The sequence below is a fragment of the Streptomyces sp. NPDC001093 genome, from assembly GCF_040298985.1.
Taxonomy (GTDB): Bacteria; Actinomycetota; Actinomycetes; order Streptomycetales; family Streptomycetaceae; genus Streptomyces.
Genome location: NZ_JBEPBF010000090.1, coordinates 1 through 42,541 on the forward strand (window position 1 = coordinate 1; position 42,541 = coordinate 42,541).

Annotated in this window: 33 protein-coding genes and 1 pseudogene; 19 read left to right on the forward strand and 15 right to left on the reverse strand. The window is 73.8% G+C overall.

The window, feature by feature from the left end; translation table 11 throughout:
• Positions 1-1,037 (forward strand): NtaA/DmoA family FMN-dependent monooxygenase (locus ABT288_RS33570; RefSeq protein ID WP_351615941.1); only part of this gene is annotated, 1,037 nt, incomplete at its 5' end.
• Between the two features lie 108 nt (positions 1,038-1,145).
• Here the strand turns inward: ABT288_RS33570 and absR1 are convergent.
• Positions 1,146-2,240: a beta-glucuronidase AbsR1 gene (gene absR1, locus ABT288_RS33575; protein ID WP_351615944.1), complete on the reverse strand. Its 1,095-nt coding sequence runs from the start codon at positions 2,238-2,240 to the stop codon at positions 1,146-1,148.
• 95 nt (positions 2,241-2,335) lie between these two features.
• Here absR1 and ABT288_RS33580 point away from each other — a divergent pair, with 95 nt between their 5' ends.
• A complete protein-coding gene (locus tag ABT288_RS33580) occupies positions 2,336-4,048 on the forward strand; it encodes a LuxR family transcriptional regulator AbsR2 (RefSeq protein WP_351615947.1) in 1,713 nt (570 codons plus the stop codon).
• 4 nt (positions 4,049-4,052) lie between these two features.
• On the opposite strand, the gene ABT288_RS33585 is transcribed toward ABT288_RS33580, so the two are convergent.
• Positions 4,053-6,656, reverse strand: coding sequence for a CHAT domain-containing protein (locus ABT288_RS33585; protein ID WP_451337193.1), 2,604 nt, complete (start codon positions 6,654-6,656; stop codon positions 4,053-4,055).
• 85 nt (positions 6,657-6,741) lie between these two features.
• On the opposite strand from ABT288_RS33585, the gene ABT288_RS33590 reads away from it, so the two are divergent.
• From ABT288_RS33590 to ABT288_RS33600, 3 genes are read left to right on the forward strand one after another with little or no spacing between them, the layout of a single operon-like run.
• A complete protein-coding gene (locus ABT288_RS33590; protein ID WP_351615953.1) occupies positions 6,742-8,166 on the forward strand; it encodes a S8 family peptidase in 1,425 nt (474 codons plus the stop codon).
• The gene (locus ABT288_RS33595) at positions 8,163-8,801 is read left to right on the forward strand and encodes an RNA polymerase sigma factor (RefSeq protein ID WP_351615956.1); all 639 of its coding nucleotides are present in this window, start codon (positions 8,163-8,165) and stop codon (positions 8,799-8,801) included. The genes ABT288_RS33590 and ABT288_RS33595 overlap by 4 nt, the downstream gene beginning before the upstream one ends.
• The gene (locus ABT288_RS33600; RefSeq protein ID WP_351615959.1) at positions 8,798-9,277 is read left to right on the forward strand and encodes a hypothetical protein; all 480 of its coding nucleotides are present in this window, start codon (positions 8,798-8,800) and stop codon (positions 9,275-9,277) included. The genes ABT288_RS33595 and ABT288_RS33600 overlap by 4 nt, the downstream gene beginning before the upstream one ends.
• Positions 9,278-9,291: 14 nt before the next feature.
• On the opposite strand, the gene ABT288_RS33605 is transcribed toward ABT288_RS33600, so the two are convergent.
• The 3 genes from ABT288_RS33605 to ABT288_RS33615 all read right to left on the reverse strand — a co-directional run bounded on the left by ABT288_RS33605 (position 9,292) and on the right by ABT288_RS33615 (position 14,000).
• Positions 9,292-10,515 carry a cytochrome P450 gene (locus tag ABT288_RS33605; protein ID WP_351615962.1) on the reverse strand — a complete coding sequence of 408 codons (1,224 nt, stop codon included), beginning with the start codon at positions 10,513-10,515 and terminating at the stop codon, positions 9,292-9,294.
• Between the two features lie 176 nt (positions 10,516-10,691).
• Positions 10,692-11,471 carry an N-formylglutamate amidohydrolase gene (locus ABT288_RS33610; RefSeq protein ID WP_351615965.1) on the reverse strand — a complete coding sequence of 260 codons (780 nt, stop codon included), beginning with the start codon at positions 11,469-11,471 and terminating at the stop codon, positions 10,692-10,694.
• A gap of 309 nt (positions 11,472-11,780) precedes the next feature.
• Complete coding sequence (locus tag ABT288_RS33615) at positions 11,781-14,000, reverse strand: NADP-dependent isocitrate dehydrogenase (RefSeq protein ID WP_351615968.1); 2,220 nt, start codon at positions 13,998-14,000, stop codon at positions 11,781-11,783.
• A gap of 212 nt (positions 14,001-14,212) precedes the next feature.
• On the opposite strand from ABT288_RS33615, the gene ABT288_RS33620 reads away from it, so the two are divergent.
• On the forward strand, positions 14,213-15,760 hold the full coding sequence (locus tag ABT288_RS33620) for a M1 family metallopeptidase (RefSeq protein ID WP_351615971.1): 1,548 nt from the start codon (positions 14,213-14,215) through the stop codon (positions 15,758-15,760).
• Here the strand turns inward: ABT288_RS33620 and ABT288_RS33625 are convergent, their stop codons facing one another.
• The 3 genes from ABT288_RS33625 to ABT288_RS33635 all read right to left on the reverse strand — a co-directional run bounded on the left by ABT288_RS33625 (position 15,761) and on the right by ABT288_RS33635 (position 17,066).
• Positions 15,761-16,171 (reverse strand): DUF4186 domain-containing protein, encoded by a 411-nt coding sequence (locus ABT288_RS33625; protein ID WP_351615973.1) that lies wholly within the window; start codon positions 16,169-16,171, stop codon positions 15,761-15,763.
• Between the two features lie 32 nt (positions 16,172-16,203).
• Positions 16,204-16,536: an SHOCT domain-containing protein gene (locus tag ABT288_RS33630; RefSeq protein WP_351615976.1), complete on the reverse strand. Its 333-nt coding sequence runs from the start codon at positions 16,534-16,536 to the stop codon at positions 16,204-16,206.
• A gap of 71 nt (positions 16,537-16,607) precedes the next feature.
• Positions 16,608-17,066, reverse strand: a complete 459-nt coding sequence (locus ABT288_RS33635; RefSeq protein ID WP_351615978.1) for a DUF6325 family protein — start codon at positions 17,064-17,066, stop codon at positions 16,608-16,610.
• A 237-nt stretch (positions 17,067-17,303) separates the two neighbouring features.
• Between ABT288_RS33635 and ABT288_RS33640 the strand changes: the two genes are divergently transcribed.
• From ABT288_RS33640 to ABT288_RS33665, 6 genes are all read left to right on the forward strand, one after another.
• Positions 17,304-18,209 carry a YhjD/YihY/BrkB family envelope integrity protein gene (locus tag ABT288_RS33640; protein WP_351615979.1) on the forward strand — a complete coding sequence of 302 codons (906 nt, stop codon included), beginning with the start codon at positions 17,304-17,306 and terminating at the stop codon, positions 18,207-18,209.
• Positions 18,210-19,168: 959 nt separating this feature from the next.
• Positions 19,169-20,407: a hypothetical protein gene (locus tag ABT288_RS33645; RefSeq protein ID WP_351615982.1), complete on the forward strand. Its 1,239-nt coding sequence runs from the start codon at positions 19,169-19,171 to the stop codon at positions 20,405-20,407.
• 201 nt (positions 20,408-20,608) lie between these two features.
• The gene (locus ABT288_RS33650) at positions 20,609-23,275 is read left to right on the forward strand and encodes a winged helix-turn-helix domain-containing protein (RefSeq protein WP_351615985.1); all 2,667 of its coding nucleotides are present in this window, start codon (positions 20,609-20,611) and stop codon (positions 23,273-23,275) included.
• Positions 23,276-23,420: 145 nt separating this feature from the next.
• Positions 23,421-25,049 carry an MFS transporter gene (locus ABT288_RS33655; protein ID WP_351615987.1) on the forward strand — a complete coding sequence of 543 codons (1,629 nt, stop codon included), beginning with the start codon at positions 23,421-23,423 and terminating at the stop codon, positions 25,047-25,049.
• 17 nt (positions 25,050-25,066) lie between these two features.
• Positions 25,067-25,585, forward strand: a complete 519-nt coding sequence (locus ABT288_RS33660) for a hypothetical protein (RefSeq protein ID WP_351615990.1) — start codon at positions 25,067-25,069, stop codon at positions 25,583-25,585.
• A 110-nt stretch (positions 25,586-25,695) separates the two neighbouring features.
• Complete coding sequence (locus ABT288_RS33665; protein WP_351615993.1) at positions 25,696-25,893, forward strand: DUF8691 family protein; 198 nt, start codon at positions 25,696-25,698, stop codon at positions 25,891-25,893.
• A 22-nt stretch (positions 25,894-25,915) separates the two neighbouring features.
• Here the strand turns inward: ABT288_RS33665 and ABT288_RS33670 are convergent, their stop codons facing one another.
• Positions 25,916-27,325: a DUF2252 domain-containing protein gene (locus ABT288_RS33670; protein ID WP_351615996.1), complete on the reverse strand. Its 1,410-nt coding sequence runs from the start codon at positions 27,323-27,325 to the stop codon at positions 25,916-25,918.
• Between the two features lie 239 nt (positions 27,326-27,564).
• On the opposite strand from ABT288_RS33670, the gene ABT288_RS33675 reads away from it, so the two are divergent.
• The 3 genes from ABT288_RS33675 (at position 27,565) to ABT288_RS33685 (ending at position 29,251) form a co-directional block, all read left to right on the forward strand.
• Positions 27,565-28,212 (forward strand): HdeD family acid-resistance protein, encoded by a 648-nt coding sequence (locus ABT288_RS33675; protein WP_502972890.1) that lies wholly within the window; start codon positions 27,565-27,567, stop codon positions 28,210-28,212.
• A gap of 110 nt (positions 28,213-28,322) precedes the next feature.
• A complete protein-coding gene (locus ABT288_RS33680; protein ID WP_351615999.1) occupies positions 28,323-28,790 on the forward strand; it encodes an SHOCT domain-containing protein in 468 nt (155 codons plus the stop codon).
• Positions 28,791-28,822: 32 nt separating this feature from the next.
• Entirely contained in the window at positions 28,823-29,251 is a 429-nt protein-coding gene (locus ABT288_RS33685; protein ID WP_351616002.1) for a DUF7144 family membrane protein, read from the forward strand.
• 890 nt (positions 29,252-30,141) lie between these two features.
• Here ABT288_RS33685 and ABT288_RS33690 read toward each other — a convergent pair.
• From ABT288_RS33690 to ABT288_RS33700, 3 genes are all read right to left on the reverse strand, one after another.
• Entirely contained in the window at positions 30,142-31,245 is a 1,104-nt protein-coding gene (locus tag ABT288_RS33690) for a mechanosensitive ion channel family protein (RefSeq protein ID WP_351616005.1), read from the reverse strand.
• Positions 31,246-31,428: 183 nt separating this feature from the next.
• A complete protein-coding gene (locus ABT288_RS33695; protein WP_351616008.1) occupies positions 31,429-32,961 on the reverse strand; it encodes an amino acid permease in 1,533 nt (510 codons plus the stop codon).
• A 42-nt stretch (positions 32,962-33,003) separates the two neighbouring features.
• Positions 33,004-33,990: a hypothetical protein gene (locus tag ABT288_RS33700; RefSeq protein ID WP_351616010.1), complete on the reverse strand. Its 987-nt coding sequence runs from the start codon at positions 33,988-33,990 to the stop codon at positions 33,004-33,006.
• Positions 33,991-34,238: 248 nt separating this feature from the next.
• Here ABT288_RS33700 and ABT288_RS33705 point away from each other — a divergent pair, with 248 nt between their 5' ends.
• The 3 genes from ABT288_RS33705 to ABT288_RS33715 are packed head-to-tail and all read left to right on the forward strand — an operon-like array spanning position 34,239 to position 38,493.
• Positions 34,239-35,669: an FGGY family carbohydrate kinase gene (locus tag ABT288_RS33705; RefSeq protein WP_351616012.1), complete on the forward strand. Its 1,431-nt coding sequence runs from the start codon at positions 34,239-34,241 to the stop codon at positions 35,667-35,669.
• A complete protein-coding gene (locus ABT288_RS33710) occupies positions 35,666-37,072 on the forward strand; it encodes an FAD-dependent oxidoreductase (protein WP_351616015.1) in 1,407 nt (468 codons plus the stop codon). Before ABT288_RS33705 ends, ABT288_RS33710 begins: the two co-directional genes overlap by 4 nt.
• Entirely contained in the window at positions 37,069-38,493 is a 1,425-nt protein-coding gene (locus ABT288_RS33715; protein ID WP_351616017.1) for an NAD(P)/FAD-dependent oxidoreductase, read from the forward strand. The genes ABT288_RS33710 and ABT288_RS33715 overlap by 4 nt, the downstream gene beginning before the upstream one ends.
• A gap of 36 nt (positions 38,494-38,529) precedes the next feature.
• Here ABT288_RS33715 and ABT288_RS33720 read toward each other — a convergent pair whose 3' ends face one another.
• Positions 38,530-39,294 (reverse strand): crotonase/enoyl-CoA hydratase family protein, encoded by a 765-nt coding sequence (locus tag ABT288_RS33720; protein WP_351616020.1) that lies wholly within the window; start codon positions 39,292-39,294, stop codon positions 38,530-38,532.
• Between the two features lie 40 nt (positions 39,295-39,334).
• Positions 39,335-40,309 carry a lysylphosphatidylglycerol synthase transmembrane domain-containing protein gene (locus ABT288_RS33725; protein WP_351616023.1) on the reverse strand — a complete coding sequence of 325 codons (975 nt, stop codon included), beginning with the start codon at positions 40,307-40,309 and terminating at the stop codon, positions 39,335-39,337.
• Between the two features lie 96 nt (positions 40,310-40,405).
• Between ABT288_RS33725 and ABT288_RS33730 the strand changes: the two genes are divergently transcribed.
• Positions 40,406-42,331, forward strand: coding sequence for an ABC transporter ATP-binding protein (locus tag ABT288_RS33730; RefSeq protein ID WP_351616029.1), 1,926 nt, complete (start codon positions 40,406-40,408; stop codon positions 42,329-42,331).
• Between the two features lie 4 nt (positions 42,332-42,335).
• On the opposite strand, the pseudogene ABT288_RS33735 reads toward ABT288_RS33730, so the two are convergent.
• Positions 42,336-42,541 (reverse strand): annotated as a pseudogene (locus ABT288_RS33735) (class I SAM-dependent methyltransferase); the annotation flags it as partial.

Sequence of the window (42,541 nt, forward strand, 5' to 3'; positions counted from 1 at the left end):
ACCACCTCTCCGGCGGCCGCTCCGCGTGGAACGTGGTCACCTCCTGGGACGCCTTCACCGGCGAGAACTTCCGCCGCGGCGGCTTCCTGCCGCAGCAGGAGCGCTACTCCCGTGCCAAGGAGTTCCTGGCCACCGCGCACGAACTCTTCGACTCCTGGCACGGCGACGAGATCCTCGCCGACCAGGCCACCGGCACCTTCCTCCGCGACGCCCGGGCCGGCGCCTTCGTGCACCAGGGACAGCACTTCGACATCCACGGCCGGTTCAACGTCCCGCGCTCCCCGCAGGGACGCCCGGTGATCTTCCAGGCCGGCGACTCCGACGAGGGCCGCGAGTTCGCGGCGTCCGACGCGGACGCGATCTTCAGCCGCTACTCCACGCTGAAGGAGGGCCAGGCCTTCTACACCGACGTCAAGTCCCGCCTCGCCACCTACGGCCGCCGCCCCGACCAGCTCCTCATCCTGCCCGCCGCCACCTTCGTCCTCGGCGACACCGACCAGGAGGCCGCCGAGCTCGCCCGCGAGGTGCGCCGGCAGCAGGTCAGCGGCGCGACCGCCGTCAAACACCTGGAGTTCGTCTGGAACCGGGACCTGTCGGCCTACGACCCGGAGGGCCCGCTGCCCGATGTCGACCCGGTGGTGAGCGAGGACCACATCTCCCGGGGCCGTGCCCAGGTGCGGATGTACCGGGACCCGATCGCCATCGCCCGTGAGTGGCGGCAGCTCGCCGAGGCGAACCAGTGGTCCATCCGCGACCTGGTCATCAACACCGGCAACCGGCAGACCTTCGTCGGCTGCCCGGCCACGGTCGCCCAGGCCATCAACGACTTCGTCCAGGCGGATGCCGCCGACGGATTCATCCTCGTCCCGCACATCACCCCCGGCGGCCTCGACCCCTTCGCCGACCAGGTCGTACCCCTGCTCCAGGAACAGGGCGTCTTCCGCGCCGACTACGCGGGCACGACCCTGCGCGACCACCTCGGTCTCGCCCACCCCGACGCCGACGTGCACGCCTCGGCCGAGCGGGCCGCCTCGTGAACCGGCGCCCGCGCACGCCGGCGTGGCCGTGGACGTCACCTCCCCCGTAGGTGACGTCCACGGCCGCTCCCCCGGTGCCGGACTGTGGCGTATGCCGTCGGCGTGTGCTCACCAGCACATGACCGCCGTCTCTCCCGACCCCCACGTGGAGTACGGACGGACGCGGACGACATAGCGGCGGCCCCTGACGAGCCGCACCCGGACGGCGGCGTTGTCCGGCGTGCCGCCGTCGTCGTGGCCGGCGAGGAAGCGCGGCACCCCGTCGCGCTCCTCGAAGACCACGAGCACGGTGTCGGCGTCGCCGAAGGTGCCCACGGTGTAGTCGCGGGTCTCCGGCGGCTCGACGGTGAAGTCGGCCTGCTCGCCCGGCCCGAGACCGAGCGGCGCCGACCGGAACGGCACCAGCGCGGCCGGCCCCGCCGGGGCGGCGGGCGGATACCAGCGCAGCACGAACTCCTTGTCGGCCGGGGACGGCCCAGCGGACGGAGACAGCCCCCCGCGGTACTGCTCCGGCTCCAGCACCAGCCCCGGTCCGAACGGGAACGTCATCACCGACTGCGGGTCCCACACCGAGCAGCTCGCCTCGCCGGCGTCCAGCTCGCGCAGGACGTTCGTGTACGTCGTCTCCCGGCCCCAGAAGTTCGGCGGACCCGCCAGCTCGGCGTACACGGCCTCGTCGTCCCAGTGGAGCCCGGCGTACGGGCTCTGGTGCTCGTGCACCATGCCGAGCGCGTGCCCGATCTGGTGCAGGACCGTGTCGCGCTCCCCGGGCCCGGTCACGTCCCAGCCCAGGTTCATGGTGCGCTCGCTCCGGCCCACCGCCAGCGCCTCCCGGCCCACCGCCGACCAGGAACCGCCACCGGTCTGGAACCCGATCCGCAGCTCGGCCTCGCGCCGGTCGCCGACCTCGGCGAACGTGAGGCCGATCCCGAGCCCCTGCCACTCGCGGAAGCAGTCGCGGACCACGTCCTGCTGCTCCTCGCCGCCGGCCCACGGCACCCGGCGCAGCTCACCGGTGCCCGGGACCGGGATCACCGAGGCGGCGGAACCGTCGCCCACGCTGTCGAAGAAGGCGTAGTGCAGCACCGTGCCGTTGACCCACATCCGCCGCCCGGCGAGCAGCGCGCCCAGCCGCTCGGCGGTCAGCCCCGGTGCGAAGCACGGGGCCGGCTGCCGCGGGAGCGAGCAGAGGCGTCGGGTCATGCGGCCAGCATGCTCGCCTGCCGCAGCCGGGCGCCTGAGTCGGGGGCTACTCAAGTCGCCCTGTATCAAACCTGAGTACGCGCGCTCTCCATGATGTGAGGAACTACGAGCAGGACGCGAAGACGCTGGAGCTGCCCTGGCCGTTCACCGGCCGGGAGGACGAACTGGAGCTGGTGCGCGCCTCGTCGGCCGGCGGCCGGAACGGCATCGTGGTGACCGCACCGGCCGGCCACGGCAAGACCCGGCTGATCACCGAGGCGGTCCGGGGCACGGAGCACGCCCTGGTCACCGGCATGCCCCAGGCCCAGGGCCTGCCCTTCGCGGCCTTCGCCCACCTGCTGCCCGACACCGTCTCGCTGCACCGCGCGGTGCGGATCCTGTCCGGCGTACGGCTCCTGGTCGTGGACGACGCCCATCTGCTGGACGAGGCCTCCGCCGCCCTCGTCCACCAGCTCGCCGTGCATGGCCGCACCCGGCTGGTCGTGGCCGCCGTGGACGGTGTGCCCGCGCCCGGTGCGGTGTCCCGGCTGTGGACCGGTGAGCTGCTGCCCCGGCTGGCCCTGGAACCGCTGCCCTGCGAGGACGTCGCCCACCTGCTCGCCGCCGCCCGGCTGGAACCGCTCACCGTCCGCCGCCTGCACCGGATGTGCCGGGGCGACCTGCGGCTGCTGCGCGACCTGGTCGCCGCGCTCGGCACGGCCGGGCGGCTGACCCCCGTTCCGGGAACGCGGGAGCGGGCCTGGCGGGGGCCGCTGCCGGTCACCGCGGCCGTACGCGAGCGGCTCGCCCCGGTGCTGGAGCACTCCGGCCCCGGCGAGCGGGACACGCTGGAACGGCTGGCGTTCGCCGAGCCGCTGCCGTTGTCGCCGGCGCGGGAAGACCTCGACCTGGAGGTCCTGGAGCGCCTGGAGACGGACGGACTGATCCACGTCGACGACCAGGGCGGCGTCACCCTCGCCGATCCCCTGCACGGGCCGGCCCTGCGGGCCACGGCCGGCCGCCTGCGTGCCCGCCGGCTGACCAGCGCTCCGCACGACCACGGTCCGGCCCTGGAGGCCGAACGGCAGGCCCTGGCACGGCGGATCGAACGGCTCGACGTCCGGCCGGTGCCGACACCGGTGGGGGAGTGGCTGGTGGCGGAGGGCGCCGCACTCCCCGCCGGGTACGCCGCCGCCCGCGCCCGGTTCGCCCGGCTCCGGGGAGAGGTACGCGACGCCGCCGCCTGGGCTCGGGAGGGGCTGCGGGGCGCGCCGGGAGACCCGGGATGCCTTGCCGAGCTGCGGCTGGCCGACGGCGAGGCGGAGGAGGCGGTCGGTGATGATCCGTACGCCCGCTACGCCGCCGTACGCCGTGGTGAACCCGAGCGGGCCGCGGGGCGGCTGCCCGCCGGCAGTGTGTTCGAGCGGCACGCCGAAGCGCTGGCGCGGGAGGACGGGTCCGGACTGGACCGGGCCGCCGAGGGCCTGGCGGAGCGTGGGTTCCGGCTGTTCGCGGCCGAAGCGTACGCCCAGGCCGTACGGGTCCACCGGGATCCGCGGGCCGCGCGGGTGTCCCGCACCCGGGCGGTCGCGCTCGCGCGGCGGTGCCAGGGCGCGCGGACGCCCGCGCTGGCCGGACTGGTCCTCGGCGAACTGACCGCCCGGCAGCGGCAGATCGTGACGCTGGCCGCGGCGGGGCTCAGCAACCGGGAGATCGCCGAGCGGCTGACCCTGTCCGTGCGGACGGTCGGGAACCATCTGTACAGCGCGTACAGCAGGCTCGGCACGGGGGACCGGGGAGCACTGCCGTGGCTGTGCGAGTCCGCGTAGGGGCCTACGCCGCACCGAACGCCGCGAACGCCCAGCCCGTCGCCTGGTGGACCGGGTCCTCGGGCAGGGCGGCGCGGGCGTCCCGGAGCGCCTCCGCCAACGACAGTCCCGCGCCCAGGCCCTTGTGCAGGGCGAGCATCAGGGGGACCACGGCAGCGTCGTTGACCGGGGCGCTGCTCGCCACCACCCCGGCCGTGCCGAGCGGCAGCAACGCGGTGACCAGGCCGAGGAGTTCGTCGGCGCCGACGGAGGCGAGGCGGGCGGTGTCACAGCTGGAGAGGATGATCCGGTACGGGCTGCGGGTGAGCCGTTCGAAGTCGTGCACGATCAGCGGGCCGTCGGCCATGCGGAGCGCGGAGAACAGCGGGCTGTCGGCGCGGAACGTGCCGTGGGCCGCGAGGTGCGCGAGGGCCGCCCCGTCGAGGTGTTCCAGGACCCGCGGGACCTGGGCGTCGTCGCCCTCCAGGACCGTCGCCGCACCGTGGCGGGCGGCCAGTTCCGGTACCTCCGCGCCGCCGGACGCGAGACCCGGGCCGCGCACCAGCACATGCCGGCCGCCCGGCGGCGGCTCGGTCTCGCGGGCCCGCAGCCAGCTGCCCGCCGACGGGGACACACTGAGCACCCTCTCGCGCAGCGCGGGCAGCAGCGCCCACGGCACCCGGTGCAGCGCCCCCGGCGGCACGACCACCACCGGGCCCGGGCCCAGATGCGGTACGGCCCCGCCCAGCAGCAGTTCCTGCAGGCGCAGGCCCGCGGCCTCCACCAGCGGCAGCCGGGCCTCGGCGCCGGGATGGGCGAGGCGCCGCAGCCCGGCCTGGACGTACTCGGCCTCGGCCACCGCCTCGGCCAGCGGGCCGCCGGTGAACCGCCGTACCCGGCCCTGTCCGCACAGCAGGACGTGCACCCGCCCGTCGACCACGGCGAGTTCCACCAGGCGCGCCTCGCCGAGCCGGTCCAGCAGCCGGGCCGCGTCGAAGCGGTCGCCCTCGTGCGGGGCGGAGCCGCGTATGTGGTGGGTGCGGGAGCGGATCTCCCGTTCCAGACGCCGCTGTTCGCGCTCCAGCGCGGGCACCGGACGGCCCTCCATCCGGGCCTCCTCGGCGCGGGCCGCGATCTCCCGGTAGGCGGTCAGGCCGCTGAGCAGCGCCGGGTCGGCGGGCGGCCGGGTGGGCGGCGCGGACAGCACCGTCGCCCGCCAGCGCTCGCTCCACTGCAGCAGCCGGCGCGGCGAGCCCTGCGCGAGACTCACCTCCTGGGCCAGCGCGGCCAGTTCGGCGCCCTGCGCGGTGGCGTGCGCCCGCAGCTCCGAGGCACCGAGCGTCATCCGGTGGTCGTCCAGCACGTCCAGGCCGCGCCGGCAGGCCTCCAGCACGCCCCGCCGGGACCCGGCCGCGCGCGCCCGGAGCGCCTGTGCCGCCCAGCCCGTCACCCGCGCCGGCGGCGGGCCGCCGTACCGGCTGCGCGCGGCCACCGCCAGATGCCGTTCGGCGTCGGCGGTCCAGCCCAGCGCGAGCGCGATCCGGCCCGCGAGCAGGGAGGCCTCCGGCGCGGCGGGCGACCCGAAGGAGGCCAGCTTCCCGGCGACCGCCGCCGCGTCCGCCACCAGCCGTCCCGAGCGGCGCCCGGCCGCCACCCGGGCCTCGATCAGCACCAGCCGGGCATGCTGCTCCCACCACATCCGGCGCTGTGCCGCGAACAGCCGTACGGCGACCGCGGCGCGGGCCACGGCGGTGTGCGCGTCCCCGGCCGAGCGGGCGGCCCGCGCGGCGGCCAGCAGCAGCTCGGCCTTGCGGGTGGACTGCCCGCCGATCCGGTCCAGCAGCGCTGTCGTCGCGTCGGCCTCGGCCAGCGCCTCCGGGGCGAGCCCGGCCGCCATCAGCACCTCGCAGCGCCGCAGGGACAGCATGTAGGTGGGCGTGCCGAGTTTGGCGTACCGCTCCTCGGCCTCGTCCAGCAGCCGCAGGGCCGCCGGGATGTCCCCGGACCGGAACGCGGCCAGACCCCGGCTCTCCACCGCGTCGGCCTTGTCGTGCTCCTGGCCGGTGGTGTCCCACAGCCGCTCCGCCGCCGTGAAGTCCGCGACCGCCCGGTCCACCGCGCCGAGCGCCAGATGCACGGTGGCCCGCAGGGTCAGCGCCCGCGCGGTCCAGATGTCGTCGCCGAGCTGCCGCAGCACCGGCAGCGCCCGCCGTACGTCCTCCAGCGCCTCCCGGTGATGCCCCAGCACCCACCACACGTACGCCCGCCGGTACAGCACCCGGGCCCGGGTGTGCCCGCTGCCCCGGGAGACCCCGCGCTCGAAGGAGGTGAGCCCCTGCCGCGTGCGCCCCGCGTGCACCAGTGCGACCCCGAGCGTGGCGAGCACATCCGCCTCGCGGTCGGCCGACTCGGCGCGCGCGGCCAGGTCCCGGGCCCGGCGCAGATGCCTGAGCGCGATCCGCAGATCCCCGAAGTCCCGCTGCCAGATGCCCAGCACCTGGTGGGCGACGCTGGCGTGCAGCGGCGGCGGACCGGCCCCCAGCACCTGTTCCGCGCGTGCCCGGGCCTCGCCCGGGTCGGCGAAAACCAGGGGCAGCAGTTCGAGAACCGACTCGCTTCCCGCCGTCACGTCTCGCATGGTAGTGGCCTGCTGTATCAGACGGTGGCCCCGCGACTCTCACTGTCGAACACCGTCTTCAGGGGGAGGACAGGTCATGGCTCCACAGCGGTTCCACGAACAGTTCGAGCACATCCAGCGCTCCATGCCGGACGTGTCCCTGGCCATGGGGCCGGGGGAGGACGCCCATTTCCTCTACGAGAAGGGCGTCGTCCTGGCCCGGGACGGCGAGGAGGCGATGGTCGTCGAGGACGCCGTGCGCGCCCACTTCACCGCGACCGAGGGCCTGGACCCCGCGCACGTCCGGCGGGACGGCCCGGAGACCAACCGCACCGGCGTCACCCGCATCCGCACCGGCGCCCCGGGTTCCGGCGACGACACCGTCCCGCACGCGCTGCGCGCCCTGCGGGAGGCCGAGGACCGCCGCGGCCGCCGGCTGGTGAGCCGTAACCACGTGATGCACATCGCGGTCAACGCCTGCCCCGCCGACGAGCCGGCGCCCGTCGCGCGCACCCGACAGGCCAACCCGGCCGCCGCCGACGGGCGTTACGACGCGGACAGCGCCGTCGGCGTCCTCGTGATCGACACCGGCCTGGTGCACGACCACCGCTCCTACCCGCTGCTCGCCCACACCACGGGCGACGCCCAGACGGCCGAGACCGGTGCCGACGGGGTGCTGCGCCAGTACGTCGGCCACGGCACGTTCATCGCCGGGATCCTCGCGGCCGTCGCGCCCAACACCGCGATCACCGTCCGCGGAACCCTGAACGACGCCGGGGCGATCCTGGAGTCCGAGTTCGGCGCCCGGCTCTTCGAGGCGGTCGACCAGGGCGGCTGGCCCGACATCATCAGCCTCTCCGCCGGCACCACGACCGAGGGCGGCGACGGACTGATCGGGCTGGACGCGTTCATGCGCGAACTGCGCGAGCAGCGCACCCTGCTGGTGGCCGCCGCCGGCAACAACGCCGGCGACACGCCGTTCTGGCCCGCGGCCTACGCCGCGCTGCCCGAGTACGCCGACAGCGTGCTGTCGGTCGGCGCACTGCGCGCCGACGGCGACGGCGCGGCCTGCTTCAGCAACCACGGCCCCTGGGTGCGGGTCCACGCCCCCGGCGAGCGCCTCACCAGCGCCCTCACCGGCTTCGACACCCCCGTGCCGTACGTCTACCAGCACTCCACCTACGACGCCTGCCGGTACGGCTTCGACTACCCGTGCACCTGCCAGTTCCCGCGCCACACCGGCGTGTTGAGCGAGGGCCGGGAGAGCACCGGGGCCAAGCCGGACCAGGTGATGTTCGACGGCCTCGCGCAGTGGAGCGGCACCTCCTTCGCCACGCCGGTCGCCGCGGGCCTCGTCGCCGCCCGGATGACGGCGCACGGGGAGCGCGACCCGCGCACCGCGCTCACCCGGCTGCTCGCGGCCACGACGGACACCGCCGAGGTGCGCGGGGCGCTCGTCCCGGCGCTCCGCCCGGCCACCTGGCGCCCGGTCCCGGTCGTGGCCCCGGCCGTGCCCGCATGAGGTGCGGAACGCTCCACTCCACGGCGTACGATGACGTGCCGTACACGAGGGGTGGAGCCGTGGACCGAACAGAGGTCGGCGCGCTCGTCCGGTCCGCCGTCGACGGGGACGCCGCGGCCTGGAAGGCGCTGGTGGAAGGGATGAGTCCGCTGGTGTGGTCGGTCGTGCGCGCACACCGGCTCTCCGACGCCGACGGGCACGAGGTCTACCAGACCGTGTGGTTCCGCTTCGCCCAGCACCTGGGCCGGATCCGCGAACCCGACAAGACGGGTTCCTGGCTGGCCAGTACGGCCCGCCACGAGTGCCTGAAAGTGCTCAGGAGCCTGACCCGGCTGACCCTGACGGACGATCCGCTGGTGCTGGACCGGGCCAGCGACGACCGGACCCCGGAGGAGTCGCTGATCGATTCGGAGGAGGCGGCGGACCGGGCCGAGCGGGTACGCCGCCTGTGGCAGGAGCTGGACGGAATGGGGGAGCGCTGCCGGCAGCTGCTGCGCGTGCTGGTGGCCTCCCCGCCGCCCAGCTACGGTGAGATCTCGGCCGCGCTCGGTATCGCGGTCGGCAGTATCGGACCACTGCGCCAGCGCTGTCTGCGCCGGCTGCGGGCCCGGATGAACGCACGGGGTGCGGCGTGAACAACGACCATCGGTTCCCGGAACCGGGCGGGACGGACGAGGAGTTGGCGGACTCCCTGCTGGAGGAGGAACTGCGCCAGGCGGCCGCCGTCCTCGACCCCGTCCCGGACGCCCTGCTCCAACTCGCCCTGGATGCCTACGCGTTCCACGACCTGGACGCGAGGATCGCCGAGCTGACCTTCGACTCGCTCGTGGACGCGCTGCCGGTCAGGGGCGTGACGGACGCCCCCCGGATGCTGACGTTCAGCGCGGGCGAGGTCACCGTCGACGTCGAGGTCACCGAGGACGGGCTGATCGGCCAGGTGCTGCCGCCGCAGTCCGCGCGCATCGAGGTGCTCGGCGGCCCGCAGACCGCCCGCCCGGTCACGGCCGACACCCTCGGCCGCTTCACCAGCGACACACCACCCGCCGGCCCGTTCGCCCTCAGGCTGCGGACCGGCGCGGAGGTGATCGTCACGGAGTGGCTGCGGGCGTGATCCGGCTCAGGACGTCACACGGACCAGGTCACGGGCAGCGTCCTCGGCCCGCGGATCATCGTCCGGTGCCGCCAGCGCACCTCCTCGGCCGGCACCGCGAGCCGCAGGCCGGGCAGCCGGTCCAGCAGGGTGTCCACCAGCAGCTCGGTCTGCAGCCGGGCCAGCAGCGTGCCGGTGCAGAAGTGCGGGCCGTTGCCGAAGGCCACGTGCGGGTTGGGTTCGCGGTCGGGGTCGATGCGGTCCGGGTCCGGGAAGACGGCCGGGTCGCGGTTGGCGGCGAGGTAGGAGACGTAGACCGGCTCGCCCGCGGTGATCCGGTGGCCGGCGATCTCCACGTCCTCCAGCGCGATCCGGGCGAGCCCGACCGAGTTGCGGTGCGGGATCCACCGGAAGAGCTCGTCCAGCACGGCGCCACGGGCCTCGGGCCGCGCGCGCATCCGCTCCATCAGCTCCGGCCGGGTCAGCATCAGGTACAGCATCTGGCCGCAGTTGTGTGTGACGGCCTCGCCGCCGATCTGCAGCGGGCCGGCCAGCCCGACGGCCTCCTGTTCGCTGATCTCCCCGCGCGCCACGGCCCCGCCCAGCATCGAGTAGACGTCCTCGCCGGGGCTGTGGGCCCGGGCCCGGACGGTCGTGGTGATCCACCCGTACAGGCCCTCCTTGGCCCGGCCGGCCGCCTCGGCACCGTTGGTGGAGATGATCTCCCGGGTCCAGGCGTGCACCTGCGCCCGGTCTGCGGCGGGTACGCCCATCACCTCGCTGACGACGGTGAGCGGGAACGGCTCCAGCACCCGCGCGATCAGATCGGCCGGCGGCCCGTCCCGTACGACGCCGTCCACCAGCGCGTCCAGGATCTCCTGCGCGCGGGGCCGCAGCCGCTTCATGGCGCTCACCGTGAAGGCGCCGGCGACCGGCTTGCGCAGCCGGTTGTGGTCGGGCTGGTCGGCCCAGGCCAGCGAGCCCGGGCGGGGCGCGAAGTTCGGCGCCATCCGGGTCACCTGACGGCGGGTCACCTCGCTGCGGCTGAACCGCGGGTCGTTGGTGATCAGCTTCACGTCGTCGTGGCGGGTCGCCAGCCACGCCCAGCCCTCGCCGAACGGCAGCCGGATCCGGGTCAGCGGACCCTCGCGCATCAGGCCGGCGAGGACCGGGTCGAAGTCGGTTCCGTCCAGGTCGGGGGTGGGCCAGTCCCGTACGGGCGGCGGGGCGTGGCCGGTGAGCGTCGTCTCCTCGGTCATGCGCACCACCTTGGTACGGGGAGTGGTGGCTGTCCTGTCGGAGTGGTCCAGGTGGAGGGCTTTGCGCCCACGGGGGTGCCGCTCTGTGCCGCCGGGCGTGCGCAGCGCCGATTGCGGCTGGTCGCGCCCACGCGGCGGAGCCGCACCTTGACACAACCCGCGGCCCTTCGGGGCGCTCAGGCTGCGTCGACCAGCGCGGCCAGTGCTGTGGCCAGGCGGTCGAGGCCCTGCCCGGCCGGTCCGCCCGGCTCCGCCATATAGGTGTCTCGCCGTATCTCCACCATCAGGGCGCCGACCCGGGCGTCGGTGCCGTAGAACTCCAGCGGTACGTACGTTCCGGCGAAGGGGCTGTCCAGCCCGATCCCCCCGCAGTCCGCGAACGCCGTGCGGGCCGCCTCGGTCAGCTCCGGCGGGGTGTGGAAGGCGTCCGTCCCCAGACACACCGGCGGACGCGGCCCGGTGCCGTGCAGCTCGTAGGGGAGGGGCTCGGTCGGGTAGGAGTGCACGTCGATCACCACGGCCCGCCCGGTCGCCGCCAGCCGTCCGGCGACCGCCTCGGTCATGGCCCGCGCGTACGGCCGGAAGTACCGCTCCAGCAGCGGCTCCGGGTCGGTGTCCGCGGGCCGTAGTCCGCTCCGGTGCGTGGTCCGGGTGTACACGGCGCCCATGCCGGCGGCCGTCATCTCCTCGCGCTCGTCCGGGAACCGCTCCGGGTCCACGACCAGCCGCGACAGCTGGTTCACGAACCGCCAGGGCGTGACGGTGGCCAGAGCGGCGGCCGCCCCGGCGAGCTCGGCCGTGTGCGCGTCCGTGATGTGGTCCAACTCCCGCTCCAGCGCGGCGTCGTCCAGCACGATCCCCCGGCGCACGTCCTCGGGAATCGCCCGCGCCGAGTGCGGCACGTGCAGCAGGACGGGGGAGGCGGGGGCACCGGGGAGGAGTTCGAAGGAGGACACAGGTGGCTCCGGGGGTGTTGTCAGTGGCGTGGTGCAGCATCAAGGTGCCACAGCGGTGACGCGTCAGGGACGGCGGGAGCCGGACAAGGGGAGGGCGATCCGGCTCGCCCTGGGCGAGCGGGACGCGGACGTGCAGGAGCTGACCGTGCCCCCCGACTGGTGAGTGAGCCCCGGCAACTCCACGCCCGGGGCGCCTGCTTGCCCCGCCACCCTGCACATGCCTCCGCCCCGGCCGGTGTTGCTGCCGGCCGGGGCGGAGGGGCACTCATGAGGGCGGTTCGGGCGCCGCAGGCACTGGCGCCGCAGGCGTCAGCTCAGGGACGCCAGCGCCTCGTTCCAGGTGGCCGACGGGCGCATGACCGCGTCCGCCTTGGCCTTGTCGACCTGGTAGTAGCCGCCGATGTCGGCCGGCTTGCCCTGGACGGCGATCAGCTCGTCCACGATCTTCTGCTCGTTCGCGGCGAGGGTCTCGGCGAGCGGAGCGAAGGCCTTGGCCAGGTCGGCGTCGTCGGTCTGCCGGGCCAGCTCCTGCGCCCAGTACAGGGACAGGTAGAAGTGGCTGCCGCGGTTGTCGATGCCGCCGACGCGCCGGGTCGGGGACTTGTCCTCGTTGAGGAAGGTCGCCGTGGCGCGGTCGAGGGTGTCGGCGAGGACCTTGGCGCGGGCGTTGCCGGTGACCGCCGCGTACTGCTCGAAGGAGGGGACCAGCGCGAAGAACTCACCGAGGGAGTCCCAGCGGAGGTAGTTCTCCTTGACCAGCTGCTGGACGTGCTTCGGCGCGGAGCCGCCGGCGCCGGTCTCGAACAGGCCGCCGCCCGCCATCAGCGGGACGACCGACAGCATCTTGGCGCTGGTGCCCAGCTCCAGGATGGGGAAGAGGTCGGTCAGGTAGTCACGCAGGACGTTGCCCGTCACGGAGATGGTGTTCTCGCCGCGGCGGATGCGCTCCACCGACAGCTTGGTGGCCTCGACCGGGGACAGGATCCTGATGTCCAGGCCCTCGGTGTCGTGCTCCGGCAGGTACTGCTTGACCTTGGCGATGAGCTGCGCGTCGTGGGCGCGGTTCTCGTCCAGCCAGAACACCGCCGGGTCGCCGGTGGCGCGAGCGCGGGTGACGGCCAGCTTGACCCAGTCGCGGATCGGGGCGTCCTTGGTCTGGCAGGCGCGGAAGATGTCGCCCTGCGCGACCGGCTGCTCGATGAGCACGGTGCCGGCCTGGTCGACCAGGCGGACGGTACCCGCGGCCGGGACCTCGAAGGTCTTGTCGTGGGAGCCGTACTCCTCGGCCTTCTGCGCCATCAGGCCGACGTTCGGGACCGAGCCCATGGTGGACGGGTCGTAGGCGCCGTTGGCCCGGCAGTCCTCGATGACGGCCTGGTAGACACCGGCGTAGGAGGAGTCCGGGATGACGGCGAGGGTGTCGGCCTCCTGGCCGTCCGGGCCCCACATGTGGCCGGAGGTGCGGATCATCGCCGGCATGGAGGCGTCGACGATGACGTCCGAGGGGACGTGCAGGTTGGTGATGCCCTTGTCGGAGTCGACCATCGCCAGGGCCGGGCCCTCGGCGATCTCGGCGTCGAAGGAGGCCTTGATCTCGGCGCCCTCGGGCAGGTTCTCCAGGCCCTTGAGGATGCCGCCGAGGCCGTCGTTCGGGGTGAGGCCGGCCGCCTTGAGGGTCTCGCCGTACTTCGCGAACGTCTTCGGGAAGAAGGCGCGCACCACGTGACCGAAGATGATCGGGTCGGAGACCTTCATCATCGTGGCCTTCAGGTGCACGGAGAACAGGACGCCCTCCTGCTTGGCGCGGGCGACCTGCGCGGCGAGGAACTGCTCCAGCTCGGCCACGTGCATGACGGAGGCGTCGACGACCTCGTCCTTGAGCACCGGGACGGACTCGCGCAGCACGGTGGTGGTGCCGTCCTCGCCGACCAGCTCGATCTTCAGCGCGCCGTCCTCGGCGATGACGACGGACTTCTCGGTGGAGCGGAAGTCGTTCTCGCCCATGGTCGTCACATTGGTCTTGGACTCGGGGGTCCAGGCGCCCATGCGGTGGGGGTGGGTCTTGGCGTAGTTCTTCACCGAGGCCGGGGCGCGGCGGTCGGAGTTGCCCTCACGCAGGACCGGGTTGACCGCGGAGCCCTTGACCTTGTCGTAGCGGGCGCGGATCTCGCGCTCCTCGTCGGTCTTCGGGTCGTCCGGGTAGTCCGGCAGCGCGTAGCCCTTGCCCTGCAGCTCGGCGACGGCGGCGCGCAGCTGCGGGATGGACGCCGAGATGTTCGGCAGCTTGACGATGTTGGCGGCGGGCGTCTTGGCCAGGTCACCCAGCTCGGCCAGCGCGTCCGGGATGCGCTGGTCCTCGTTCAGGTACTCCGGGAAGTGGGCGATGATGCGTCCGGCCAGCGAGATGTCCCGGGTGGTCACGGGCACACCGGCCTGCGAGGCGTACGCCTGGATCACCGGCAGGAACGAATGCGTCGCCAGGGCCGGGGCCTCGTCTGTGTAGGTGTAGATGATGGTCGAGTCAGTCACCGGGTGCTCCGCTCCACGTCTGCAACATTGCTCGACATCAAGATATCTCGTGATCGGGATCCGTTCGACAGGGGTCCCGGCCGGAAAGGTGCCGCGCCGGTGCAACCGGCAGCCGCCCTCAGTGGTCATGACAAACGATCACCACCGACCACGGTGATCGTCAACGACCGGCGGCCGGACCGACCACCCGGCCGCCCGAGCGGAGGCGGACCATGAGATATCGCAGCAGAGTGACGGCCCCGGCGGCCGCCCTGATCGGTACGGCCACGGCGCTGACCGTCGGCTCCCCGGCGCGGGCGGCCGGCACCGTGAGGCGAACGGGGGAGCCGGGCCCCGAGACCCTCGGCGACCCTGTCTTCCCCACCCTCGGCAACGACGGCTACGGCGTGTCGTCGTACCACCTCGACCTCGCCTACGACCCCACGACCCAGCGGGTGGATTCCACCGCCACCCTGCGGATCCACACCACCGGCGCGCTGACGCGGTTCTCCCTCGACGCGCTCGGCCTGGACATACGCTCCGTGTCCGTCTGCGGCCGGACGGCCGACTGGGAGCAGGCGGACGAGAAACTGCGGATCACCCCCGCCGGGCCGCTCCCGGCGGACGCGGCGGCCACCGTCTGCGTCACCTACTCCGCCGATCCACACCGCACCCTCGCGCACACGGCCTGGGTGCCCACCCCGGACGGCTTCGCGATCTGCCCGCAGCCGAACTCCGCGCACACCGTCTTCCCGTGCAACGACCACCCGTCGGACAAGGCCCGTTTCACCTTCCGCCTCACCGTCCCGGACGGGCTCCGCGCGGTGGCGAACGGCCTCCTCACCGGCACGGAGAGCCTCGACGGCGGCCTGACCGCGTACACCTACGAGTCCCGGGAACCGATGGCCACCGAGCTGGTGCAGATCACGGTCGGGGACTACGTCGTCAAGGACCGCCAGGGCCCGCACGGGCTGCCGCTGCGCGACGTCGTCCCGACCGCCCGCGCCGCCGCTCTCGAACCGGCGCTCGCGCTGACCCCCGGGCTGGTGGACTGGATCGAGCAGCGGCTCGGGGCGTTCCCCTTCGAGACGTACGGGCTGCTGCCGTGCAACTCCGACGACCCGAAGGCCTTCGACTTCACCGGCCTGGAGACCCAGACCCTCACCCTGTACAAGCCGAACTTCCTGCTCCAGGAGGAGAAGAAGATCGGCTCGCACATGATGCACGAGCTGGTCCACTCCTGGTTCGGCAACCTGGTCAGCCCCGCCACCTGGGCCGACCTGTGGCTGAACGAGGGCCACGCCGACTACTACGGGCTGCTCTACCGCTACGAGCGCGGCTGGACCGACTCGCTCGGCTACAGCACCTTCGAGGACCGTATGAAGTACACCTACGGCCTCGGCGACCAGTGGCGGCACGACTCCGGCCCGGTCGCCGCCCCGAACGCCGTCAACCTCTTCGACAGCCAGCGCTACACGGGCGGCGTCCTGGTCCTGTACGCGCTGCGGCAGGTCGTCGGCGAGGACGTCTTCCACGCCGTCGAGCGCGGCTTCCTGGACCGGTACCGGAACTCCTCGGCGTCGACGGAGGACTACATCACCGTCGCCTCGGAGGTCTCCGGCCAGGACCTGACGGGCTTCCTGCGGGACTGGCTGTACGGCACGAAGACCCCGCGCATGCCGGGCCACCCCGACTGGACCGTGACCCCGGTGAGCTCGTCCCTCATGGCCCCGCACAGCAGGCGCGGCGGCCACTGGCACGAGAACTCGGCCACGCTCTGATCAGCCCCGGCGGGCGGGGCCGGGACCGCTCCCTGCCCCGCCCGCCATCTCCCGCCCGATCCACCGGCAGATCACCTCGACCACGTACACGTGCTCGGCACGGGTCAGCTCCCGCCCCCTGGGAATGCCGTGCCAGCGCTCCAGGCAGCCCCGGCAGCAGGTGGCGGTCGCGTGCTGCGCGACGAAGACCGGATGGCCGCGGTACGGCGTCTGCTTGCCGTCCTTGTACGGCTCGGCGGGCGCCAGCCGCTTCGCGATCAGGTCGTAGGCGTGCCACCGGATCGTCGCCGGTCCTTTGAGCTCGGCGGTCGCCCGGTCCCGTCCGCGCAGGTGGAACCGCGCCCGGAACGGCTGGAGCGCGAGCGCGTCCAGCCGCTGGTCCAGGGAAGAGGGGTCCGGCGAGGTGGTCATGCTGCCGCGAGCGTACGTCGTCTCGACGCGGCTCAGCCCAGCAGCAGGCGCTTCTGGGCTTGGAACTCCTCCTCCGTCAGGACACCCTGGGCCTTCAGATCGGCCAGCTGCTTGAGCTGGTTGATCCTCTCGGTCATCGCGTCGGGGGCCGCGGCCGGCGGTGCGGCGGGAGCGGACGGCGCCGCCTGTTGCGGTTGCGCGTACTGCGGCTGTGCGTACTGCTGCTGCTCGTACGGTTGTTGCTGCCGTTCGTAGTCCTGCTGCGCCCAGCGGCCGGCCTGCCGCCGCGAGACGCGGTTGGACACGGCGGTGGCGGTTCCGGCGACCACGGCTGTGCGGGCGACGCCGCGAAGCAGTCCGGGCATGTTCGGTCATCTCCCAAGGGGATCAGTGCGGGATCGGTGCGGGATCAGTGCGGGAGCGGCGCGGTGCCGGTTCAGGCTGCCGTGGAGCCGCCGGGCGGCACCGTCTCCTCCGTGGCGTCCAGCGCCGCCAGCAGCGCCTGCACCGGGATACGGCCGCTCGCGACGAGCTGGGCCCCGCTGCGCCTGAGCGCGGCGGCCAGGGGAGCGGCCCACAGGTTCTCGTACACCAGCACCGCGGCCGAGTTGCCCGGCTCCAGCGCGTTGGCCGCCTCGTCCAGGTCACTCTGGTCGAGCACGCCCGCCGACGCTCCCTCGAAGATCGTCAGATCCGTTTCCTCGCCGAGGTCCTTCATCTCCAGACCGACGACGGAACCGTCGGTCTCCTTGCGGACGAAGGCCAGGTCGATGATCCGGACGATGCCGCGGTCGACGAGATCGACCAGCAGCGGGAACGCCTCCCCCGTCATCCGGTTGCCGGGGAACTCGATGACCAGGTAGTCGACGGGCCCCATCTCTTCGACGCTGTCCATGACCTCTCCTCGAGACGCATGGGAATCGGTATCCAGTCCAACACGCGGCGCCAGGGCTCGCATATTTCAGGGGGCGTCGGCTGGTGGGCAGCGGATCACCGGACGACTCCGGAGTGCCGCGGGGGGCGCGGCCCCCCACCCTGGACGCAGCGAAAGGAGCGAGGTCATGCCGACCGTCGGGGTGCCGTCAGCAGGCGGGGACCGGGCGTGCCCGCAGAGTTTCCCCCTGGGACCCTGATGGCGACGGCAGGACGTGCGCACAGGCTGATCGCCCGGGCGAAATCGGTGCATCAGCGGGCGGAGAGCCGGTTCCCCGTCGTCACGCATGTCGCGGACCGCATGGTGTCCGTGAACATCTTCGATTCCGGTACGCGCATCGCGGCGCAGTCCTTCCTGACCGCGGTCCCGCTGCTGTTCGTCGTCGCGGCGTACGCTCCGGCGGCGGTGCGCCGTGAGCTGGTCGCGTCGGTGACAGCGGTCTTCGGACTGACGGGTGCGGCGCGTGCCCAGCTGGAGCAGGTGCTCCAGCCCACGTCCGACGACCTGAAGCAGACCACCGGCGTGGTGGGCGTACTGATGGTGCTGCTGTCCGCCACCGCCGTCAGCCGGGCGATGCAACGTCTGTGCAAGCGAGCCTGGGAGATCCCGCGCACCGGGACTCGAATCGCCGCCTGGCGGTGGCTGGCCTGGCTGGTTCTGTGGATCGGTGTCCTGGTGCTCCAGGGCCCGTTGCGTGACGGCTTCGGAGCCGGTGCCTGGCTCGGCATCCCCCTCACCTGGGTCAGCCAGGTGGGCCTGTGGTGGTGGACCCAGCATCTGCTGCTCGGTGGCAAGGTCGGCTGGAAGCCCCTGCTGCCGGGTGCTCTGATCACGGCGACCGTCCTCACCACGCTGGCGGTGACCGCGCGCGTGTACATGCCGCGGGCCCTCGACCGCGCCCTCGCCAGTTACGGTTCCGTGGGGTCCGTGTTCGTGCTCCTGTCCTGGCTGATCGTGGTCTGCGTCGCCACGGCCGTCGCCGTCAGCGTGGGCGCCGTACTGGCACAGGAGCCCTTCCTGGCGGCACGCCTCGGCAGCCCGCCCCCGCTGCGCGACCGTGAGCGCGCGGCAGGTGAAGGCGCGCCGGGGCAGGGGCCTGGTTAGCCCGTCCGGACCGCCCGGCGCGCGGAGCGTCCGCGGGGCTGAGGCAATGGTGCTGTCCAGGTAACCACCACGCCGGAGGGTCCATGACCACGCCGCCCGACCCGCAGTCACCGGAGCCGGATCCGCACCGGACGACTGAGGCACACGGGCCGGACCGGGCCGGTGCGAACTCGCCGGGCGGCGCAGGGGATTGGGGCGCGAATCCACCGGGCGGCGAGGCGGACCGGCCGGCCCGGGACGCGCGTCGGCCCGACCCTGCCCCGGATCCGCCGGACCACCTGGGCACGAGCGGCGGCGAGCAGCCGAGCTCGAACGGTGGTGCCCAGGCGGGCCCGCCCGGCGGTGGTCAGGTGGGTCCGTCTGGTGGTGGGCGGGGACTGTCGCCTGGTGGTCCGGTGAGTCCGTCCGGTGGTGGGCACGGGGAGCCGCCTGGCGGTGGTGGGCAGGGAAAGCCGTCCGGCGGAGGTCCGGTGGGCCCGTCCGGTGGTGGTCAAGGGGGCTCCTCTGGCGGTGGGCAGGAGAAGCTGCCCGGGGGTCCGTTGGCAGGCCCGCCGGGTGGTGGTCAGGGGGGCTCCTCTGGCGGTGGTCAGGGGAAGCTGCCCGGGGGTCCGTTGGCAGGCCCGCCGGGTGGTGGTCAGGCGGGTCCCTCCGGCGGTGGGCAAGGGCAGCCGCCCGGCGGTGGTGGGCAGGGAACGCCGTCCGGCGGAGGTCCGGTGGGCCCCTCCGGCGGTGGTCCGGTGGGCCGGTCCGGTGGTGGTCAGGCGGGTCCCTCCGGCGGTGGTCAGGCGGGCCCCTCCGGCGGTGGTCAGGCGGGCCCCTCCGGTGGTGGGCACGGGCAGCCGCCTGGCGGTGGTGGGCAGGGAGAGCCCCCTGGGGGTCTTCCGACGGGCCCGCCCGGTGGTGGTCAGGTGGGGCCGCCCGGTGGCCGCTCCGCGGGTTCCGGGTCCGTCGCGGGTCGGATGGCGCGGAACACCGCCTCCGCCGTGCTCATCGTGCTGACCTGCATCCTCGTACCCGTCGCGCTCCTGGCCACCTGGGTGCACGACATCGCGCTCGACACCGACCGCTATGTGGCCACGGTCGCGCCCCTGGCCACCGAACCCGCGGTCCAGGACGCGGCGGTCCGCCGGATCACCGAGGCGGTCGGCACTCACGTGGACGGCAAGCGGGTCGCCGGGGACATCGCCTCCTGGCTGCAGTCCCAGGGTCTGCCGCCGATCGCCGCCGACGCGGTCAGCCGGCTCGGACCGCAGATCGACTCCGCCGTGGACTCGGCCGTGACCAAGATCGCCACCCGCGTCGTCCACAGCAACGCGTTCGCGACGGTGTGGCGCGAAGCCAACCGCGGCGCCCACAACGCCGTCGTGCACGCCCTGACCGGCAAGGGACGCGGCGCGTTCGGGGTCAGCGACGGCACGGTCACCCTGGACGTGGGCACGGCCGTCGACCGGGTCAAGAAGGAACTGGTCGACGCGGGCCTGAAACCCGCCGAGAAGATCCCGCAGGTGAACAAGCAGCTGGTGCTGTTCCACTCCGACGAGCTCGCCAAGTTCCGCAAGGGCGCGCGCCTCCTCGACATCGTCGGGAACTGGTTCCCGGTGATCGTCGTCCTCCTCGGTGTCGCAGGGGTGTTCCTGGCCCACCACCGGCGCCGGGCCCTGGCACGCACCGCGCTGGGCGCCGCCTTCGCCTGCCTGGTCGTGGCCATCGGCCTGGTCGTGGCGCGGACCTACTACCTCGACCACCTGCCGCCCCAGGTGCAGTCCAGGGCTGCCGCCGGAGCAGTCTTCGACACCCTTCTCCGCTTCCTGCGGGTCAGCCTGCGTACGGCCGTCGTCCTCGGCGTGGTCGTCGCGCTGGGTGCCTATTTCGTCGGGCCGGGACGGCTGCCCGTGGCCGTCCGGGGCTACTCCGACCACACGGCGGACTCCGCGGCGCGCTGGGCGGCCGCCCATCACGTCGGCGCCGGGCGGGTCGGCGCGTGGGCGCTGGCCTACCGCCGGGCCGTCACGCTCCTCGTCCTGCTGATCATCGCGCTCGTCTTCGCGCTCTGGAACCATCCGACGGTGCTCACCGTCCTGCTGCTGGTCCTCGTACTGCTCGGCGTCCTGGCGGTGCTCGCCCTGCTGGCGGCCGCCGGGCGCGTGCAGTTGAACGCGACGCGCGGGGAGCCGCGGCCGGCCGGGGACGAGCACTGACCGGGGCATTTCACGGAGCCGGGCCGCGCGCGCCTCCGGTCCGAGGAACCTGACCTGCACTGCGGGGACGTGTGGGGCGTGGGGGCGTGGAGGTGTGGGGGTGGGCCGAGCGGCCCGGTCCGACCTGCGCCGGGGCCGGAAAACTGGGATCCTGATCGAGTGGAGCCCGCTCCGCAGGCCCGACGACAGGGCGGTGACCCTGTGACCACGCGGCAGAAGAACCCGAGGCGATCGGCCGTCACACACGTCGATCCGCTGGGCGAACCCTTTCTCCGGACCCGGTTCGCCCTGCCGGCCACGCCGGCCGTGTTCGTGCGCCGTCCGCGGCTCGCCGAACACCTCGACCAGGCCTTCGGAACACCGCTGACGATGGTCAACGGCTCGGCCGGCGCGGGCAAGACCCTGCTGGTCGCGGACTGGGCCGCCCGGCTCCGGCAACCAGTGGCCTGGTTCACCACCGAGGCGGAGGACCAGGGCTGCGGAGTGTTCTGGGCGTATGTGCTCGAGGCCCTGCGTGCCGCCGGAGTACCGCTGCCGTCCGACATCGGCTGCCCCGGCGACGCGAGCCGCGTGGACCACGGGCTGCTGTCCCGTCTCGCGCACGAACTGAGCGGGCTGGAGCGGCCCGTCCTCCTCGTGCTGGACGAGTTCGACCGGGTGACCTCCGCACGGATCGCGGAACAGCTGGAGTTCGTCCTGCACCACGCCGGGCGGGGGCTGCGCCTGGTTGTCGTCACCCGCACCGAGCCGCTGCTGCCGCTGCACCGCTACCGGGCTGCCGGGGCCATGACCGAGATCCGGGGCGCCGAGCTGGCCTTCACCGTCGAGGAGGCCGCCGCGCTCCTGGAGCTGCACGGACTGCGCCTGCCCACGGCGGCCGTCCGCGCGCTGGTGGAACGCACCGGGGGCTGGGCCGCCGGGCTGCGCCTGTGCGCCCTGGCCGCCCGGCAGAGCCCGGACCCGGCGGCGTATCTGCGGGACTTCGAGGCGGGCCGGAGCACGATCGCCGACTTCCTGCTCACCGAGGTGCTGAAGCGGCAGCCGGCCCGGGTGCAGGACCTCCTGCTGAGAGTCAGTGTCGTGGAGCGCTTCTCCCCCGAGCTGGTCGCGGAGCTGACCGGCCGCGGCGGTGCCGAGCCGATCCTCGCCGCACTGCACAGCCAGAACGCGTTCGTGGAGGACCTCGGGCACTCGTGGTACCGCCTGCACCCCCTCTTCGGTGAAATACTCCGGGCCCACCTGCGGTTCCGTTCGCCCGGGCTCGAGACCGAACTGCACCGTCGTGCCGCGCAGTGGCTGCACGCCTCCGGAGCCCTGCCCGAGGCGCTGGCGCACGGCGCGGCCGCCGGCGACTGGAACTTCACCACCCGGACCCTCGTCGACGACCTGGCCATCGGCCGGCTCTTCACCGGCCTGCGCGCGAACGACCTCGTCGAGCTGTTCTCCCGGATGGGCCCCGAGGCCACGAGCGCGGCGGCGGACCTGGTGCGCGCCGCGCGCGAGCTGTCCCGGGGCGATGTGGAACGCGGCCTGGTCCAGCTGCGCCGGGCCGAGGAGCGCCTGGCCGCGCAGCCGGACGCCGCGGCCCGGCTGAGCCTGGTGCTGCTGCAGTCCCTGGCGGCCCGGCTGACCGGCTCGCCCGGCATGGCCGAGCAGGCCGCGACGACGGCGGAGCGGCTGTGGGGCGAGGTCTCCGCCGAGTTGCTGGACACACACCCCGAGTTCAGCGCCCTGCTGCTGACCCATGTGGGCGCGGCCCGGCTGTGGGCCGGGCGTTTCGACGACGCCCGCGCCGCCCTGTCCGCCGTGGCCGGATGCCCCGGCGGCGTCGCGACGACGCTGCCGCGCGAGGACTCCCTCGGCCAGCTCGCGCTGATCGACTACCTGAACGGCTGGCTCTGCCGGGCGGAGCGCAAGGCCCGGGCGGCCCTGAGGGAGACGGAGCGGTTCGGCCTGCGCGACCCCGGCTTCCCCGGCGCGGGCCTCGGGCAGCTGGTGCTGGCGGCCGTGGCCGTCGACCGCGACGAACTGCCCGAGGCACAGGCCCTGCTGGACGAGGCGGCGGCCTCGGGCGCCCCGCGCGATCCGGTGACGGCCGCCGGCCGGGCCCTCGCGACCTCCCGGCTGCTGCTGTCGCGGGGGGAGCCACGGGCCGCCGCGGCGGCGGCCGACCTCGATGTGCCGGCCCTGGTGAACTCGCCCTGGGCGGAGGCCCAGAGGGCGCTGGTCGCCTCCGCCGCCCATCTGGCCGAGGGCCGCACGGAAAGCGCCCTGAAGGTGCTCGACGACGTCTCCTGCGACGGTGAGCCCCCGTGGGCGGCGGAGCTGGCCTGGGCGAGGTTCGCCGCGGGGAACCAGGAAGGCGCGCTCGGCCTGCTCGACCACATGCGGACGCAACGGTGCACCGGCCCGAGGGCGGCCGTGCGGTGCGCGCTGGTGCGTGCCGGGGCCGCCCAGGAGACGGACGTCGCCGCCGCTCGCAAACTGTTCGCCGGTGCCCTGCTGCAGGCCCGGCGGGAGCGGCTGCGGCGCCCCTTCCTCGAAGCCGGACCGCGCATCCGGCATCTGCTGGACTCACCGCCTCTGCAGGATCTGGCCGCGGGCTGGCTCACCTTGGGCCACCCCGCCCCGCCCAGCGGCCCGGGAGCGGCCGCGGACGGCTCGTCCCTGGTCGTCGAGGAGCTGAGCGGACGCGAGCGCGAGGTCGTGGGCAGGCTGGCCGACCTGATGTCCACGGAGGAGATCGCCGCCGACCTGTACGTCTCGGTCAACACGGTGAAGACCCACCTCAAGAGCGCCTACCGGAAACTCGGGGTGAACGGGCGCGCCGAGGCGGTGCGCCGCGCCCGCGACCACGGGCTGATCTGACCTCCGGCCGGGTGGTTCGCCCGTGACGGGTGAGGCGCCGAGGCGGCGGTCCCCGCTGCGATGAAGACGGCGGCCGGGCAGGCCGGGGCGGTCGTCACGGGACCGCGCGAGCGGCCGGGAGCACCCGGGCGAGGTGGTGGACACCGTGGGACATTGGCGCGCTCTGATGGTGCTCGGGACAGCCCAGTTCCTGATGGTCCTGGACACGTCCGTCATGAACGTCTCCATCAGCCGGCTGGTCGAGGACTTTCACACCGAGGTCACCGCCATCCAGGCCGTCATCACGCTGTACGCGCTGGTCATGGCCGCGTTCATGATCATCGGCGGCAGGCTCGGCGACATCCACGGCCGCCGTCGGCTGTTCCTGCTCGGCCTGGTCGTCTACGGCACCGGTTCGGCCCTCACCGCGCTGGCGCCCACCCTGTGGGTGCTCACCCTGGGCTGGTCGGTGATCGAGGGGCTCGGCGCCGCGATGGTGCTGCCCGCCATGGCGGCCCTGGTCGCCGAGTCCTACCGGGGCAGGGACCGGGCCGTCGCCTACGGTGTGATCGGCGGACTGGCGGGCGCCGGTATCGCCGTGGGCCCGCTGCTGGGCGGCTGGGTGACGACGTACCTGACCTGGCGGCTGGTCTTCGCGGGCGAGGTCGTCGTCGTCCTCGTCATCCTGCTGTGCCATCGGGTCATCAAGGAGGCCGCGCGGACCGGACCGCCGCCCCGGCTGGACGTGGTCGGCGCGGTCCTCTCGGCGGGCGGACTCGGGCTCGGCGTGCTCGGCGTGCTGCAGAGCAGCACCTGGGGCTGGGTCAAGCCGCGCAACCCGCCCTTCACCGTCCTCGGCTTCGCGCCCACCCTCTTCGTCGTCGCCGCCGGGGTGGCCGTACTGGCCCTGTTCGCGCACTGGGACCGCGGGCGGGAGGCCGCGGGCGCCGACCCCCTGGTGCACCTGTCGCTGTTCGGCGTGCCGCCCCTGCGCTCCGGCCTGCTCACCCTGCTGAGCCAGAACCTGATCCTGCTGGGACTGTTCTTCACCATTCCGCTGTACCTGCAGGTGGTGCAGGGCTTCGACGCCTTCCAGACCGGACTCAGGCTGCTTCCGGTGTCCGTCACCATGCTCGTCACCTCCCTCGGCGCCGCGCGGGCCGGCCGCGCCATGGGGCCGCGCCGGGTGGTGCGGATCGGCCTGCTCACGCTGGCGGCGGCCATCGTCTGGCTGCTCGCCACCATCGAACCGAAGATCGACAACGCTCAGTTCGCCGGCGCCATGGCGGTGCTCGGCATCGGCATGGGGCTGCTCGCCTCCCAGCTGGGCAACGTCGTCCAGTCCAGCGTCGGCGAGGCGGAACGCAGCGAGGTCGGCGGCCTGCAGTTCACGGCGCAGAACCTGGGCTCGGCGCTGGGTACCGCGCTCATCGGTTCGGTCCTCATCGGCGCGCTGGTGCACGCGTTCACCACGGAGGTGGAGAGCAACCCCCGGCTGTCGGCCCAGACCCGGCAGCAGACCGGCGTCCACCTGGAGGCCGGGGTCAGCTTCGTGCCCACCGACCAGGTGCGCTCGGCCGCCCAGCACGCCGGACTGCCGCCGTCCGAGGTCGACGCCCTCACCGGCTCGTACGCCTCGGCACAGCTCTACGGCCTGAAGTCGGCGATCCTCGCCACCGGCGGCATCACCCTGGCGAGCTTCCTCGTCACCCGGCACCTGCCGACCGCGCCGTCCCGCCGTCCACAGCCGTCGCAGGGCGGCGCACCGGCCGGCGCCACCGGCGCCACGGAGTGAGCGGGAAGGCCACGGCGATGTCCTCGACCGGCCGCACCACAGCCCGGGAACGCCGCACCGAGCGCCGCGCCCACGCCGACTACACGGGTGCGGTGTACGGATCGATGCTGGCGGCGTCGGTGGTGATCGGCGCCGGTGGCCTGGGACAGTTCCCCCGTCTGCAACTGGTGATGCTGCTGTTGCTCACCGGCCTCGTCTTCTGGGTCGGCCACGTCCACGCCCAGCTGTTCGGGGCCCGTCTCGCGCAACGGGCACTGGACCGGCCGACGGTCCTGCGGGTGTGCCGAGAGGAGTGGCCGATCGTCGAGGCGGCCGTCCCGCCCGCCCTCGCCATCGCCGTCAGCCCGCTGCTCGGCCTGGACGTCGGCGGCGCGGCCTGGCTGGCGGTCGCCGTCGCGGTGGCAGGCCAGGTGGGCTGGTCCGCGGCCGGCGCACGGCAGGCCGGAGCGTCGTGGCGGCTGGTGGCGGGCACCGCCGCGGTCAATCTGCTGCTCGGCCTGGCGATCATCACCTTCAAGATCGCGCTGAGCCACTGAAGCCCGGCCCCCGGTCACCTGCGCCGGGTGAGGCCCGGCGCGGCCGGGCGGAGCAGGATCGCAGCAAGTCCGCAGGCAGACCGCAGCGGCCCGCGGCGGGAGTACGGCCCATGCGCTACGAGATCCGCGTCGATGGACACATGTCGGAGACCCTCACCAAGGCCTTCCCGGAGCTGGATCACGTGAAGATGTCCGGTCAGACGGTGCTGTTCGGTCCCGTCGTCGACGAGGCGCACCTGTACGGGCTGCTGAACCGCTGCCAGTCCCTGGGCCTGCGGGTCGTGGAGATGCGGCAAGTACCGGAGTGACCGCCACCCGGCGTACGGTCACTCACCGATCGGCCGCCACGATCCGCCCCGCGCGCACGGCCTCGCCCAGCGCCTCGAAGTCCCGCTCGTTGCGGTCCGCGTAGGCCTGCGCGAACCGGGCCAGCGCACGGTCGAAGCGGTCGGTGCCCCCGAGGTAGGCGGAGATGGCGACGGAATCGCCGGACCGGGCGTGGGCCCGTGCCAGCGACGCCCCGCACACCCGGGCGACCAGCCGCAGCAGAACCGGGTCCCAGGTCTCCGGCCGGAAACTGCCCTTCCAGTCCCACAACTGCCGTACGTAGAAGTCCCGTCCGCGCCCGTCGAGGCCCACGACGTGCGTCCACCCCAGGAAGATGTCACCGGCGGCCTGGAGGAGCCGCTGGCCGGTCACCACCCTGCGGCCCTGGTTGTCGTACCGTTCGCCGCCGGTGTGTGCCGCCAGCACCGACTCCTGTGCCTCCTTGGCCTGCAGCAGCAGCGGATCGTCGTCGTCGCGGCCGAGCAGCAGCAGGATCCAGCACCGGGTGCCGACGCTGCCGACCCCGACGACCTTCCGGGCCATGTCCACCAGCCGGAAGCGGCTCAGCAGGTGCCGCCGGTCCGCGGGCAGGGTCCGCGCGTACGACTCCAGCAGCGTCTGGAGCTCCTTGTCCTCCTCCTCGCCCGAGGACTCGCCGCGCAGTTCCCGCAGCGGGGTGACCAGCGGCGGGTCCGCCGCGATCCGCCGGCCCTCCGGCGTGAGCCGGGTGAGCTTGGCGTACGCTCGCAGGTGCGTCCGGGTACGGGCGCGCGAGGCCGCCTCGGCCGTACGGCGCCTGGTCTCCCCGCTCATCGAGGTGGCCAGCAACTCGCGCATCACGTCGGCGTCGTCCTGGGCGTACCAGATGTCCAGCGTGCGCATGCCGGCGAACTCCCGCATCCGCTCCCGGTACGCCCGCACGCAGGCGCCCGCCGCGTCGTCCTGCTCCCGCTCCGTGAAACCGTTGGCCCGCGCCGCGATGACGAAGCTGGCCGCCAGCCGTTTGACGTCCCATTCGAACGGGCCCGGGAACGTCTCGTCGAAGTCGTTGATGTCGAAGACCAGATGCCGTTCGGGCGACGCCAGCAGCCCGAAGTTCAGCAGCTGCGCGTCCCCGCACAACTGGACCTGGAGCCCGGTGTCCGGCAGCGTGCCCAGGTCCGTCGCCATGACCGCCGCCGCACCACGGTAGAAGCGGAACGGGGACGCGAGCATGCGGCCGTAGCGGATGGGCACCAACTCCGGTACCCGGCCGGCCGATTGGTGCTCCAGTACGTCGATGACGTCCGGCCGGTGCGGCGCGGGCTCGAACTCGCCGTGGCCCGAGCGCGGGGCGCGCCTGCGCGCCTGCCTGCCGTGGGCCGCCCGGTCGGCCGGTGACGACGAGACGGTGACGGCACTCGGTGCGGTCATGATCCACTCTCCTGGTCCTGCGGCCCGTGCTCCGCCGCCGGGACCGGGCTCGCGCGGGGCGCCGGAACAAGGGCCGTGCGCCCGTCGGGTCCACCCCAGCGCCCGGACCGGGAGGAGGGATCACCCGCGGCGGGTGATCCGGAGCGGCGGCCGCCCCGGCAGGCTGTGCCCTCGAGGGGCCGTGGGCCGCCCCGCCGAGAGTCCGTGAGCGGCCTGATCCCATCGCGCGAGGAGGAGCCATGACCGAACCGCGTGGAGAGGCGCAGCGGGCCGGCCTGTCGCATCTGCCCGGCGAGGCGGCCACCGGCCCCGCACAGGCCATGACGGCGATCGCCCGCTCCTGGACCTGGATCCTCGGGGCGGCGATCGTGACGCTCGTACCAGGGGTGCTGATTCTCGTCTGGCCGGACGAGACACTGCACGTCCTCGCCGTGCTCATCGGCCTCTACCTGCTGCTCACCGGCGCGATCCGGTGCGTGACGGCGTTCGCGCGGGAGGACCACGGGGACCGGCTCGCCGGTCTGCTGGTCGCGGTGCTGTACGTCCTGGCGGGCGTGCTCTGCCTGCGCAATCCGCTGCAGACCATCACCGCGCTGTCGCTGATCGTCGGGCTTCTGTGGCTGGCGTCCGGCCTCCTCACCCTCTACCCGGCGATCGCCGCCAAGGACCTTCCGCACCGCTGGGTCGTCCTGGGCGCCGCGCTGCTCGGCATCGTCGCCGGGATCGTGGTGCTGGCGCTGCCTGCGGAGTCGGCACGGGCGCTGACCCGGCTGCTCGGCCTGTGGCTCGTGCTGCTGGGCCTGGCCGAGCTGGTGACCGCCTTCGCGTGGCGGGCCGCACTGCGCCGGAGCGGCATGCCGCCGGACGTACCCGGCTCCGCTGACTGATCCCCGGCACGATCACCCGCATCGGGTGAGGACGCCCCTCCCTCGTGGGGTGCACGGTGAGAACGGCAGAAACCGGCTCGGCGAGCCGGTGCCCCGGACGGAGGAATGACATGAGCGCGCAGACCTACCTCGCGTACGACTACCCGGTGCTGGGTGCCTTCATGACCATGCTGGTGTTCTTCCTGTGGATCATGTGGTTCGTCCTGCTGTTCCGGGTCATCGTCGACATCTTCCGCGACGACGACATGGGCGGCTGGGGCAAGGCCGGCTGGACGTTGTTCGTGATCGCGCTGCCCTTCCTGGGCGTCTTCGTCTACCTGATCGCCCGCGGCAAGGGCATGGGGCGGCGGGAAGTTGCGCAGGCGCGCGCCCAGCAGGAAGCCTTCGACTCCTATGTGCGGCAGACCGCGCAGGGCACGACCGGCACCAGCAGCGCCGACGAGCTCACCAAGCTCTCCGCCATGCGCTCCCGGGGTGAGATCACCGACGACGAGTTCCGCAGGGCGAAGGAGCTGGTCCTCAGCGGTGCCGGCCCGGCCCGGCCCGGCGACAGCGTACACACCTCCACCGGGCGCTGAGACGCGTCCACGAGAACGAATCGAGGCCACCCATGACCACGACCCCCTCCCGCGCCCACACCCGCAGCACCAAGCAGGCATGGGCGGGCGGCCTGACCTCCTTCGCGGGCGTCATGCTGATGATCGCCGGGCTGCTCGGCGTGTTCCGGGGCATCATGGCGATCGCTCAGGACAACGTCTTCGTCACGACGCCCAACTACGTCTTCAAGTTCGATCTGACGAGCTGGGGATGGATCCATCTGGTCCTGGGCGCGATCGCCGTGATCGTCAGCTTCGGTCTGTTCGGACCGTCGATGTGGGCACGTGTCGCCGGCGTGGCCATCGCCGGCCTGGTGATCATCGCCAACTTCCTGTCCCTGCCGTACTACCCGGTGTGGTCCGTCGTGATGATCGCCGTCTCCGGCTTCGTCATCTGGGCCCTGTGCGTGGTCCAGGGGCAGGAATCCGCCAAGAGCCCGTAGCCGGACCGCGGCCCCGGTGCCGCCCGGCACGACCGCCGACCGGCGGTGCGCCCCGCGCTTCGGCCCCGCCCAGCGTCTACGCCTCGCTGCTGGACGGCGAACGCGGGGTGACGGCCGGCCGGCGGTGCCGGCGAGGTCGCCGACTTCATCACGACGGTGGACTCCCTCCGGCCCACGGCGCTGCCGAGGAGGCGGAGAGTGCCGACGTTTCCGGCCGTCCGTCCTGGCTGCGTTCGCCCACGGCATCGCACGTCTTGCGACCGCCCGGGCGGCCTGCGGACACCGGTCCCGCGGCGCCCCTCCCTCGCCCCGGTCGGCCTCAGGTGTTCAGCGGAGGCGTTGGTCGTCCCGGGCGGAGCCCGTTGCGTGCCTGTGCATGTCGGGTGCCGCCGGCCGGGGCGTGGTTGTGCCGCCGTGGCCGGCTTGGGCGTGTGGGTGCCGGGGCGGTGGTTGTCCCTGCGGGGCGCCGGCGGTCGGGCTGCGGCCCGGTGGTCGCCGCGGCAGCCCCTGGTTGTTTCAGTAGAGGTGTTGGTCGTCCCGGGCGGAGCCCGTTGCGTGCCTGTGCATGTCGGCTGGCGCCGGCCGGGGCGTGGTTGTGCCGCCGTGGCCGGCTTCGGGTGTGGGTGCCGGGGCGGTGGTTGTCCCTGCGGGGCGCCGGCGGTCGGGCTGCCGCCCGGTGGTCGCCGCGGCAGCCCCGGTTGTTTCAGTAGAGGTGTTGCTCGTCCCGGGCGGAGCCCGTTGCGTGCCTGTGCATGTCGGGTGCCGCCGGCCGGGGCGTGGTTGTGCCGCCGTGGCCGGCTTCGGGTGTGGGTGCCGGGGCGGTGGTTGTCCCTGCGGGGCGCCGGCGGCCGGGCTGCCGCCGGTGGTCGCCCCGGTAGCCCCCGGTTGTTTCAGTAGAGGTGTTGCTCGTCCCGGGCGGAGCCCGGTGTGGCGTTCTCTCCGCTGCGCTGTAGTGGAATCGCCACCGCGCCCTGCTGGAGAGTCACCGTGCGGGCGGGGGCGGGGATGGTGATGCCCTCCGTGCGGTAGCGGCGGTGGAGGCGCTTGATGAACTCGTGCTTGATGCGGTACTGGTCGCTGAACTCGCCGACGCCGAGGATCACCGTGAAGCCGATGCGGGAGTCGCCGAAGGTGTGGAAGCGGATGGCGGGCTCGTGGTCCGGTACGGCGCCCTCCACCTCGCGCATGGTCTCCGCGACGACCTCCGCCGTCACGCGCTCCACGTGCTCCAGGTCGGCGTCGTAGCCCACCCCGACCTGCACCAGCACCGTCAACCGCTGCTCGGGATGCGTGTAGTTGGTCATGTTGGCCTTGGCGAGCTGGCCGTTGGGGATGACCACCAGGTTGTTGGACAGCTGACGGACCGTCGTCTGGCGCCAGTTGATGTCGACGACGTACCCCTCCTCGCCGCTGCCGAGGCGGATGTAGTCGCCCGGCTGGACCGTCTTGGAGGCCAGGATGTGGATGCCCGCGAAGAGGTTGGCGAGGGTGTCCTGCAGGGCGAGGGCGACCGCCAGACCGCCGACGCCCAGGGCGGTCAGCAGGGGCGCGATGGAGATGCCGAGGGTCTGCAGGACCACCAGGAAGCCGATGGCGAGGACCAGGATCCGGGTGATGTTGACGAAGATGGTCGCCGAGCCCGCCACGCCCGAGCGGGACTGGGTGACCGTACGGACGAGTCCGGCGATCACCCGGGCCGCGGACAGGGTCACCACGAAGATCAGCCACACCTCGAGGAACTGGTCGGTGTGGTGCTGCACGGTCCGCGTCAGCGGCAGCACGGCCGCGGCCGCCGCCGCACCGCCCGCGATCGCCGCCCACGGCACGACCGAGCGCAGCGCGTCCACGATGACGTCGTCGCCGCTCCAGCGGGTCCGTTTGGCGTGCTTGGCCAGCCAGCGCAGCAGGGCGCGGGACAGGAAGGCCAGCAACAGGCCCGCCGCCACCGCGATGCCGGCGAGGACGAGGTCGTCCAGGGTCAGCGCGCGGTTCACCGGTCACCTCCGGGGCGCGCGCCTGCTGCGGAGTTGTGAGGTCTCGTCACGTTGTCACCTGCTCGATGTGCGGGATGTGCGATCGCGCCGGCCGGACAAACCCCGGTGACCGGCGCGATCGCTCATCCTGCCGCATCCGGAACGCCAGTTCGCACCCGGACCGGCGCTCTTCGGGCAGGTGGCTCAGACGATGCCCTCCGCGAGTTCGGCCTGGTCGCGGTCGCTGCCGTACGCGGCCGCGGTGGGCGTGCCGTACGAGCGGCGGGCGATGTACCACCAGAGGGTCGCGAGGACCAGGACGACGGCGAGCGCCACCGACGCGTAGTTCATCGTGTCGACCGTGACCGGCGAGGCCTGCGGCAGGCAGAACAGCACGGTCACACAGGCCACCCAGACCACCGCGATCCAGCCGATCGGCTTGCTCCAGCGGCCCAGTTGCCACGGCCCCGGCCGGAAACGGTCGCCCGCGCGCAGCCGCAGCAGCACCGGGATGGCGTAGGCGGGGGTGATGCCGATGACGTTGATGGCGGTCACCGCGTTGTACGCCGTCGCCGAGTACAGCGACGGCAGGGCGAGGACACCCGCCACGACGACGGACAGCCACACGGCGGCCACCGGTGTCTGGGTGCGGCCGCTCACCGTGCGCCACAGCTGCGAGCCGGGCAGCGCGCCGTCGCGGCTGAACGCGAACACCATCCGGCTGGCCGCGGCGACCTCGGCGTTTCCGCAGAACAGCTGGGCGACGATCACCACCAGGAGCAGCGCGCTCGCGCCGCCGGTGCCCAGGCCGTCGAGCAGGATCTGCGCGGGCGGCACCCCCGTGGCGGTGTTGCGCGTGGCGTCGTAGTTCTGGATGGCGAAGGTCAGACCGGCGAGCAGCACGAAACCCGCGATCCAGGACGCCCAGATGGACCGCACGATGCCGCGCGCCGCGGACACCGAGGCCTGCGAGGTCTCCTCGGACAGGTGCGCGGAGGCGTCGTAGCCGGAGAAGGTGTACTGGGCGAGCAGCAGGCCGATCGCCGCGACGTAGAGCGGGTTGTGCCAGCCGGTCTCGTTGACGAACTTCGTGAACACGAAGGACGCCGACCGGTGGTGGTCGGGGACGATCGCGAGCGCGCCGACGATCAGCGCGACACCCGCCAGATGCCACCACACGCTCACCGAGTTCAGCAGGCTGACCAGGCGGACGCCGAACAGGTTCAGCACCGCGTGCAGCAGCAGGATGGCGCAGAAGATGAGCATCGTCCTGCCGGGCGTCGGCGTGAAGCCCCACTGCAGGTTCGCGAACGCGCCGGTGAACAGGGCGGCGCCGTAGTCGATACCGGCGATCGCGCCGAGCAGACCGAGCAGGTTCAGCCAGCCCGTGTACCAGCCCCAGCGCCGGCCGCCGAGCCGGTCCGCCATGTAGTACAGCGCGCCGGAGGTCGGGTAGGCGCTGGTGACCTCGGCGAGCGCGAGGCCCACGCACAGCACGAACAGGCCGACGCCCGCCCAGCCCCACAGCATCACGGCCGGGCCGCCGGTGTTCAGGCCGAAGCCGTACAGGGTCATGCAGCCGGACAGGACCGAGATCACCGAGAAGCTGATCGCGAAGTTGCCGAAGCCGCCCATGCGGCGGGCCAGCACCGGCCGGTAGCCGAGTTCGCGCAGCCGCTGCTCCTCGTCCTGCTGGGGCAGGCCGGCCGAGGGCACGGGATCGGGGGTGGGGGACATGCGGGGGACCTCCGGGTCAAGAGGGGCGAGGACAGGGGCGGTTCACGAGCGGGAGCCGTCCGCGGCGGCCCGGCAGCGGTCCCGGGCCTGGATGAAGACCTCCACGGCACGGTCGCGGTCGGGCGTGCGGTACATCCAGGGCGGCGGAGTGAAGTACGGGCCGATGGCGTCGAACACCCTTGCCGCGTCGGGGAACCGGAGCGACCCCCACAGGGCGTGGGCCAGGTGGTTGAGGTCCGGCAGCGAGCGCTCGGCGCGGTGGGTGTGCTCGAACCAGGAGTGCAGGGCGTGCCGCGCCTCGCGGGCCGCGTCCTCCGCCACCCAGTGCAGGTCGAGTGCCGCGTCGTGCCCGCTGTCGCGCCGGTAGCGCTCGACGCGGACGTACAGCGGCAGCAGGTGCAGTGCCGAGCCGGGGGGCGCCTGCCCGGCGGCCCACTGGGCGTAGCCCGCGGCCTGCGCGAGCCGGCCCGAGCCGTCGCGCACGTACAGGAACTGGAGCATCCGGTGGTGGGCCTCGCGGTTGTACGGGTCGCGTCCGTGGGCCTCCGCCAGCAGCCCCCAGGGTCCCGGCGGCAGCATCGGTTCGGGCGCGGGCACCCGGTGCTCCTCCCAGCGCTGCTCCGGATCCAGCTGGGCCAGCGCCAGCAGGCACACCCAGGGCACCGGGTCCCGCGGGGCGATCCCGGTGGCGGACTGGGCGGCGTCCCAGGCCTCGATCCACAACTCGTGGGTACGGCGGTGCTTCTCGCGCCGGGCGCGCAGTGCCCGCTCCACCCCGACCCGCGCCCGCATCACCGCGGCGTGCACGCTGTCCGGCTCCTCCGTGAGCCAGGCGCGCACCACGTCGGTGCCGGCGGCGGCCGCCGCGAGGACCTGGGTGCGCTGGGTCCACCGCCCTCCGGGCGGGGTGTCCGCGAGCAGTGTGCGCATGGCCATCCAGCGCCCGGTGCGCAGATCCTGGAGCGCGGCGCGCAGGGCGTGGTCGGGGCCGGCGGGGTCGTAGGAGGGACGGGGTCCTTCTCTGGCCATCAGCCGACTGCCCCGGGCCACTGGGGCGCGGGCGAGCTGGCGGGGTGGCGTGGCAACAGCCCTCCTGTGGGCGGACGGAGGTGTGGGGTGCTGGTCGGCGGTCACTATAGAGGCGTGGGTTCCGCCTTGCCATTGTTACCAACTCAACCGATTGTTCAGCCAGTTGGCCGCCCAAGGGTGCTTGACGCCGTCCCGCCGCGGCGGCAGGCTGGCGCGGTGATCTTCGGTGCGGAGCGGGGTAAGGCGCGATGACGGGTCCGGTGCTCGCCGTCGACCAGGGCACGTCCGGCACCAAGGCCCTCGTGGTCTGCCCGGAACGCGGCGTCCTGGGCTCCGGGTTCGCCGGGGTCCGCCCCCGGTACCTGCCCGGAGGGCTGGTCGAGGCGGACCCGGCCGAGCTGTACGACTCCGTGGTCGACGCCGGCCGGCAGGCGCTCGCCGAGGCCGGCGAGGACGTCGTGGCGCTCGGCCTCGCCAACCAGGGCGAGACCGTCCTCGCCTGGGACCCGGCCGACGGCCGCCCGCTCACCGACGCCCTGGTGTGGCAGGACCGGCGCGCCGAGACCGTGTGCGGCGAACTCGCCGGGCACGCCGAGGAGTTGAGTCAGCTGACGGGGCTGCCCCTGGACCCGTACTTCGCCGCCCCCAAGATGGCCTGGATCCGCCGCCACCTCACCCGCGAGGGCGTCGTCACCACCTCCGACGCCTGGCTGGTCCACCGCCTCACCGGCGCCTTCGCCACCGACGCCGCCACCGCCGGCCGTACCCAGCTCCTCGACCTGGACCGCGCCCAGTGGTCGCCGAGGGCGCTGGAGATGTACGGCCTGTCCGACGAGCGCCTCCCCGAGGTGACCGACGCCGCCGGGCCGGTCGGCACCACCACGGCGTTCGGCCGCGAGATCCCGCTCACCGGACTGATCGTCGACCAGCAGGCCGCCCTGCTCGCCCAGCGCGTCACCGCACCCGGCACCGCCAAGTGCACCTACGGCACCGGCGCGTTCCTGCTGGCCCACACCGGCGACCGGCCCCGGCGCGGCACCTCCGGCCTGGTCAGCTGTGTCGCCTGGCGGCTGGCCGGTGCGACCAGCTACTGCCTCGACGGCCAGGTCTACACCGCGGCCTCCGCCGTCCGCTGGCTCTGCGACCTCGGCATCATCTCCTCCGCCGCCGACCTCGACCCCGTGGGCGGCACCGTCCCGGACAGCGGCGGCGTCACCTTCGTCCCTGCCCTCGCCGGACTCGCCGCCCCCTGGTGGCGCGGCGACCTGCGCGGCTCGCTCACCGGACTCGGCCTCGACACCGGCCCCGGCCATCTGGTGCGCGCCCTGTGCGAGGGCATCGCCGCCCAGGTCGCCGAACTCGCCGACGCGGCCGCCGCCGACCTCGGCGCCCCGCTGGACACGCTCCGCGTCGACGGCGGCCTGACCCGCTCGGCCCTGCTCATGCAGACCCAGGCCGACCTGCTGCAACGCCCCGTCGAGGTGTCCGCGCTGCCCGACGCCACCGCACTCGGCGCGGCCGCCCTCGCCCGCCTGGGCGCGGACCCTACCCTGGGCGTCGCACGGGCCCTGCCCGACTGGAAGCCCGCCGCCGTGTACGAACCCCGCATCGCCGCCGACCGGGCCGCCGAACGCCGGGCCGGTTTCCGGGCCGCCGTCGCGGCCCTGCTCGGCTCATGACCGTCACCGCGGAAGGCCCGCTGCCCACGACGGCGTACGACGTCGCGATCGTCGGCGCCGGGGTCGTCGGCTGCGCCATCGCCCGGGAACTCGCCCGCCACCCGCGCCTGCGCGTCGCCCTGGTCGAGGCCCAGGACGACGTCGGGCAGGGCACCTCCAAGGCCAACACGGCGATCCTGCACACCGGTTTCGACGCGGCCCCCGGCACCCTGGAGGCCCGGCTGGTCCGGGAGGGCCACGACCGGCTCGGTGCCTACGCGGCCGAGTCCGGCATCCCCGTCGAACGGGTCGGCGCCCTCCTGGTCGCCTGGGACGAGGAGCAGCTCGCCACCCTGCCCCGGCTGGCCGGGAAGGCCGAGCGCAACGGCTGCCACGAGACGCGCCTGCTCGGCCCCGACGAGCTGTACGCCCGCGAACCCCACCTCGGCCCCGGCGCGCTCGGCGCCCTGCACGTGCCCGGCGAGAGCATCATCTGCCCCTGGACGACGACCCTGGCCTACGCCACCCAGGCGGTCCGCGCCGGAGTGGACCTGCACCTGAACACCAAGGTGCAGCAGGCGAGTTGGCGAAGCGGCCACCGGCTGTCCACCTCCCGTGGGACCCTGCACGCCCGCCACCTGGTCAACGCGGCCGGACTCCACGCCGACACCGTCGACCGGCTGCTCGGCCACGAGGACTTCACCGTCACCCCGCGCCGCGGCCAGCTCCTGGTGTACGACAAGTTCGCCCGCCCGCTCGTCCGGCACATCCTGCTGCCCGTACCGACCGCGCTCGGCAAGGGCGTCCTGGTCGCACCGACGGTCTACGGCAACGTGCTGCTCGGCCCCACCGCCGAGGACCTGGACGACAAGCGGGCCACCGGCTCCACCGGCGACGGCCTGGCCGGACTGCGGACCAAGGGCCGCCGGATCCTGCCCGCCCTCCTGGACGAGGAGGTCACCGCCGTCTACGCCGGGCTGCGCGCGGCCACCGGGCAGGAGGACTATCGCATCGCCGCCCACCCCGAGCAGGCGTACGTCACCGTCGGCGGCATCCGCTCCACCGGCCTGACCGCGTCCCTGGCCATCGCCGCCCATGTCACCGGCCTGCTGGCCGGCACGGGGCTCGAGCTCGGCCCGGTGCGCGAGCCGGAGCCGGTGACCATGCCCAACCTCGGCGAGGCCTTCCCGCGCCCCTACCAGCGGCCCGAACTCATCGCCGCCGACCCCGAGTACGGCACCCTCGTGTGCCACTGCGAGCGCGTCTCCCGCGGCGAGATCCGGGACGCCCTCGCCGGGACGATCCCGCCCCGCACCCTGGAGGGCCTGCGCCGCCGCACCCGGGCCCGGGCGGGCCGGTGCCAGGGGTTCTCCTGCGGGGCGGCGGTACGGGAGCTGTTCGAACGGGGAAGGGGGCGGTCATGACGAGCCCTCGCCTGATCGACGTCCTCGTCGTCGGTGCCGGCCCCGCCGGACTCGCGGCCGCCGCACGGCTGGCCGCCGCCGGGGCGGGGCGCGTGGAGGTGCTGGAGCGGGAGACCGAGGCGGGCGGAGTCCCGCGGCACTGCGCACACGGCGGCTTCGGCACGTGGACGCACCCGCTGACCGGATCCGCCTACGCCCGTCTGCTCACCGAGGCCGCCGGGCGGGCGGGCGCGGTGATCCGGACCGGGGTGACGGTCCTGGACTGGGCGTGCACGGGGCTGTCGGCGCCCGGGGCGGGACTTCCGGACGGGGGTGCGGCTGGGCGGTCCGGCGCGGGGCCGGGTGGTGGGGGCCCGGTGGTGGCAGGCGTCTCCGGCGTGGGGTCGGGCCTTGCGGACTCCGCGGCCGGGCCCGCGGGAAGCGGCACCGGTGGCGGTCCGGTGTCCGGGGCCGCCGGATCCCGTGCCGGTACGGTGCTCAGCGCCGTCGGTCCCGGCGGGCCGGAGAACATCGAGGCGCGGGCCGTCGTGCTGGCCACCGGTGCCCGTGAACGTCCGCGCACCGCCCGGCTGGTGCCCGGCACCCGCCCCGCCGGGGTCTACACGACCGGAGAACTCCAGCAGGCGGTCCACCTGTACGGGCAGCACATCGGCACCCGCGCGGTCGTCGTCGGTGCCGAGGACGTCTCGTACGCGGCGGCCGCCACCGTGCGCGCGGCCGGCGCCGAGGTCGTCGCCCTGGTCACGGAACACCCGCGGGCCCAGACAGGCCGGGCGCGCGCCGGGTCGGCCCGCCTGCGCGACCGCGTTCCGCTGCTGACGCACACCACGGTCGCCGAACTCCTCGGCCACGGCCGCCTGTCCGGGGTCCGCGTGCGCCGACGCGACGGGCGCACGGCCGTACTGGCCTGCGACACCGTCGTGTTCACGGGTGACTTCGTCCCCGACCACGAACTGGCCCGCCGCGGCGCCCTCACCCTGGATCCCGGCACCCGCGGCCCCGCCGTCGACGGCGGCTTGCACACCTCGCGCCCCGGAGTCTTCGCGGCCGGGAACGTCCTGCACGCCGTCGAGCGGGCCGGCACGGCGGCCGCCGAGGGCGCCCGGGTGGCCGGTGCCGTCCTGGACTTCCTGGCGGGCGCCCCCTGGCCGGACCCGGGAGTCCCGCTCGCCGTCGGGGCCCCGCTGCGCTGGATCGCCCCGAACCGCGTCAACCCCGCCGACCCGCCCGCCCGCTACGTCCTGCGCACCGACGCCCCGCTGACCCGCCCGGTCCTCCAGGTCCATCAGGACGGCCGCCTCCTGCTCCGCGCGCGGCCGGGCCTCGGGACCGCGCTGCCCAACCGCACCCTGACCCTCACGGCCCGCTGGACGGGCCAGGCCGACCCGAAGGGCGGTGAGGTACGGGTGAGCGTGGGCTGAAGCGGGCCCGTTGTCAGTGCCGTGCGTGACGAGCGCTCACAGATCGGTGAACGAACCGTGCCGCCCGGACCCGGACGCGAACCGTGCGGCGCCCTCCGCGCTCTGGGCCAACACCTCCAGGCCGTACCGGAGTTCACCCCGCAGCGCCGCCTCCTCGTCCAGCCCCTCCTGGTCGAGGACCGACGCGCGGTCGCTGCGCAGGCAGGCCTGGGGGAAGCGGGCGATGTCCGCGGCCAGCGCCTCGGCCTCGGCGCGGGCGCGTCCCGTCGGCACCACCCGGTTGGCTAGCCCGATCTCGTAGGCCTCCCGGGCCGGTACGGGGCGGCCGGTGAGGATCATGTCCATGGCCCGGCTGGTGCCGATCAGCCGGGGCAGCCGTACCGTGCCGCCGTCGATCAGCGGCACGCCCCAGCGGCGGCAGAACACCCCGAACACGGCGTCCTCCTCCGCGACCCGCAGATCGCACCAGAGCGCGAGTTCGAGACCGCCCGCGACCGCGTGCCCGGCCACCGCCGCGATCACCGGCTTCGACAGCCGCATCCGGGTCGGCCCCATCGGGCCGTCACCGTCCTCGGCCACACGGTTGCCGCGCTCGGTGCCGATCGCCTTCAGGTCCGCCCCCGCGCAGAACGTGCCGCCCTCGCCCCACAGCACCGCGACGCGGGCCCCGTCGTCCTCCTCGAACTCCCGGAAGGCGTCGGCGAGTTCGGCGGCCGTGGGACCGTCCACCGCGTTGCGGGCCGTAGGCCGGGAGAGGACGACCGTGGTGACGTACTCCGTGCGCTCCACGCGGACCGGCATGGCAGGCCCTCCTCGTTCTGGTTCGGAAGGCCACTGTGCCTCAGATGACCTTGAACCGTACCAGCGCCCCCAGCGTCAGCGCCCCCGGCAGCAGCGGCACCCACACGGTGATGATGCGGTAGGCGAGCACCACCGCCGTGGCCACCGCGGCCGGGCCGCCCACCGCCATCAGGGCCACGATCAGGGCGGCCTCGACCGAGCCGAGCCCGCCCGGTGTCGGCACCAGCGCCACCGCGACGGTCGCCGCGAGGTAGGCGAGCGCCATGTGCGCCACCGGCACCGGCAGCCGCAGCGCCTGGCCGACCGCGGCGAGACCGGCCGCCTGCAGCGCGGGGAAGGCCAGCGAGCCGCCCCACAGCGCCAGGGCACGGGCCGGCCGGGTGTGCACCGACCGCGCCTCGCCGAGGGCATCCCGGACGAAGGCGTGCACGCGGGCGCGCAGCGGTCGTACGAGGGCCACCACGCCCGCCGCCACCACCAGCAGGCCGCCCGCGCCCAGCAGCAGCGGCAGGGCCGAGCCGTCCGGCAGCAGCGGGCCGAGCCGCAGCGCGTCGGGGAAGGCCAGCAGCAGCACGGACAGCAGACCGAGCCGGCCCACGGACTCGGCCAGCAGATACAGGGCGAGCGCGGCCGAGGAGCGGGCGAGCGGCACCCCGCACACGGTCATGAACCGCAGGTTCACCGCGCCCGCGCCCAGCCCCGTGGGCAGCAGGTGGTTCGCCGAGGCCGCCGCGAACTGGGTGGCCAGCAGCCGCCCCTTCGGCAGCGGCTGCACCACCGCGCCCTGGCGGGTGAACGCGGCGGCCACCCAGGTCAGACAGGTGGCGCCGGCCGCCGCGAGCAGCCACGGCCAGGAGGCGGTGCGCAGCTGGCCGAAGCCCTCGGCGAGCAGGGAGCGGTTCCGTACGGCGACCACGGCGACGAGCAGGAGCGGCACCAGGCACAGCACCTGACGGACGGGGACGCGACGGGGGAGTCGTCCCCGGGGAGGTGGGGAGAGCGGGACGGCAGTCACATCCGCAGAGGTTCTCCGGACCGTCCCAACGGCGGGTGAAAAGGCGGGAACATTGACCTCAACGAAGCTTGAGGTTCTACGTTCTCTTCCATGAGCATGGAGACCACCGCATGGATGCAGCTGCATAGTGTCATGAACGCGCAGGACGAGCGCCGGCCTTTCGCCCGCGCCACGCTGCGCCGTATCGCCGCCTTCGCCCGCCCGCACCGCGCGGGCATCGCCCGGTTCGTGGTGCTCGGGGTGGTGACCGCGCTGCTCGCCGTGGCCACCCCAGTGCTCGCCGGCCGCGTCGTCGACGCGATCGTGGCGGGGCACGACTCCGGCACGGTGGTCCGGCTCTCCCTGCTCATCGCGCTCGTCGCCCTCGCGGAGGCGGGGCTCGGCATCCTCGGCCGGCGCCTGTCGGCGACGCTCGGGGAGGGACTCATCCTCGACCTCAGAACGGCTGTGTTCGATCATGTGCAGCGCATGCCCGTCGCGTTCTTCACACGGACTCGTACGGGAGCGCTGGTCAGCCGACTCAACAACGACGTGATCGGCGCCCAGCGGGCGTTCGCCAACACCCTGTCCGGCGTGGTCAGCAACCTGGTCACCCTGCTGCTCACCCTCGCGGTGATGCTCACCCTGTCCTGGCAGATCACCCTGCTCGCGCTGGTGCTGCTGCCGGTGTTCGTGCTGCCGGCCCGCCGCATGGGCACCCGGATGGCCCGCATGCAGCGCGAGGCGGCGGCGCTGAACGCGGCCATGGGCACCCGGATGACCGAGCGCTTCTCCGCGCCCGGCGCCACCCTGGTCAAGCTGTTCGGCCGCCCGGAGGAGGAGTCGGCGGAGTTCGCGGCCCGCGCGGCGAGGGTGCGGGACATCGGTGTGCGCACGGCCACGGCCCAGTCGGTGTTCATCACCTCCCTCACGCTGGTGTCCGCCCTCGCCCTGGCCCTCGTCTACGGCCTCGGCGGCTGGTTCGCGCTGCACGGCACCCTGAAGGCGGGCGCGGTCGTCTCCCTCGCCCTGCTGCTGACCCGCCTGTACGCCCCGCTCACCGCGCTGGCCGGTGCCCGGGTCGAGGTGATGAGCGCTCTCGTCAGCTTCGAGCGGGTCTTCGAGGTGCTGGACCTGAAGCCGCTGATCGAGGAGAAGCCGGACGCCCGGGAGGTCCCCGAGGGGCCCGTCGCCGTCGAGTTCGACGACGTCCGCTTCTCCTACCCGGCCGCCGACCAGGTCTCCCTCGCCTCCCTGGAGGAGGTCGCCGCCCTCGACACCCGCGGCGGCTCCGAGGTCCTGCACGGTATCTCCTTCCGCGCCGAACCCGGCCGGACCGTCGCCCTCGTCGGCTCCTCCGGCGCCGGCAAGTCCACCATCGCCCAGCTGCTGCCGCGCCTGTACGACGTCGACGCCGGTGCCGTCCGGATCGGCGGGGTGGACGTCCGCGACGTGACCGCCGCCTCCCTGCGCGGCACCCTCGGCATGGTCACCCAGGACGGCCACCTCTTCCACGACACGGTCCGCGCCAACCTCCTCCTCGCCCGCCCCGACGCCACGGACGAGGACCTCTGGGACGCGCTCGGCCGCGCCCGCCTGGCCGAGGTCGTACGGTCCCTGCCGGACGGCCTGGACACGGTGGTCGGCGAGCGCGGCTACCGGCTCTCCGGCGGCGAACGCCAGCGGATGACCATCGCCCGGCTGCTGCTGGCCCGCCAGCGCGTGGTCATCCTGGACGAGGCCACCGCCCACCTGGACAACACCTCGGAGGCGGCAGTCCAGGAGGCGCTCACCGAGGCCCTGGAGGGCCGCACCGCCGTGGTCATCGCCCATCGCCTGTCCACGGTCCGGGCCGCCGACCTGATCCTCGTCGTGGAGTCCGGCCGGATCGTGGAGCGCGGCACGCACGAGGAGCTGCTGGCGGAGCAGGGCCGGTACGCGGAGCTGTACCGGACGCAGTTCGCGGGGCGGGAGGGTGCGGTGCGGGCGCCGGGGGAGGAGACGGCGGCGGAAGCGCTCGTGGCCGAGGTGCCGACGGTCTGAGCGGCTATGCCGTCTTCTTCAGTGCGAGAAGCCGGTACAGCGGATCCCGGCGAGCGCGGTCCTGCTCCGGCAGGGCCGCGAGCCGCCCGCACGCCTCGGCCGCCTGCTCCGGCCCGGTCTGCGCGCACCACGGGATCCGGCCCGATTCGATGACCTCCCGCCAGCGGCGCGGACTGCGTCCCTGGCCGGCGCCCGGGAACACGGCCTCGC

Coding starts and splice junctions, on each gene's coding strand:
- ABT288_RS33625 (WP_351615973.1), bottom strand. CDS start 16,171: ATGACCACCTCGCCGGACCCCTCTTCCCTGGACCAGCGGCTGGACGCG.
- ABT288_RS33595 (WP_351615956.1), top strand. CDS start 8,163: ATGAGGTGCGGAACGCTCCACTCCACGGCGTACGATGACGTGCCGTAC.
- ABT288_RS33700 (WP_351616010.1), bottom strand. CDS start 33,990: ATGGCCAGAGAAGGACCCCGTCCCTCCTACGACCCCGCCGGCCCCGAC.
- ABT288_RS33605 (WP_351615962.1), bottom strand. CDS start 10,515: ATGACCGAGGAGACGACGCTCACCGGCCACGCCCCGCCGCCCGTACGG.
- ABT288_RS33620 (WP_351615971.1), top strand. CDS start 14,213: ATGAGATATCGCAGCAGAGTGACGGCCCCGGCGGCCGCCCTGATCGGT.
- ABT288_RS33695 (WP_351616008.1), bottom strand. CDS start 32,961: ATGTCCCCCACCCCCGATCCCGTGCCCTCGGCCGGCCTGCCCCAGCAG.
- ABT288_RS33685 (WP_351616002.1), top strand. CDS start 28,823: ATGACCACGACCCCCTCCCGCGCCCACACCCGCAGCACCAAGCAGGCA.
- ABT288_RS33645 (WP_351615982.1), top strand. CDS start 19,169: ATGGCGCGGAACACCGCCTCCGCCGTGCTCATCGTGCTGACCTGCATC.
- ABT288_RS33670 (WP_351615996.1), bottom strand. CDS start 27,325: ATGACCGCACCGAGTGCCGTCACCGTCTCGTCGTCACCGGCCGACCGG.
- ABT288_RS33590 (WP_351615953.1), top strand. CDS start 6,742: ATGGCTCCACAGCGGTTCCACGAACAGTTCGAGCACATCCAGCGCTCC.
- ABT288_RS33675 (WP_502972890.1), top strand. CDS start 27,565: ATGACCGAACCGCGTGGAGAGGCGCAGCGGGCCGGCCTGTCGCATCTG.
- ABT288_RS33710 (WP_351616015.1), top strand. CDS start 35,666: ATGACCGTCACCGCGGAAGGCCCGCTGCCCACGACGGCGTACGACGTC.
- ABT288_RS33630 (WP_351615976.1), bottom strand. CDS start 16,536: ATGCCCGGACTGCTTCGCGGCGTCGCCCGCACAGCCGTGGTCGCCGGA.
- ABT288_RS33635 (WP_351615978.1), bottom strand. CDS start 17,066: ATGGACAGCGTCGAAGAGATGGGGCCCGTCGACTACCTGGTCATCGAG.
- ABT288_RS33720 (WP_351616020.1), bottom strand. CDS start 39,294: ATGCCGGTCCGCGTGGAGCGCACGGAGTACGTCACCACGGTCGTCCTC.
- ABT288_RS33640 (WP_351615979.1), top strand. CDS start 17,304: ATGGCGACGGCAGGACGTGCGCACAGGCTGATCGCCCGGGCGAAATCG.
- absR1 (WP_351615944.1), bottom strand. CDS start 2,240: ATGACCCGACGCCTCTGCTCGCTCCCGCGGCAGCCGGCCCCGTGCTTC.
- ABT288_RS33680 (WP_351615999.1), top strand. CDS start 28,323: ATGAGCGCGCAGACCTACCTCGCGTACGACTACCCGGTGCTGGGTGCC.
- ABT288_RS33660 (WP_351615990.1), top strand. CDS start 25,067: ATGTCCTCGACCGGCCGCACCACAGCCCGGGAACGCCGCACCGAGCGC.
- ABT288_RS33705 (WP_351616012.1), top strand. CDS start 34,239: ATGACGGGTCCGGTGCTCGCCGTCGACCAGGGCACGTCCGGCACCAAG.
- ABT288_RS33730 (WP_351616029.1), top strand. CDS start 40,406: ATGGAGACCACCGCATGGATGCAGCTGCATAGTGTCATGAACGCGCAG.
- ABT288_RS33715 (WP_351616017.1), top strand. CDS start 37,069: ATGACGAGCCCTCGCCTGATCGACGTCCTCGTCGTCGGTGCCGGCCCC.
- ABT288_RS33665 (WP_351615993.1), top strand. CDS start 25,696: ATGCGCTACGAGATCCGCGTCGATGGACACATGTCGGAGACCCTCACC.